46 protein-coding genes, 1 tRNA gene and 2 pseudogenes are annotated in these 51255 nt (G+C 41.7%); 45 read left to right on the top strand and 4 right to left on the bottom strand.

Annotated elements, in window-relative coordinates; genetic code table 11:
- From BUB87_RS08740 to BUB87_RS08675, 14 genes and pseudogenes are all read left to right on the top strand, one after another.
- Positions 1–724, top strand: a 724-nt coding sequence (locus tag BUB87_RS08740; protein WP_159432384.1) for an RNA-guided endonuclease InsQ/TnpB family protein, incomplete at its 5' end; no start/stop codon positions are given.
- Positions 725–742: 18 nt separating this feature from the next.
- Positions 743–1048: pseudogene (locus BUB87_RS08735) on the top strand (ADP-ribosylglycohydrolase family protein); the annotation flags it as partial.
- A gap of 22 nt (positions 1049–1070) precedes the next feature.
- Positions 1071–1517 carry a PPC domain-containing DNA-binding protein gene (locus tag BUB87_RS08730; RefSeq protein WP_073344214.1) on the top strand — a complete coding sequence of 149 codons (447 nt, stop codon included), beginning with the start codon at positions 1071–1073 and terminating at the stop codon, positions 1515–1517.
- 41 nt (positions 1518–1558) lie between these two features.
- Positions 1559–2584, top strand: a complete 1026-nt coding sequence (locus BUB87_RS08725; RefSeq protein WP_073344211.1) for a zinc-dependent alcohol dehydrogenase — start codon at positions 1559–1561, stop codon at positions 2582–2584.
- Positions 2585–2797: 213 nt separating this feature from the next.
- Entirely contained in the window at positions 2798–3049 is a 252-nt protein-coding gene (locus tag BUB87_RS08720; RefSeq protein ID WP_073344208.1) for a TIGR03905 family TSCPD domain-containing protein, read from the top strand.
- Between the two features lie 88 nt (positions 3050–3137).
- A tRNA-Ala gene (locus BUB87_RS08715) sits at positions 3138–3213 on the top strand.
- Positions 3214–3281: 68 nt separating this feature from the next.
- On the top strand, positions 3282–6101 hold the full coding sequence (gene uvrA, locus BUB87_RS08710; protein ID WP_073344205.1) for an excinuclease ABC subunit UvrA: 2820 nt from the start codon (positions 3282–3284) through the stop codon (positions 6099–6101).
- Positions 6102–6254: 153 nt separating this feature from the next.
- On the top strand, positions 6255–6680 hold the full coding sequence (locus BUB87_RS08705) for an FHA domain-containing protein (RefSeq protein WP_073344202.1): 426 nt from the start codon (positions 6255–6257) through the stop codon (positions 6678–6680).
- 17 nt (positions 6681–6697) lie between these two features.
- The gene (locus BUB87_RS08700) at positions 6698–7921 is read left to right on the top strand and encodes an FtsW/RodA/SpoVE family cell cycle protein (protein WP_073344200.1); all 1224 of its coding nucleotides are present in this window, start codon (positions 6698–6700) and stop codon (positions 7919–7921) included.
- Complete coding sequence (locus BUB87_RS08695; protein ID WP_234945999.1) at positions 7902–9314, top strand: peptidoglycan D,D-transpeptidase FtsI family protein; 1413 nt, start codon at positions 7902–7904, stop codon at positions 9312–9314. Before BUB87_RS08700 ends, BUB87_RS08695 begins: the two co-directional genes overlap by 20 nt.
- 4 nt (positions 9315–9318) lie before the next feature.
- The gene (uvrC, locus tag BUB87_RS08690) at positions 9319–11184 is read left to right on the top strand and encodes an excinuclease ABC subunit UvrC (RefSeq protein ID WP_073344197.1); all 1866 of its coding nucleotides are present in this window, start codon (positions 9319–9321) and stop codon (positions 11182–11184) included.
- A 9-nt stretch (positions 11185–11193) separates the two neighbouring features.
- Positions 11194–12117, top strand: a complete 924-nt coding sequence (gene hprK / locus BUB87_RS08685; RefSeq protein ID WP_268761630.1) for an HPr(Ser) kinase/phosphatase — start codon at positions 11194–11196, stop codon at positions 12115–12117.
- 6 nt (positions 12118–12123) lie between these two features.
- Complete coding sequence (locus tag BUB87_RS08680) at positions 12124–12846, top strand: phosphatase (RefSeq protein WP_073344194.1); 723 nt, start codon at positions 12124–12126, stop codon at positions 12844–12846.
- 150 nt (positions 12847–12996) lie between these two features.
- On the top strand, positions 12997–15099 hold the full coding sequence (locus BUB87_RS08675; protein ID WP_073344191.1) for a sodium-translocating pyrophosphatase: 2103 nt from the start codon (positions 12997–12999) through the stop codon (positions 15097–15099).
- A gap of 39 nt (positions 15100–15138) precedes the next feature.
- Here the strand turns inward: BUB87_RS08675 and BUB87_RS08670 are convergent, their stop codons facing one another.
- Complete coding sequence (locus tag BUB87_RS08670; protein ID WP_073344188.1) at positions 15139–15717, bottom strand: Uma2 family endonuclease; 579 nt, start codon at positions 15715–15717, stop codon at positions 15139–15141.
- 177 nt (positions 15718–15894) lie between these two features.
- On the opposite strand from BUB87_RS08670, the gene murB reads away from it, so the two are divergent.
- The 18 genes from murB (at position 15895) to BUB87_RS08580 (ending at position 33633) form a co-directional block, all read left to right on the top strand.
- Positions 15895–16782 (top strand): UDP-N-acetylmuramate dehydrogenase, encoded by an 888-nt coding sequence (gene murB, locus BUB87_RS08665; RefSeq protein ID WP_073344185.1) that lies wholly within the window; start codon positions 15895–15897, stop codon positions 16780–16782.
- Positions 16772–17521: a PHP domain-containing protein gene (locus BUB87_RS08660; protein WP_073344182.1), complete on the top strand. Its 750-nt coding sequence runs from the start codon at positions 16772–16774 to the stop codon at positions 17519–17521. The genes murB and BUB87_RS08660 overlap by 11 nt, the downstream gene beginning before the upstream one ends.
- Before the next feature lie 15 nt (positions 17522–17536).
- Entirely contained in the window at positions 17537–18388 is an 852-nt protein-coding gene (gene rapZ / locus BUB87_RS08655) for an RNase adapter RapZ (protein WP_073344179.1), read from the top strand.
- Positions 18389–18490: 102 nt separating this feature from the next.
- On the top strand, positions 18491–19465 hold the full coding sequence (locus BUB87_RS08650) for an acyl-CoA dehydratase activase-related protein (RefSeq protein WP_073344176.1): 975 nt from the start codon (positions 18491–18493) through the stop codon (positions 19463–19465).
- Positions 19462–20559: a 2-hydroxyacyl-CoA dehydratase gene (locus BUB87_RS08645; RefSeq protein ID WP_073344173.1), complete on the top strand. Its 1098-nt coding sequence runs from the start codon at positions 19462–19464 to the stop codon at positions 20557–20559. The genes BUB87_RS08650 and BUB87_RS08645 overlap by 4 nt, the downstream gene beginning before the upstream one ends.
- Positions 20537–21532, top strand: coding sequence for an acyl-CoA dehydratase activase (locus BUB87_RS08640; RefSeq protein WP_073344170.1), 996 nt, complete (start codon positions 20537–20539; stop codon positions 21530–21532). Before BUB87_RS08645 ends, BUB87_RS08640 begins: the two co-directional genes overlap by 23 nt.
- A 65-nt stretch (positions 21533–21597) precedes the next feature.
- Positions 21598–21888 (top strand): hypothetical protein, encoded by a 291-nt coding sequence (locus BUB87_RS08635; protein WP_073344167.1) that lies wholly within the window; start codon positions 21598–21600, stop codon positions 21886–21888.
- Between the two features lie 3 nt (positions 21889–21891).
- Positions 21892–22884 carry a DNA-binding protein WhiA gene (gene whiA / locus BUB87_RS08630; protein WP_073344164.1) on the top strand — a complete coding sequence of 331 codons (993 nt, stop codon included), beginning with the start codon at positions 21892–21894 and terminating at the stop codon, positions 22882–22884.
- The gene (locus BUB87_RS08625; RefSeq protein WP_073344161.1) at positions 22853–23128 is read left to right on the top strand and encodes an HPr family phosphocarrier protein; all 276 of its coding nucleotides are present in this window, start codon (positions 22853–22855) and stop codon (positions 23126–23128) included. The genes whiA and BUB87_RS08625 overlap by 32 nt, the downstream gene beginning before the upstream one ends.
- Positions 23129–23167: 39 nt before the next feature.
- Entirely contained in the window at positions 23168–24223 is a 1056-nt protein-coding gene (locus BUB87_RS08620; protein ID WP_073344158.1) for an HD-GYP domain-containing protein, read from the top strand.
- Positions 24224–24234: 11 nt separating this feature from the next.
- Positions 24235–27726 carry a DNA polymerase III subunit alpha gene (locus BUB87_RS08615; protein WP_073344155.1) on the top strand — a complete coding sequence of 1164 codons (3492 nt, stop codon included), beginning with the start codon at positions 24235–24237 and terminating at the stop codon, positions 27724–27726.
- Between the two features lie 51 nt (positions 27727–27777).
- A complete protein-coding gene (locus BUB87_RS08610) occupies positions 27778–27969 on the top strand; it encodes an SPOR domain-containing protein (protein WP_073344152.1) in 192 nt (63 codons plus the stop codon).
- An 11-nt stretch (positions 27970–27980) separates the two neighbouring features.
- Positions 27981–28946: a 6-phosphofructokinase gene (gene pfkA, locus BUB87_RS08605; protein ID WP_073344149.1), complete on the top strand. Its 966-nt coding sequence runs from the start codon at positions 27981–27983 to the stop codon at positions 28944–28946.
- A 13-nt stretch (positions 28947–28959) separates the two neighbouring features.
- The gene (gene pyk / locus BUB87_RS08600) at positions 28960–30378 is read left to right on the top strand and encodes a pyruvate kinase (RefSeq protein ID WP_073344146.1); all 1419 of its coding nucleotides are present in this window, start codon (positions 28960–28962) and stop codon (positions 30376–30378) included.
- 6 nt (positions 30379–30384) lie between these two features.
- The gene (locus BUB87_RS08595; protein WP_073344143.1) at positions 30385–30798 is read left to right on the top strand and encodes an acyl-CoA thioesterase; all 414 of its coding nucleotides are present in this window, start codon (positions 30385–30387) and stop codon (positions 30796–30798) included.
- Between the two features lie 144 nt (positions 30799–30942).
- Positions 30943–32325: a Mur ligase family protein gene (locus BUB87_RS08590; protein ID WP_073344140.1), complete on the top strand. Its 1383-nt coding sequence runs from the start codon at positions 30943–30945 to the stop codon at positions 32323–32325.
- Positions 32326–32329: 4 nt separating this feature from the next.
- Entirely contained in the window at positions 32330–33052 is a 723-nt protein-coding gene (locus BUB87_RS08585; protein ID WP_073344138.1) for a type 1 glutamine amidotransferase, read from the top strand.
- A gap of 38 nt (positions 33053–33090) precedes the next feature.
- Positions 33091–33633, top strand: a complete 543-nt coding sequence (locus BUB87_RS08580) for a D-lyxose/D-mannose family sugar isomerase (protein ID WP_073344135.1) — start codon at positions 33091–33093, stop codon at positions 33631–33633.
- 65 nt (positions 33634–33698) lie between these two features.
- Here the strand turns inward: BUB87_RS08580 and pdxT are convergent, their stop codons facing one another.
- Both pdxT and pdxS read right to left on the bottom strand, forming a co-directional pair.
- The gene (gene pdxT / locus BUB87_RS08575; RefSeq protein ID WP_073344132.1) at positions 33699–34316 is read right to left on the bottom strand and encodes a pyridoxal 5'-phosphate synthase glutaminase subunit PdxT; all 618 of its coding nucleotides are present in this window, start codon (positions 34314–34316) and stop codon (positions 33699–33701) included.
- A gap of 3 nt (positions 34317–34319) precedes the next feature.
- Positions 34320–35198 carry a pyridoxal 5'-phosphate synthase lyase subunit PdxS gene (pdxS, locus tag BUB87_RS08570; protein ID WP_073344224.1) on the bottom strand — a complete coding sequence of 293 codons (879 nt, stop codon included), beginning with the start codon at positions 35196–35198 and terminating at the stop codon, positions 34320–34322.
- Between the two features lie 944 nt (positions 35199–36142).
- On the opposite strand from pdxS, the pseudogene BUB87_RS08560 reads away from it, so the two are divergent.
- From BUB87_RS08560 to BUB87_RS08505, 12 genes and pseudogenes are all read left to right on the top strand, one after another.
- Positions 36143–37321, top strand: a pseudogene (locus BUB87_RS08560) (ABC transporter substrate-binding protein).
- Positions 37322–37363: 42 nt separating this feature from the next.
- Positions 37364–37849, top strand: a complete 486-nt coding sequence (locus BUB87_RS08555) for a hypothetical protein (RefSeq protein ID WP_073344123.1) — start codon at positions 37364–37366, stop codon at positions 37847–37849.
- A 676-nt stretch (positions 37850–38525) separates the two neighbouring features.
- Positions 38526–39968, top strand: coding sequence for an ABC transporter substrate-binding protein (locus BUB87_RS08550; protein WP_073344121.1), 1443 nt, complete (start codon positions 38526–38528; stop codon positions 39966–39968).
- A gap of 42 nt (positions 39969–40010) precedes the next feature.
- On the top strand, positions 40011–40496 hold the full coding sequence (locus BUB87_RS08545) for a hypothetical protein (RefSeq protein ID WP_073344118.1): 486 nt from the start codon (positions 40011–40013) through the stop codon (positions 40494–40496).
- A gap of 185 nt (positions 40497–40681) precedes the next feature.
- Positions 40682–41545, top strand: coding sequence for a sugar phosphate isomerase/epimerase family protein (locus BUB87_RS08540; protein WP_073344116.1), 864 nt, complete (start codon positions 40682–40684; stop codon positions 41543–41545).
- Between the two features lie 51 nt (positions 41546–41596).
- Positions 41597–42634, top strand: coding sequence for a Gfo/Idh/MocA family protein (locus BUB87_RS08535; protein ID WP_073344113.1), 1038 nt, complete (start codon positions 41597–41599; stop codon positions 42632–42634).
- 143 nt (positions 42635–42777) lie between these two features.
- Positions 42778–43701 carry an AEC family transporter gene (locus BUB87_RS08530; protein WP_073344110.1) on the top strand — a complete coding sequence of 308 codons (924 nt, stop codon included), beginning with the start codon at positions 42778–42780 and terminating at the stop codon, positions 43699–43701.
- Positions 43702–43786: 85 nt separating this feature from the next.
- Positions 43787–44800 carry a Gfo/Idh/MocA family protein gene (locus BUB87_RS08525; protein ID WP_073344107.1) on the top strand — a complete coding sequence of 338 codons (1014 nt, stop codon included), beginning with the start codon at positions 43787–43789 and terminating at the stop codon, positions 44798–44800.
- A complete protein-coding gene (locus BUB87_RS08520; protein ID WP_073344104.1) occupies positions 44801–45781 on the top strand; it encodes a Gfo/Idh/MocA family protein in 981 nt (326 codons plus the stop codon).
- Positions 45782–45786: 5 nt separating this feature from the next.
- Positions 45787–46626, top strand: a complete 840-nt coding sequence (locus tag BUB87_RS08515) for a sugar phosphate isomerase/epimerase family protein (protein WP_200792787.1) — start codon at positions 45787–45789, stop codon at positions 46624–46626.
- A 355-nt stretch (positions 46627–46981) separates the two neighbouring features.
- Entirely contained in the window at positions 46982–48913 is a 1932-nt protein-coding gene (locus BUB87_RS08510; RefSeq protein WP_234946000.1) for an ABC transporter substrate-binding protein, read from the top strand.
- An 88-nt stretch (positions 48914–49001) separates the two neighbouring features.
- On the top strand, positions 49002–50015 hold the full coding sequence (locus tag BUB87_RS08505; protein ID WP_073344095.1) for a Gfo/Idh/MocA family protein: 1014 nt from the start codon (positions 49002–49004) through the stop codon (positions 50013–50015).
- Here the strand turns inward: BUB87_RS08505 and BUB87_RS08500 are convergent.
- Positions 50002–50439, bottom strand: a complete 438-nt coding sequence (locus BUB87_RS08500; RefSeq protein WP_073344092.1) for a DMT family transporter — start codon at positions 50437–50439, stop codon at positions 50002–50004. The genes BUB87_RS08505 and BUB87_RS08500 overlap by 14 nt on opposite strands.
- A 497-nt stretch (positions 50440–50936) precedes the next feature.
- On the opposite strand from BUB87_RS08500, the gene tnpA reads away from it, so the two are divergent.
- Positions 50937–51255: IS200/IS605 family transposase (gene tnpA / locus BUB87_RS15070; protein WP_143156649.1), on the top strand; the 319-nt coding region annotated here is incomplete at its 3' end.

Genomic DNA, 51255 nt, shown 5'->3' with positions numbered 1-51255 from the left:
AATATACATGAGCATAGATTTGGGTATAAATAACCTTATGACATGCTATATAACAACAGGGAAGACATTTATCATATCAGGGAGGCAATTATTAAGCATAAACAGATATTATGACAAAAAGATAGCGTATTATCAATCCATAGCATATGCTCAGCAATCAGCGAGTGGAAATAGATACCCCAAAGATACGAAGAGAATACAGAGATTATATGCAAAGAGAAAAAGACAGATAAACCATCTACTTCATGCTGCTACAAAAAAAGTTATAGAACTTGCAGAAAAAGAAGGAGTAGCAAAAATAATAATAGGGGATATAACATACATACGAGAAAACAAAGATATGGGCCGTGTAAACAATCAAAAAATCCACAAATGGCCATTTAAGAGAATAGAAAGCTTGATAACATACAAAGCAGAAGATAAGGGAATAAGGGTAGAAAAACAAGAAGAAAGCTACACAAGCCAATGCAGTCCTTATGAAGAAGAAGTATGTGAAAAGACTGCGAAGAAATCAAATCGCAGATACAGAGGGTTGTATATTATTGGCAATAAGTTATTTAATGCTGATTGTGTAGGAGCATATAACATAATGAAAAAGTATCTGCGAAGGATAGGGAGACCTATCACGGCAGTAGTGGGGTTGGACACCCCAGTTGCGTACCGATGGGACTTTCATCGAGGTTTCATCGGGAGCACGAAGCTCGCCAATTCATTGGCGATGTAGTTCACTTATGCTAATGAGGTTGTTACCAAGGCGGTTTGTATTTTTAAAATGGTAAAAGGCAATACCTTTGATGCCATAATAGCGGGCGTTAATATGGGTAGAGATACCGATTGTATCGCTGCGATAGCAGCGGGGATTTCAGGCGCGTTAACAGGTCATTCTTCTATTCCAGAGGAATATATAAAACAAGTAGATTATGCGACTAAGAAAAATATATATACGAATTCACAGAGAACTATTGAGGAAACTGCTGAACAATTATATGACGCATTTAAAGCGAGAATTAAGAAAATGAAAGAGTATATTGAGGTGATGGATATATAATTTCAATTGGAGGTGTCTTAATTTGGAGTATTTTTCCGTACCTAAAATCGGTAGAGCGTTTGTTTTAAGGCTGGATCAGGGAGATTATGTTTTAGAAAGTATAAATGACTTGATAAAAAAAGAGGGCATCAGGGATGCGGTGGTAGTATCGGCCATTGGCACATTAGATCGTTGTATCTTGCATATGGTCACCACCACAGGCTATCCGCCTGTGGAGCATTTTGAGAGGTGGGAGGACAAACCGCTGGAGCTTTCATCAATAGATGGGGTCATAGCGGATGGCAAACCCCATTTGCACGCTGTGGTGGCAGACAGAGAAAAGGCTTATTCCGGCCATTTGGAAGAAGGTTGTAGGGTATTATATCTGGCGGAGATAGTGATTGTAGAGCTGGTAGGTGCAAATTTATCGAGGATTTATGACAAAAACAACATACTAAAATTAAAATTAATTTCAAACAATGGTCATTAATTTTTATAAGCACAAAAGAGTTAAAGGAGGGGCGGTTATTTATGATTCAGGCGGTTATGACGTCCCCAGGTAAAATAGAATTTCGGGAAATTCCTGTTCCAGAAATTGGGGACAATGAAGTGTTGATAAAGATAATGAGGATAGGCATATGCGGCTCGGATATCCATGTCTACCATGGCACGCATCCCTATACAGGTTATCCTGTAGTCCAGGGTCATGAGGTATCTGGCCAGATAGTGAAACTGGGTTCTAATGTAACGGGTTTAAAAGTAGGAGATGCGGTTACAGTACAGCCTCAGGTCTATTGCGGCAGGTGTTATCCTTGCACCCATGGAAGGTATAACATATGCGAAGAGCTCAAGGTGATGGGTTTTCAGACCACTGGAATGGCCTCTGAATATTTTGCTGTGGATTCTAAAAAAGTTTTAAGGCTTCCTGATGGCATCAGCTACGATGAAGGAGCAATGGTAGAACCTTTGGCCGTAGCTGTCCACGCTTTGAGGAGGAGCAGCGATATCAATGGCAAGAAAGTTCTGGTATTAGGTGCAGGACCTATAGGGAACCTGGTTGCTCAGTCGGCTAAGGGGATGGGAGCAGAAAAAGTCATGATAACGGATCTGAGCGATTATCGCCTGGGTATCGCTGAGAAGTGTGGCATAGACTTTTGCGTAAACCCCGACAAAAAGGATCTTAGGGAGGCATTGATAGAAAACTTTGGTCCGGACAGAGCTGATCTGATCTTAGAATGCGTGGGAGTAAATTCTACTATAGAGCAGGCGATAAATTGTGCCCGTAAAGGGACAGACATCATTGTGGTGGGAGTGTTTGGCCAGAAAGTCAACGTGGATATGGGCCTGGTGCAGGATAGAGAATTAAGGCTGATAGGGACATTGATGTACATGGAAGAAGATTATATAAAAGCCATTGAAATGATCCAGCAGAAAAAAGTAAGCCTCAAACCCCTTATCACAAACCACTTTCCCTTTAAAGAATATCTGAAAGCTTATGAGTATATAGAAAAACAAAGGGATCACGCCATGAAGGTTATGATAGACGTTCACGAATAAGCTAAACCTCTGAGGCAAGTGACTTTGTGAAGAACAAGCGTAGAGCATTTCTTCAAGGTCACTTGCCGATGCTATTGAGCTTTTTCAAAAGCGATCTATTTATAAATATTGTAAATTACGAATTGAAGGAACTTTTTATCATATAGACATAAATATAAATTATATGTTATAATAATAGATGTATGAAAATTGTAAAAAAAGGCAGGATAGGTTATGCAGTATAGTTATATACCTAAAGGTGTTTGTTCGAGGAAAATTGTATTCGAAGTTATAGACGGCAAAATCACAAATGTAAGCTTTACGGCAGGGTGTAAAGGAAACCTTCAAGGGCTGGCAAAGCTCTTAGAGGGGATGGACGTAAAGGATGCAGCCGAGAGGCTCAGAGGTATTAAGTGTCAGGGAAATACATCATGCCCTGATCAATTTGCAAAGGCATTGGAGGAACTTGTATTAAAGAATGTGTAAATAAAACGGGCCAGCGAGACATTCAATAAAAATTCCAACAACGTATTGACATGAATAAAAAAATATTGTATTATATATATCGTTGGACGGGGATATAGCTCAGTTGGGAGAGCGCTACAATGGCATTGTAGAGGTCAGGGGTTCGACTCCCCTTATCTCCACCATATGAATAAGTAAGTGAGAAATGGTAAAGCTATCGCAACGATAGCTTTTATTTTTATGAGGTGAGATAATGGCTGATTACATTTATATAAAGGGAGCCCGCGAACATAATTTAAAAAATATTGATGTGAAGATACCCCGTGACAAGCTGGTAGTGATAACGGGCTTGAGCGGGTCGGGCAAATCATCGTTGGCGTTTGATACCATATATGCAGAAGGACAAAGGCGATATGTGGAATCCCTTTCGGCATATGCCAGGCAGTTTTTAGGGCAGATGAATAAGCCTGATGTGGATTACATCGAAGGATTATCTCCAGCCATATCCATAGATCAGAAGACGACCAGCAAAAATCCCAGGTCTACGGTGGGCACGATTACCGAGATACACGATTACATGAGACTGCTTTATGCCCGCATTGGCATACCCCACTGTCCGCAGTGTGGCCGGGTTATTTCACAGCAAACGGTAGACCAGATGATTGATAGGGTATTATCATTGGGAGAGAGAACAAGGATACAGGTGTTGGCGCCCGTGGTGCGCGGGAGGAAAGGAGAGTATGTAAAGCTCATCAATGATATAAGAAAGGCGGGTTATGTAAGGTTAAGAATTGATGGGAATATTTACGATATCGGCGAGGAGATTAAGCTAGATAAAAATAAAAAACATAATATCGACGTGGTAGTGGACAGGCTTATCGTAAGGGAGGATATAAGGAGCAGGTTGGCTGACTCCATCGAAACAGCGTTGGAGCTGGCAGATGGGCTGGTGGTGATAAATGTACTGGATGGCGAGGACATGCTGTTTAGTCAGAATCTGGCCTGTCCAGATTGTGGCATAAGCATCGAAGAGCTAACGCCCAGGATGTTTTCATTTAACAGTCCCTATGGTGCATGTCCTGATTGCAGCGGATTGGGTTTTAATATGAAAGTCGATCCAGAGTTGCTTTTAGATATGTCAAAATCTATTTTAGATGGCGCCATAAATACGTGGATTGCTTCTGAGGACAGCTGGACTTATAAAGTGCTTTTGGCTGTCGCTAAAGAATATGGCATTGATCTTAACACCCCATTGCAGGAACTGGGCGATAAACTCAATATACTTCTCTACGGCATCGGAGCTAAAAAGGTGAGAGTAAAAGGGTCTGATGGGCGTTATTACGAAGCGAGTTTTGAAGGTATTATAAACAATCTGGAGAGGCGATATCATGAAACCCAATCACAGGTGATAAAGGAAGAAATAGAAAAATACATGAGAATCATTCCGTGTGATACATGCAAGGGTACAAGGCTCAAAAAGGAGAGCCTTTCGGTTACAGTAGGTGGTAAATCTATAGCGGAACTAAGCGATATGTCTATTATAGAGCTGAAGAGATTTTTTGAAACGCTAGAGTTAAGTGAAAAGCATAGGATCATAGCGAATCAGATCTTGAAAGAGATAAACGCCCGATTGGGCTTTTTGATAGATGTGGGATTGGATTATCTGACGCTGTCCCGTTCCGCAGGGACTTTATCCGGAGGAGAAGCCCAGAGGATAAGGCTGGCCAGTCAAATTGGATCGGGCCTGATGGGAGTACTTTATATCCTGGATGAGCCCAGTATAGGGCTGCATCAGAAGGATAATGATAAACTTATAAAGACCCTTAAGCACCTGAGAGATCTAGGGAATACCCTTATAGTGGTAGAGCACGATGAGGATACCATGTATGCTTCTGACTATATTATAGATGTAGGGCCTGGAGCGGGGGAAAACGGTGGAAGGATAGTCGCCGCTGGTACCATCGATGAGATAAAAAAATGCAAGGAATCCATAACAGGTCAGTATCTAAGCGGTATAAGGAAAATAGAGGTGCCTTCCCAGCGAAGAAAACCCAATGGAAAATGGCTTATTATAAAAGGGGCGAGGGAAAACAACTTAAAGAATATTGATGTAGAAATACCACTGGGCGTGATTACATGTGTGACAGGTGTTTCTGGATCAGGTAAAAGTACTCTTGTAAATGAGATACTTTATAAAAGCCTTGCAAGACAACTAAATAAAGCTAAAGAGATACCTGGGGATCATGATTGCATACTGGGTGTGGAAAATCTTGATAAGGTGATAAACATCGACCAATCACCTATAGGAAGGACGCCGAGGTCAAATCCTGCTACTTATACCGGAGTGTTTGACTATATAAGAGAGGTATTTTCTCTTACCCCTGAGGCCAAGATGAGAGGCTATAAGCAGGGTAGATTCAGTTTCAATGTAAAAGGCGGACGCTGTGAAGCCTGTCACGGTGATGGGATAATAAAAATAGAGATGCACTTTTTATCAGATGTCTATGTGCCATGCGAGGTATGCAAAGGTAAGAGGTACAATAGAGAAACACTGGAGATAAAGTATAAGGGCAAGAACATAGCGGATGTACTGGATATGACTGTTGATGAAGCGCTGGAGTTTTTTGAAAACATACCTAGGATCAAAAACAAACTGATGACATTACACGATGTAGGGCTTGGATATATCAGGCTTGGTCAGCCTTCCACCCAGCTGTCAGGAGGAGAGGCTCAGAGAATAAAGCTGGCGACAGAGTTGAGCAGAAAGGCCACAGGGAGAACTATATATATCCTTGATGAGCCTACGACAGGCCTTCACATGGCCGACGTAGAAAAGCTTATCGAGGTGTTAAACAGGTTGGTAGAAGGTGGCAATTCTATAATAGTCATTGAACACAATATGGATGTTATAAAGACTGCTGACTATATCATTGATTTAGGCCCTGATGGCGGCGATAGAGGCGGTAGGGTAGTTGCCTGTGGTACCCCTGAAGAGGTGGCCATGAACGAGAACTCTTATACGGGTCAGTATCTAAAAAAGATATTGTTTAAAGAAAAGAGTTCGATAGCGTAAATGTTAATATGTAATTAGCAAATTTTATAAAATAAAGCACAACAAATCGTGCTTTATTTTTTTATCATATATCAACAAGAAGATTCTTAAGGTTCAAGTGTTGTAAAAATTATGTTATAATAATAATACCCGTAAGTTTATTGAGGTGAAGATATGTATAATGCGATTGCATGGGTATTGAGGTTTGTGTTTATAGCCATAATATATTATTTTTTATACAATGTCTTGAGATTATTGTATCTAGATATAAAAAACGATGCAAGTGAGAAAGATATAAGGGATATAGAGACAAAGGCCCACATTGTCTCTTTAAGATCGCCTTTTGATAATTATACCCTGTACAATGTGACAACCATTGGGCGTGCTAGCGATTGCGATGTGGTGCTAAAAAACGAGTTTGTATCTAGCAAGCATGCCCAGATATATAAAAAGGGCGGAAAGTTCTGGTTGGACGACCTCAAGAGCACCAACGGGACTTTTGTGAACGGAAGACGGGTGAGAAAACCTGTAAGGTTAAAATCCGGCGATATTATTTCCTTTGGAACTGAAGAATTCAAGTTCATCGAAAATTTCAATTGACATGGAGAGAAAATAAAATGGACGTACAGGAGAAAATATACCGAAAGCTCTTTTATTTAATATATTTTATGAGCTTCATCGCGTTTGCTCTTTTAGCTATATATAAGATGCCAGCTAAAGTGGAACCTTTATATATTGCACTGGTATTTGATTTCGTCTTTTCAATAGTATACATTCTCATGAAGTACCTTATGCCCGAGGGGGATATTACGCTATTTCTTATAAGTACATTTTTAGCTGAGATAGGGCTTATCATCATATACAGGTTGCAACCTGACCTGGCGATTAAGCAGATCGTATGGGTCACTTCAGGTATGCTTTTGTATATCATTACGGCGTACCTCTATAGGTTTACCGATAGGATCAATAGGTACTACTCGATATATATAGTTTTGGGAATAGCACTGCTTGTTGTAACGCTGGTGTTTGGCAAAGAAGTTGGTGGATCTACCAACTGGCTTAGTATTGATGGCATCACATTTCAGCCATCAGAGTTTGTAAAACTTTTATACATCTTATTTATGGCTAACTTTCTCATGAAAAAAGGAGAAGACAAAAAGGTATTGTATGCCTTTGGCATAACATTGTCATTGGTATTGCTTTTGATGCTTCAAAAGGATCTGGGTTCCGCGCTTATATTTTATCTTACGGGTTTGATCATGGTATACGTGGCTACATCAAACCTTATTTATACGGGCTTGGGGCTTGCTGCGCTGGGCGCAGGTGGTGTAATGAGTTTCTATATATTTGAACACGTGAGAATAAGGATTTACGCCTGGTTGAATCCGTGGATAGATGTGCCCGGCAAGGGGTATCAGATTGTCCAGTCCCTTCTGGCTATATCTTCGGGAGGATATCTGGGAACAGGTCTTGGATTGGGCCATCCTGAATTGATTCCAGCGGTTTACACGGACTTTATTTTTTCAGCTATAAGTGAGGAAATGGGCTTTTTAGGTGCGGCTGCTCTTATCTTCATGTATTTTTTGATACTTTACAGAGGTATCAGAATTTCATTGAGGTGTGAAGATCCTGTAGATAAGCTGGTAGCGGTTGGCCTTACAGCCATGTTCAGCATACAGGTGTTTACAATCATAGGTGGGGTGATAAAATTCATACCACTTACAGGTGTGACTTTGCCATTTATAAGCTATGGAGGCAGTTCTATTGTAATGAGCTTTATATTGTTGGGTATACTAAAGTCTATTTCAGAGAGAATAGGTGATGATGTTGAACACCAATAAAAATATAAAAGTGGTTTTTGGAATATTGTCGATTATGTTTCTATCCCTCATCGCATATCTGAGCTATTTTGAGGTTTCTTATGCCCCTAGACTGCTGTCAAATCCATATAATACCAGAGCATTAATAGAAGAGCGCAAGGTAAAGAAAGGCAGTATCTTTGATAGAAATGGAAAAGTATTGGCATACAGTGTAAAGGGAAACGATGATTACTGGAATGTGGTATACCCTGATGGAAGAATTTTTTCACCGGTGGTGGGTTACAGGAGCTTAAGGTATGGCAATATGGGATTGGAGGCCTACTACAATAGGGTGCTATTGGGTTTAGGCAGCAATAGGCCCATTGACGTACTGCGATCGGAGATTTTAGGCAGGAGCAAAATCGGGGATAATTTGAAGCTGACACTGGACGCTGATCTTCAAAAAATCGCCTATAATTCCCTGGGAAATAACAGAGGGGCAGTAGTAGCCATGGATCCGAAGACAGGGGCTATCCTGGCACTGGTTTCAAAGCCCACCTTTGATCCCAACACCATAGATCAAGACTGGAAACAATTAAATAGCGATCCAAATAGTCCTTTGCTGAACAGGGCATTAAATGGCCTGTATGCACCGGGTTCTACTTTTAAAATTGTGACGGCCAGTGCTGCACTAAAGTATGTGACAGACATAAAGGATAAAATTTACACTTGCAAAGGCTATGTGGTGGTGAATGGCAACAAAATATCCGATTATCAGGGCGAAGCTCATGGCAACCTCAATATTAAGCAGGCTTTCACCGTTTCGTGTAATACTACGTTCGTAAAGATAGGACTGGATGTAGGCAAAAGCAATATGATGAAGATGGCGGAGGCTTTTGGCTTTAACCGGGATGTGAATTTTGATTTGCCCGTAACCAGGAGTACTTTTCCTCCTTTTAAGCTTTTTTCGGATAATGTGGAATTGGCCGAGAGGTCAATAGGGCAGGGAGAGGTTCAGGTAACCCCACTTCAAATGGCTATGATCACATCGGCAATAGCAAATAATGGTGTTATGATGCAGCCGTATCTGGTATCGGAGGTGATAACCTCCGATGGCCGGGTGGTCCAAAGGACATCGCCACAGGTCTATTTGACGCCGGTGACGCCGGATATTGCAGCTGTTATAAAGGATATGATGATATCTGTGGTGAACAGCGGTACGGGAACCGCAGCAGGTATAAACGGTATACAGGTAGCTGGCAAAACGGGAACAGCCCAGACAGGGAAGAAAGAGGATGACGCGTGGTTTGTTGGCTTTGCCCCTGCAGAAAATCCACAAATAGTTGTGGCAGTAATAGTGGAACATGGTGGGGCTGGAGGTATTGCCGCTGCCCCCATTGCGAGAGATGTGATATCGGCATATCTCAGGAGGTGATGCTATGGTAGATTTGCAGCAAAAGTTAAAGTTGTTGCCTGACGAGCCAGGCGTTTATATCATGAAGAATGACAAAAATGAAATCATATATGTAGGAAAGGCTGTTTCGCTAAAAAACAGGGTGAGGCAGTATTTCCAGAATTCTAAAAACCATCCTCCAAAGGTGCGGGCAATGGTAAACAATATTGCTGATTTTGAATATATAATAACCGACTCAGAGTTAGAAGCGCTGATACTGGAATGTAATTTGATAAAAGAGAACAGGCCTAAATACAATATCCTTTTGAGAGACGATAAAAACTATCCGTATATAAGGATTACCAGCGAAAAATATCCCAGGATCATGTTTACAAGAAAAGTGGTGAAAGATGGATCTAAATATTATGGACCGTATTCCAGCGCATATGCAGTAAGGGAAACTATTGACGTGATAAGAAAAATGTTTCCTATAAGGTCGTGCAATATAGACATAGAAAAAAAGGCTGGGAAGATAAGAGAATGCCTTTATTATCATATAGGGAAGTGCTCGGCGCCGTGTACGGGGAGGATTTCTCAGGAAGAATACCAGAAGATCTGTGAGGATGTCAGCATGTTTTTGGATGGAAAGCAGGATAAACTTATAGATATGCTGAAAGAGGAGATGAAATTGGCGGCGGATAATCTGGATTTTGAGAGGGCTGCAAGGTTAAGGGATCAGATATCAGCTATAGAAAAATTGATGGAAAAGCAAAAGGTTTTAAAACTGGACATGGGCGACGTGGATGTGGTGGCGCTGGCGCGTAACGGCAATAGAACCTGTGTACAGGTATTTTTTATAAGAAAGGGTAAGTTGGTGGATAGGGATAGTCATATCTTAAAAGATACCGAGGAAATGGAAGACGGAGAAATAATGGCTGCTTTTCTTAAACAGTATTATTCTGAAGTGTCGTTTATCCCTAGAGAAGTACTGCTCATGTGCCCTACAGGTGAAGAGGAATTGCTGTCGAGATGGCTTTCTGAGCGCAGGGGTTCAAAGGTAAAGGTGTTCGTACCTAAGAGAGGCGAGAAGTTGGATCTTGTAAAAATGGTAAAAAACAATGCCGAAGAGACACTTAATAAGACGATAGCTCTCAGCAATTCGGACAAAAAAAAGGATAGAGTCGTTACCGATAAAGCTTCTATCGAGCTAGCCGATGCGTTGGGCCTTGAAAAACCGCCGTACAGATTAGAAGCTTATGACATATCAAATATACAGGGTTATGAATCGGTGGCTTCAATGGTGGTATTCGAAGATGGCAGGCCAAAAAAGAGCGATTACAGGCGCTTTAAGATAAAAACCGTTTCAGGTCCTGATGATTATAGCAGCATGCAGGAGGTTATCATAAGGCGGTTTGAGCATTCTAAAAGAGAAGATGACGATAAATTTGCCGTATTACCTGATCTCATACTTATTGATGGAGGACATGGTCACGTCAATGCGATACTTGAAGTGTTGAAAGATATGAAAGTGGATATACCTGTATGCGGTATGGTAAAAGATGATAAACACAAGACACGAGGCTTGATTTATATGGGAGGTGAAGTTGGGTTGCCTATCACATCCCGTGCGTTTAAATTGATAGCGAGGATTCAGGAGGAAGCTCATAGGTTTGCCATAACATACCACAGGGTTTTGAGAGATAAAGCTGTGACTAAATCGATATTAGATGATATAATAGGGATAGGAGAGGCGCGGAAAAAAGCCCTTTTGAGTCATTTTGGTTCAATAGAGAAGATCAAAAATGCGACCTTGGATGAGCTTAAAAAAGTGAAAGGTATGAATAGTAAGACGGCCCTTTCTGTTTACGAGTATTTTCACAGGCAGGGTGTCGAGAAGGATAAGGGGGATTAAAAATTGGCGATCAGTATAACAGTGGAAAAAATGATAAAAGACCTGGGACTGGAGGTCGTGGTAGAGGCTAAAGAAAAAATACCTATAACAACCATAGATATAAATAGGCCAGGCTTGCAGCTTGACGGATATTACAAGCATTTTGCCTACGAGCGAGTGCAGGTCATGGGTATGGTCGAGACATCATTTTTTAACTCGTTGAGCGATGAGCTAAAATACGAGAGAGCAGATAGGCTTTTAAGTTATGCTATACCTTGCCTTATAGTGACAAGGGGATTGGACATAAGGCCCGAGATAATAAACGCTGCTCAAAAATACGGTAGGTATCTTCTGAGAACCACAGAAGAATCCACCAAGTTTATAAACAGGCTGATCAATTATTTGAATGAGGAACTGGCGCCCAGGATTACTCTCCATGGGGTTTTGGTAGATGTGTATGGACTGGGCATACTGATTTTGGGCGAAAGCGGCATAGGTAAAAGTGAGACTGCTCTAGAATTGGTGAAGAGGGGTCATAGATTGGTAGCCGACGATGCCGTAGAGATAAGAAAGGTTGGAGAAAATACTTTGGTAGGGTCTGCCCCTGAGCTGATAAGGCATTTTATTGAAATTCGCGGTATTGGTATACTTGATGTCAAAAACCTCTATGGCGTTGGCGCCATAAGAAATAGCAAAGAAATAGATATGATTGTACAGCTGGAGGAATGGCAGGAGGGGAAATATTACGATAGATTGGGGCTTGAAGACGAGTACATGGAGATAATGGGTATAAACCGCCCCAAGCTGACTATACCGGTTAGGCCAGGGCGAAACCTGGCTATCATAATGGAGGTAGCTGCCATGAATCACAGACAAAAAACCATGGGTTATAATGCAGCCCAGGAATTGAACAGGCGGCTTTTGCAACAAATTGATAGCGGAGAGGAAGGGTGATCGTAATTGAAATTTGTACTGGATACTCACAGCCATACTATTGCAGGAGGTCATGCCTACAGCACCGTTATGGAAATAGCCAAAATGGCATCAGATAAAGGACTTGAGCTCATATGTATAACAGAACACGGTCCGGCTATGCCAGGTGGACCCCATGAGTACTACTTTGGCAACTTAAGAGTGATCCCTGATATCATTTACGGTGTACGGATTTTAAAAGGCATTGAAGCCAATATCCTGGGATATGATGGGAAACTGGACATTTCAGAGAGGTATCTGGAAAAGATGGATGTGGTTATTGCCAGCTTGCATGAGGTCTGCTATCCTGGTGGGGGTGTAGAGGAAAATACTGAAGCGTTGATAAATGCTTTGCAAAACCCCTATGTGGATATAATAGCCCATCCGGGTAATCCCAGGTATCCTATCGATCAGGAAGAAGTGGTGAAAGCAGCTAAAAAATACGGAAAGATGTTGGAGATCAATAACGGTACTTTTATGGGCAGCCGGAAAGGCAGCTATGAAAATTGTTTAAATATTGCAAGGCTGGCTAAAAAGTACGGGGTTATGCTATCTATTGGCAGTGACGCCCATATCGCCTTTGACATAGGTAGATTTGATAAAGCTTATGAGATCATAAAGGAAGCAGAGGTACCGGAGGATTTAATAGTCAATACCTCTGTAGAAAAATTTAAGGGCTGTTTGAGAAAGTTTAAAAACGAGATTGAGTGAGAAATATGGAGCGCAAGAGAGAAAATAGCCGTTTTTATTTAAAAAAACGGCGCTTATGAAGAAATAAAGCGTTTTACTAATTATTAATGTTTTTATATAATAAGGTGGGTTTAAATTTTAATTATTTTTAATATAAGGGGGACCTGGTTTATGGACTTATTGTTGTTGGCACCTATTGGATCCGCCATAGCACTTTTGTTTGCGTTGTACCAGGCCAGATGGGTACTAAAGCAGGATGAGGGTACGGAGCAGATGAAGTCTATTGCGGCGGCGATTAGAGAGGGTGCAAATGCGTATCTCAAGAGGCAGTATACAGGTGTTGCACTTTTTTTTGCGGTCATGTTTGTAATACTTTTGATTCTGGCGTTTAATGGCTATTTAACTTACTTCGTTCCCTTTGCATTTGTAACGGGAGGCTTTTTCTCAGGTCTTTCTGGTTTTATAGGCATGAAAATTGCTACATATGCCAATGCCAGGACGACTAATGCGGCTAAGAAGAGCCTGAATTTTGGACTGAGGGTCGCATTTTCCAGTGGTACGGTTATGGGATTAACCGTCGTAGGTCTTGGACTACTGGATTTGAGCTTCTGGTTTTACTTTTTAAACTGGTTCTATAGAGGCCTTGAAGAAGCTGCCAGGATACAAAACGTCACCAGTGCCATGCTTACCTTTGGTATGGGAGCCAGTTCTATGGCATTGTTTGCCAGGGTAGGTGGCGGTATATATACCAAGGCAGCAGATGTGGGAGCTGACCTCGTAGGTAAGGTAGAGGCGGGTATTCCTGAGGACGATCCCAGAAATCCAGCTGTTATCGCTGATAACGTGGGTGACAACGTTGGAGATGTGGCTGGTATGGGAGCGGACCTTTATGAGTCCTATGTGGGATCAATTGTGTCCACAAGTGCGCTGGCTGTAGCCGCTGGATTGGGTATAAAAGGCGTTACGATACCCATGACTATGGCAGCCGTAGGCGTTCTGGCGTCGATAGTTGGAACGTTTTTTGTGAGATCAGGAGAGAAGGCAGAGCAAAAGGTATTGTTAAACGCCTTGAGGACGGGCACCAATTTAAGCGCTATATTAATAGCCATATTATCTTATTTCCTGGTAACAAGAGTATTGGGATTTGAACACGTTGGAGTCTATTTCGCTATATTGAGTGGATTGGTAGCTGGTGTTCTTATCGGATTTTCCACTGAGTACTTTACATCAGATACCTATAAGCCCACACAGGATTTGTCGAGTACATCTCTGACGGGTCCTGCTACAGTTATTATTGGTGGTATGTCACTGGGAATGCTGTCAACTGCTGTGCCTATTGCCATAGTCAGTGCAGCAGTTCTGGCTAGCTTTTATCTGGCAGGCGGAGCTACCAATTTCAATCAGGGATTATATGGCGTTGCTATAGCGGCTGTTGGCATGTTGAGCACATTGGGTATAACCCTTGCTACTGATGCCTATGGACCTGTGGCAGACAATGCCGGAGGTATTGCTGAAATGTCCCATCAGGACAAGGAGGTAAGGCAGAGGACCGATGCCCTTGATTCCCTGGGCAATACTACTGCAGCAACAGGTAAAGGGTTTGCTATAGGTTCTGCTGCTCTAACGGCATTGGCACTTATAGCGGCGTACAAAGATGAAATCGATCTCATTGTCAAGAAACAGTCTTTAGACTTCAAGTTTGATATAAGCCTGCTAAATCCGCCTGTGCTTGTAGGTTTATTCATAGGCGGGATGTTGCCTTTCCTGTTTTCATCGATGACCATGAAGGCGGTTGGTAGAGCTGCCCAGCAGATAGTTGTTGAAGTGAGAAGGCAATTTAGAGAGATAAAAGGTCTTATGGAGGGTAAGACCAAACCTGATTACGCCAGATGCGTAGATATTTGCACAAGAGCGGCACAGAAAGAGATGATTTTGCCAGCTTTAACGGCTATAATAGTGCCTATTGTAGTGGGCCTTTTACTTGGACCCAATGCGGTGGCTGGTATATTGGCTGGAGCCACGGTTACCGGCTTTGTACTGGCTATCATGATGGCTAACGCAGGTGGTGCATGGGACAATGCCAAGAAGTACATCGAAGCAGGTAATCACGGCGGAAAGGGATCTGATGCTCATAAGGCTGCTGTTGTAGGTGATACGGTTGGCGATCCGTTTAAGGATACATCGGGTCCTTCACTGAATATATTGATAAAACTTCTTTCAATGGTATCAGTAGTGTTTGGTGCATTTATACTCCAGAACGCCTTATTGAAGTAGTGAAAAACCTGCGTCTACACAATGTAGATGCAGGTTTTTTTAAACCAAGGCAAAAACAGGTTTTAAGTCAATTACCAGGTCTTGAAAAATACCTACTTTTATTTGGTCTTCATCTGAATATATATCAGGCCTTCCATATCTATGGTTATCTCCAAGTTTAAATACCATGACCGTTTTATATTCGGGTTCTGTAATCCAATATTCTTTTACTCCTGCCCTCTCATAAGCATTAAATTTCAGTATTTTATCCCTCTTCGCAGTGGAAGAAGATGTTATTTCGATGATTAAAGGTGGAACACCGAAATAGCCTGTATCTTTAAGACCACTTTTATCGCAGACAATAGTTATATCAGGTTGAAATACAAATTTTGTATCTTCATCTTTTTCGTCTAATTGTGGAATACGTAAATCAAAAGGGGCTGCAAATATTTGACAGGGTTTATCTCGTAAATAATTACCAAATTGCAAGATTAATTCACGAGAAATAGCTTGATGCTGCCATGATGGAGCAGCAAGCATATAAGGAACACCATCAATGATTTCCCATCTTTTTTCATCTGACCATTTTAAATAATCAGCGTATGTATATTTCTTATTGCTGTCTTGAGGTAATGGCATTGTGCTGCCTCCTTTAAAAAAACTATTATAGATGTCAATATTAATTATTCAGAATTTATATAAATATTATACCATGATTGGAACGCAAAGGATACTGCAGAGGCAAAATTAAAATTTTAATAAAATACTTTAATATGATATAATAAGGGCAGGATAATATTGTAGAAGGGAAGCTATATGGCAAAAAATCTGGAAGATATTACTATGGTGCTAAAAGATGAATTGATGAGCAAACATACGTCTTTTAAAATTGGAGGAAAAGCTGATTATCTGGCTTTGCCAAGAAATGTTGAAGAACTAAAAGAGGTACTTGTCTGGTGTAAAAAGACGGGTACGCCTTATTTTGTGATGGGCAATGGGACCAACCTACTGGTAAAAGATAAAGGCATAAGAGGTGTTGTTGTAAAGATATCCGACAATTTCTCAGATGTCAGTGTGGAAGAAGATTGCATAGAGGCAGGCGCTGGCATATTGCTCTCAAAGCTGTCCAGGATAGCGCTGAAACATGAATTGTCCGGTATGGAAGGGCTGTCAGGTATTCCTGGAACTCTGGGGGGAGCGGTGGTGATGAATGCCGGTGCATATGGCTATGAGATAAAGGACATTTTTGTAAATTGCATGGTCCTAAATGAGGATGGCAATACGGAGATGTTTACAAAAGAGAAAATGAATTTTGGATACAGGGAAACGGTCTTGCAAGGAAGTGGTAAAGTCGTATTGAGCGTAAAGCTCAAATTGAATAAAGGCAAATATGGCGATATAAAGGCGTTGATGGATGACTTTACTCAAAGGAGACAGGCCAAGCAACCGCTGTCACAGCCCAGCGCAGGCAGCGTATTTAAAAGACCTGCAGGTTATTATGCAGGCAAACTCATAGAGGATGCTGGCTTGAAGGGTTATAGGATCGGCGATGCTCAGGTATCTGAAAAACATGCAGGCTTTATCGTCAATCTTGGCAATGCCACCGCTGATGATGTGTTGAAACTTATTGAGCACATAAAAGCGACCGTATACGAAAAATTTGGCGTACAGCTTGAACCTGAGGTGAAGATTGTTGGAGAGTGAATTCAGGATAATCGCTGACTATCATACCCATACGCTATACAGCCATGGTAAAGGTACTATAATGGACAATGTACTGGCGGCTAAGAAGAAGGGGTTAAAGAGGGTGGCTATAGCGGATCATGGCCCTGCACACCTGTTGTATGGGATCAGGAAAAGAGATTTTAGTGAGATAAGGCGTGAAATTGATGAGATAAATAAAAACATTCAGGATGTTGAGGTGCTCATGGGGGTAGAATGCAATATAATAGGTCTGGACGGCAGTATTGATTTGCCGTATGAATTGGAAGATAAACTGGACATCCTTCTGGTGGGGTTTCATGCTGGTGCGCTGCCAAAAAGTTTTAAAGATTTTATATACTTAAACCTGCTGAACCTTCTGGCTAGGTATTTGCCTTTTTTACGGCGTTATTCCAGAAAATACAACACGATAGCGTATGTTAACGCCATTGAGAAATACCCTATCGACATCATTACCCATCCGGGGATGAAAGCGGAGGTAGATACCCGGGTGCTGGCAAAAGCGGCAGCAAGGCACAATACGGCATTGGAAATAAATGCTGGTCATGGCTATATGACAGAGGAATACATAAAAATTGCGAAAGAAGAAGGCGCCAGGTTTTGCATTAATAGTGATGCTCATGATCCTGAAAGGGTGGGGGATTTTGGCAGAGGCTTAAGAATTGCACAAAAAGCGGGATTGAGTTCATCAGATATCATAAACGCTGGGGTTATAAGGTAAAAAGGGGAGATCCACATGAGATATGTAATAATAACAGGTTTGTCCGGAGCAGGACGCAGTCAGGCTGTCAAGGCCATGGAGGACATGGGTTACTTTTGTATAGATAATTTGCCTCCGTCCTTGATTCCCAAGTTGTCCGAGCTGTTTACAGAATCTAAAAAGATCGATAAAGTAGCACTGGTTATCGATTTAAGGGGTGGACAGTTTTTTGACGATCTCACTTCAAGCCTCGAATATCTTCAAAAGATGAACTATCAATACGAGATACTTTTTTTAGAGGCCAGCGATAGTGTGTTGATAAAAAGGTATAAAGAGAGCAGGCGAAAGCACCCACTGGCCCAGGATGGACGGATTATCGCAGCTATACAGGATGAAAGAAAAAGGCTGGAGTCTATTAGAAATAAGGCTACAGCAATTATCGATACGTCGAATCTCACTATTTCACAGTTAAGAGAGCAGCTGGCCAATATTTTTTTGGAAGGACGAAAGTTTAAAGGTCTTGTAATAACTGTGATATCTTTTGGCTATAAATCGGGTATACCGCTGGATGCCGATCTGGTGTTTGACGTAAGATTTTTGCCCAATCCCTTTTACGTGGATGAGTTAAAAGAGATGACTGGAAACGATGCCCCTGTCAGGGATTACGTTTTAAGCTTTCCTGTTACCAAGGAGTTCTTAGCTAAGTTATATGATATGCTGCAGTTTTTGATTCCGTACTACGTAAAAGAGGGTAAGACCCAGCTGGTTATAGCAATTGGTTGTACCGGTGGCAAACACAGGTCGGTGACTATTGCCAATGAGTTATATGAGTACTTGAGAAAAAATGATTATGCGGCATTTGTAGAGCACAGGGATATCTTAAAATGAAATTTTGTTGATAAAAATACTTGAATTTGGTTATAATATTTATAATATATAGAAATACGTTGTAGATGCATTTATGCAAAAGATAGTGTAGGAGGTGTTTTGATGGTTATCGGTATACCCAGGGCTTTATTGTACTATAATTTTTTTCCGTGGTGGAAAGTATTTTTAGAGACGCTGGGAAACGAGGTAGTAGTTTCTTCCAAGACCAATAAGGCCATACTGGATGCTGGGGTAAAAAATAGCGTGGATGAGGCGTGCCTGCCTGTAAAGGTGATGTTCGGACACATACTTGATTTAAAAGATAAAGGCGTTGACTATATATTCATACCCCGTATAGTTAGCGTAGAGAAAAATAGATATCTTTGCGCTAAATTTTTAGGTTTGCCTGACCTTGTTAAAGCCATGCTTGATGATATACCACCTATTATAGAACTGGAAATAAACCATTATAAAGGAGAAAGAGCCTTTGATAGAGAGATTATGAGGTTTGGAAGGATTTTTACCAGAAATATACGCCAGATAAAAGAGGCTCGAGAAAAAGCAGATAGGGTTCAAGGTGAGTACGAGAGGCTTCTTAAAGAAATGACTGCCAATGATGCCCTCCGGATCCTGTTTGGAGCCCATGTAAGCCCTGAGAAAAAGCAATATGGTATGAAAATAGGGCTTATTGGTCATTCTTATGATATTTACGATGAGTACATAAACATGTCTATTATAGAAAAACTAAATGATATGGACTGCCAGGTGATTACAGCAGACATGCTTACGGAAAAACAGATTGCACAAGGTGCATCCCACATAAAAAAAGACATGTTCTGGACTTATGGCAGACAACTTCTTGGTTCAGGGCTTTATTTTCTCGATGAGCAGAACGTAGATGGCGTTATTCTGGTGACGGCGTTTGGGTGCGGGCCCGATTCCCTTATAAAGGAGATCATAGAAAGGGAGTATAAGAGGAGAAATACCCTTCCGCTCCTGTGCCTTACAATAGATGAGCAATCGGGAGAAGCGGGTTTGCAGACGAGATTAGAGGCTTTTGTTGACCTGTTGAGGTTGAAGGAGGCGGTGGGGCGATGAAGATCACGTTTCCGCACATGGGGAGCTTAAGTATTGCGCTCAAATGCCTTTTTGAACATCTAGGGGCAGAGGTGATAGTGCCGCCGCCCATAACAAAGAAAACCCTCAATATAGGTGTGCAGAACTCACCCGAGCTGGCTTGTTTGCCACTTAAAATAAATATGGGCAATTATATTGAGGCCATAGAGCAAGGTGCAGAAGCAATTGTCATGTTAGGTGGGGTGGGCCCCTGTCGTTTTGGCTATTACGGTCAGGTTCAGAAGGAAATTCTTAAAGACCTTGGCTATGATGTGAAAATGGTAGTTGTGGATCCACCGGATAGAGATTTTGTAGGCTTTTTGCGGGATTTAGCACCGCTTTTCCCAAAAGCTTCTGTTAAAAATGTGATCCACGGCCTCAACCTGGCTTTTAGGAAAATTGTGGCATCGGATAAACTGGAGAAGCAGTTGCTTATATCAAGAGCCCATGAGAGGAAGAGAGGCGAGATCACTCATATATATGAGAGATATATTCAAAAATTGGACAGGGCCGATACTGTAAGGGACATAAAAAGGGTGACGAAAGAAGGCCTCAGGGAATTAAAAGCGGCTGAAGAAAATAAAGGGGTAAAACCGCTTAAAATCGTGATAGTTGGAGAGATATATTTCCTCCTCGAGCCATATCCCAGCCAGGATATTTATAGGGCACTCAATGAGCTGGGGGTTGAGGTGATAAAGACAGAGTATTTAAGCGAGTATCTGCTTTCCAGTATTTTTACATGGAGGTTTAACAGGATCAAAAAATATGCAAGGCCGTATTTGAAGAGGCATATAGGTGGCCACGGTGTAAATTCTATTGGAAATACCATAAAATATGCCCGCCAGTGCGATGGCATTATACACATTTTTCCTTTTACTTGTACACCTGAGATAGTGGCGCAGGGTATACTTCAGAGGATAAGCAAGGATTTAAATGTACCCATTATGTCTTTAAGCTACGATGAAAATACCGGAACTGCAGGTTATCAAACGAGGTTGGAAGCTTTTATTGACCTTTTACAAAAGAAACGGGATGCTAAGGAGGCATTGGTAAATGAAGGCTTATCTTGGAATTGATGTAGGTTCTGTAAGCACGGATCTTGCACTTATAGATGAAAAGGGAGATGTGATTACCAGCGTATACATAAGGACACAGGGGCAGCCTATAAGAGCTGTACAAAATGGAATGGAACTGCTCAAGCGCGATATGCCTAAGGATGTGGAAATAGCAGGCGCTGGTACTACTGGTAGCGGTAGAAAGCTTGCGAGCCTCATTATTGGTGCAGATATAGTGAAAAATGAGATAACAGCCCATGCTGTTGCAGCCACTCATATCAGACCTGATGTCAGGACCATTTTCGAGATAGGCGGACAGGATTCAAAGATCATAATTTTACGGGATGGTATTGTGACGGATTTTGCTATGAATACAGTATGTGCGGCTGGAACTGGGTCTTTTTTAGATCAGCAGGCGCATCGGTTGAATATTCCTATAGAAGAGTTCGGCGATATGGCTTTAAAAGCCAGAGAAACCGTGAGAATAGCGGGAAGATGTACAGTTTTTGCCGAGTCTGATATGATACACAAGCAACAATTGGGGTATAGCCTTCCTGACATTATAAACGGCCTTTGCGAGGCTCTGGTAAGAAATTATCTCAACAATGTTGGTAAGGGCAAAGACATACAGGAGCCTATTTTATTTCAGGGTGGGGTTGCTGCTAATAAGGGGATAAAAGCTGCATTTGAAAGGGCTCTAGGGAAAAAGGTTATAGTACCTGAATACCATGGCGTCATGGGAGCTATAGGGGCTGCATTGCTTGCTAAAGATGCTGTCAAAAATAAATCCACCAATTTTAAAGGGTTTAAGGTTACGGAATTTTCCTATAAGACCAATGGATTTGACTGTGACGGATGTCCCAATATGTGCGAGGTGGTTGAATTTATACAGAATGATGTGGTTGTAGCGCGCTGGGGCGATAAATGTGGCAAATGGTCTAATAGCACAAATCCTAAGCCTCATGCAGAAATCCACCACATGGTCCAGGGATAGCAATAGTACTTTTAAACACAATCATCATATAATGTAGTAAACCTTGATTTTAAGGGGAGATGATTGTGTTGACTTTACAAAAGTACGGTAGAGACTATGAATACTATAAGATTTATGATAATCTCTACGGCAGAAACATCAATTTATATAAATGGCTGGAGTTTCAAGACTTTAAGAAATGGACCATGCTGGAGGAATTCAAATTCTGGAAAAATTCTAGGGAATATCAGGAGTGGAGGGAGTATCAACAATACCTTAAATGGCTGAAATCCGAAGAGTACGGCAAGTGGATAAATTCTAAAGAGAAAAAGGAGTGGGAAGAGTATAAGTCTTCTCACAAAGATAAAGGAGTGTAGAAGTTGTCATTTTCCCACGAGGTAAAAGAAGAATTAGCAAGGATATATGAAGGAGACAGATCAGGTAAACTGGCAGAGTTATCGGCGCTGATGCACACATGTGGTTCAATAGAGATACACGGCATGAAAGGAATTGCTGCAAGGATATCCTCGGAAAATGCCGCGATAATAAAAAAAGTGTATATGCTTATAAAAGATGTATTTGGTTTTAAGCAGGAGGTATGTATAAAGCGGAACAGGCAACTTACGAAACACAATTTGTACTTTATAACAGTGGAAGGTGAAAATGCTTTTAAAATCATGACGGAATGTGGTATAATACTTATAGCAGAAGATGGTAGCTGGATCATCAACAATAAGATAGTCGATGGTATTGTGGATGACGAAAAGAGGAAAAGAGCTTATTTGAGGGGAGCCTTTCTCGGGTGTGGTTCTTTAAATGACCCCGAGAAAGGTTACCATATGGAGATGGTGGTCCAGAACGAGGAATACGCTTTCAGCCTTGGAGAATTGTTAAGGTTTTTTGAACTTAAAGCAAAAATCATTGCGCGAAAAAATAATTATATAGTATACTTAAAAGAGGGAGAGCAGATAGTTGATTTCCTGAATTTGATTGGTGCACACAAGGCATTATTGGACTTTGAAAATGTCAGGGTTTTTAAAGAAGTCAGGAATAATGTAAACAGGATAGTAAATTGTGAAACAGCCAACCTGAGCAAAACAGTAAATGCTGCATTAAAGCAGATTGATAATATTCGGTATATTGAAAATACCATAGGGCTTAAAAGTTTACCGCCGGATCTTTACGAAGTGGCTATTATGCGCCTCGAAAACCGAGACTTGAGTTTAAAGGAACTGGGACAGTTATTGACTCCTCCATTGGGAAAGTCAGGTGTAAATCATCGCTTAAAGAGGATAGAGGAGATTGCCATGAAAATAAAGAAACAGAGGGGAGATGTGTACATTGTACAAAAAGACGGTAGTTGTGAAAAATAAAACAGGTTTACACGCAAGGCCTGCAGCGCTGTTTGTACAGGTGGCAGGGAATTTCAGCTCTTCTATATGGATTCAAAAAGACGAGAAAAAGGTCAACGCAAAAAGTATAATGGGTATTATGTCTCTGGGTGTATCTAGAGGCGCTACTATAACGATTATGGCCAATGGGCCTGATGAGATAAAAGCTGTTGAGACATTAGCTGAGCTGGTGAGTACAGAAACGTCAGATGAAGTTATAGGGTGATAAAGCCCTTAATTTTTTGTTTAGAGCAGGGAGATACGTATGAGATTTATAAGTATATATAATTTAAAACCAGGAATGGTTGTTGCTAAAGCGGTGTACAATGCAGAAGGGCAGATGCTGTTAAATAAGGACGTGGTGCTTACTGATTCATACATAGGTAGGTTGAAAGAGTTAGGTATCTCAGGCATTTATATTGAGGACAATATTTCACAGGGCATAGTGATAAAAGATGTTATATCAGATGAAACGAGGGAAAAAGCCAGGGCATTTGTCAAATCGACTATGAAGCAAATAAGCGTAAACAGGCACGTGGATGTGCAAAAAGCCAGAGAAATAGTGGACTCCATCATCGACGAATTACTGGATAGCCATGAAATGCTTGTCAACCTTCAGGATATAAGGACGAAGGATGAATATACCTTTGGACATTGTGTCAATGTTAGTGTGCTCTCGCTGATGATGGGCATAGCACTGGGATATGATAGGATGAAATTGAGGGAATTAGGGACAGGCACCCTTCTGCACGATATAGGAAAGGTATGTATCCCTGACTCCATACTGAAAAAGCCGGGGAAGTTGACAAAAGATGAATTCGATGAAATCAAGCGCCATACCATATATGGATATCAGATGTTGAAAGAAAACGGGAATATATCGGGCTATTCTTGCTATATTGCCTTGTGTCATCATGAGAGGCCTGATGGCAAAGGCTATCCATTTGGGCTTAAAGGCGATAATATTCATCAATTAGCAAGAATAACGGCTATATGCGATGTTTACGATGCCCTTACCTCTGATAGAGTTTATCGAAGCAAGATGAAAATACCTGACGCGGTTGAGTACCTTAAGTCTATGGCCATGAGCCAGTTTGATTATGACCTGGTAAAGATCTTTTTAAAATTTATTGCCCTTTATCCTGTAGGTTCTGGAGTTGTGCTGAATACAGGCCAGAAAGCCATAGTTGTACGAAACAATCCGGAAATGCAAAACAGGCCGGTTGTAAGGATCATAAAAGATGAACAAAATGGGGATTATGAAGAAATAGACCTAATGGAACACCTATCAGTATTTATTGTGGATACTTATGAGGTGTAAGGGGTGATATCATGGATTTCGTGCACCTTCACGTCCACACCGAATACAGCCTTTTGGATGGGGCTTCCCGCATATCCGAGATTGTTCGCAGGGCAAAAGAGTTAAATATGAAGGCGCTGGCGATAACAGACCACGGGGTCATGTACGGCGTCATGGATTTTTACAAAAAGTGCATTGAAGAAGGAATCAAACCTATTATCGGCTGTGAGGTCTATGTTGCAGCGAGGAGCAGATTTGATCGGGATTCCAGGCTGGATCAAGAGATATACCACCTTATACTTCTGGCGAAAAATATGACTGGTTACAAAAATATGGTAAAACTGGTGTCACTGGGGTTTTTAGAAGGCTATTATTATAAGCCGAGGGTTGATCACGAACTTTTACAGACCTATTCAGAAGGTATAATTGCCCTTTCGTCGTGCCTTGCCGGGGAGATACCTTCAAGGCTTATGGCAGGGGATTACGAAGGGGCAAGGGATCTGGCCATTTTCTATAGGGAGGTTTTTAACGGTGATTTTTACTTAGAACTTCAGGATGCCGGTATGGCAGAACAAAAAGAGGTAAATAAGCTTATTTTGCAATTAGCAGCAGAAACCGGTATACCGCTGGTGGCTACCAATGATGTACATTATACCAACAGAGAAGATGCAGAAGCGCAGGATATACTCTTATGTATACAGACGGGTAAGACCGTGGACGATGTGGACAGGATGAGATTTGAGAGCGATCAGTACTACTTAAAATCACCTGAGGAGATGTATAACCTTTTTGCCAGTGTACCTGAAGCAATAACCAATACCGTTAAGATAGCCGAACAGTGTGATGTGGAATTTGAATTTGGCAAGGTGTTCCTGCCTGAATTTAAGGTTCCAGATGGGATGACCAATTATCAGTATCTCAGAGAGCTTTGTGTGAAAGGTCTTGCGGATAGGTATAAAGAGATAACCCATGAGCTCAAACAGAGGCTGGATTACGAGCTTAAGATCATCAACGATATGGGCTATGTGGATTATTTTTTGGTGGTATGGGATTTTATAAGGTATGCCAGAGAGAGGGGTATCCTCACAGGGCCCGGAAGGGGTTCGGGCGCTGGCAGCCTGGTAGCTTATTGCCTTGGCATTACCAAGATAGATCCTATAAAATACGGTCTGGTGTTTGAAAGGTTTTTAAATCCTGAAAGGATCAGTATGCCTGACATCGATACGGATTTTGAGTACGAGAGAAGAGGAGAGGTCATTGATTACGTCGTAAATAAATACGGAGCCGATCACGTAGCTCAGATTATAACCTTTGGTACCATGGCGGCCAGGGCTGCCATAAGGGATGTGGGGAGAGCTCTAAACATTCCCTATGCCGAGGTGGATCAGATTGCCAAAAAGATACCTTTCGAACTTGGCATGACTATAGACCGGGCTTTGGAATTGAATTCAGAGTTAAAACAATTATACGATACCAATGCAAAAGTTAAAAATCTCATAGATACGGCAAGAAAATTGGAAGGACTTCCAAGGCATGCCTCTACTCATGCTGCAGGTGTCCTCATCTCGAAGCTTCCACTTATGGATATAGTTCCGCTGCAGAAAAATGAGGATGTGGTGACGACGCAATTTCCCATGACTACACTGGAAGAGATGGGACTTCTAAAGATTGATTTTTTAGGGTTAAGAACCCTTTCGGTGATAAAAGATACGGTGGAGATGGTTCGGGAAAGGACGGGTAAGGTCATTGATCTTGACAAATTAAATTACGACGATAAAAATGTCTACAGGCTTATAAGTGAGGGAAATACCGAAGGGGTGTTCCAGCTGGAGAGTGCAGGGATGACGCAGTTTATGACTGAATTGAAACCCGACAATCTCGAAGATATTATCGCGGGAATTTCCCTGTACAGGCCCGGTCCTATGGACCAGATACCCAATTACATAAGAAACAAGCGCAACCCTGCGCTTATAACCTATGCCCATCCTCTACTTGAAGACATATTAAATGTAACCTATGGCTGTCTTATATACCAGGAGCAGGTCATGCAGGTGGTCAGAAAGCTTGGAGGTTATTCTCTTGGCAGGGCTGATCTGGTGAGGCGGGCCATGGGAAAGAAAAAAATGGATGTGATGCAGAAAGAAAGGCAAAACTTCGTGTATGGAATTACCGATGAACATGGAAATGTTCTGGTTCCTGGCGCCGTGAGAAACGGTGTTGACGAGGTAACGGCCAATAAAATCTTTGATGAGATGGTGGATTTTGCAAAGTATGCATTTAATAAAGCCCATGCAGCGGCATATGCTGTAGTAGCTTATCAAACTGCGTACTTAAAATGCTATTACCCTGTTGAATATATGGCGTCGCTTTTGACCAGCGTTATGGATAACGCCGATAAAGTTGCTTTCTATATTCAGACGTGTAGAAAGATGGGTATAGAGATACTTCCACCGGATATCAATGAAAGTGTGGGCAAGTTTTCAGTGTCAGGGAATAAAATCCGTTTTGGGCTTTTGGCTATAAAAAACGTAGGACATGGTTTAATAGATGCTATTATAAAAGCAAGGGAAGAAAAAGGCAGATTTGTCAGCCTGTCGGATTTTATAAACAGGATTGAATGGAGCGAATTGAACAAGAGGGCTATTGAGAGCCTCATCAAAGGCGGAGCTTTTGATTCTCTGGGAGGAAAGAGGTCTCAGTACCTGGCGGTATACGAAAAATTAATCGATGCGCGCGCTAATAATTGGAAGCGAAATGCAAAAGGGCAGATATCCCTTTTCGATATGTCCTTTGAGGAAGCAGACGTAATACCGAAAGAAGAAGAGCTGCCGCAGATCCCGGAGTTCCCTAAGAAAAGCTTATTGGCGATGGAAAAAGAGGTTTTAGGGGTATATGTGAGCGGACATCCTCTATCGGAATATGAGGAAGAAATAAAAAAGCTGTGTAACGTTGACAGCAGGGATTTTGTGCAACAGAACCTGGAAGACGATCAAATATACAGCAAGGAAACCTTAAAGGATAACCAGATGGTCACCCTGGGTGGAATGATTACAGAAGTGAAAGTCAAGATAACCAAAGCCAGCAACATGATGGCGTTTATCACCGTAGAGGACCTTTATGGGTCTCTGGAGGTGATCGTGTTCCCTAATGTGTATGAGCGAAAAAAGGACATCATCGTGCAGGATAATATCGTGCTTATAAATGGCAGGGTGAGTTTAAGAGAAGAAGAAACCCCTAAGGTTATTTGCGAAGATATAAATTTGCTGACTGATTACATGAACAATGGTAAGAATATTGACAAGCTTTACATTAAAGTTCCGGATTTTACTAAATTAAGCAAGATAAAAGATATACTTGGACGGTTTAGAGGAAATATACCGGTGTTTATCTATTCAGAAAAAAATAAAAAGATGTTGATGGCAGAGCGAGCACTATGGGTGCAAATGGATACAGATCTTTTGAACCTTCTAGAAGATGCTATAGGAAAAGATTGTGCTAAGTTTGTTTATTGCAAAACCAGATAAAAAGGATTAAAATTAATAATTGGAGATGTTATGAGTTTAGGAGGCGGTTTCATGTGGACCGTTATTTACGTGGCTTCTGATGAAAATGCGGCAAATAAAATTAAGGATAAACTTACACAAGAAGGTTTTTTGGTGAAAATCCGGCCTTTGAGCAAAAAGAAAAATGGCATTTATGAAGTACTGGTGCCGGAGGCAGAAGCTGAGGACGCTCATAACATGCTTATAACGTATAATTATTGTTAGGAGGTTTACATATGGTAAAGACTATAGGTGTTTTAACCAGCGGTGGAGATGCTCCCGGGATGAATGCCGCCATAAGAGCGGTGGTTCGTACAGGGATATACCATGGGCTCAAGGTGCTGGGAATATATAGGGGTTATAATGGACTTATACACGATGAAATTAAAGAACTGGATGCCTCGTCTGTTGCGGATATCCTTCAAAGAGGCGGTACCATATTGAGGACGGCCAGATGCGAGGAGTTTAAAACAGAAGAGGGATTAAAAAAAGCGGCAGAGGTAGCCAGGAAACACAAAATGGATGGGCTTGTAGTCATAGGCGGTGACGGCTCATACAGAGGAGCCAGGGATTTGAGCAAATACGGGATAAACACTATTGGTCTTCCGGGAACAATCGATAACGATATAGCCTGTACCGACTATACTATTGGTTTTGATACTGCTGTAAATACGGTCCTGGATGCCATAAACAAGATAAGGGACACCATGTCGTCTCACGAGAGGACGAGCATAATCGAGGTTATGGGAAGAAATGCAGGTTATATAGCGTTGTATGCAGGCCTTACTGGCGGTGCCGAGTCGGTGATATTACCTGAGGTCGATTACGATATCGATGAAATAGTGGACAAGATCAATTACGGCATAAAGAGGGGTAAGCTGCACCATATAATCATTTTAGCTGAGGGCGTTGGCCGTGCAGAGAATTTTGCCAAAATGATAAAAGAGAAGATGCCTACGCTGGATATCAGGACGAGTGTTCTGGGGCATATCCAGAGGGGTGGAAGTCCTACGGCTTTTGATAGACTGTTGGCCAGCAGGATGGGTGCAAGAGCTGTGGAGCTTTTGATGCAGGGCGCTACCAATAGGGTTATAGGTATCAGAAATGGTGTGTTATGCGATGTGGACATTGATGAGGCCCTTAATATGAAAAAGACCATAGATATGGAGCTATATAATTTGACCAAGATCTTATCTATTTGACAGGGTGAAGATGATGCGAAAAACTAAGATTATATGCACTATAGGACCAGCAAGTAGCGATCCCGAAATTTTTAGGTTGTTATTGGGCTATGGGCTTAATGTGGCACGACTTAATTTTTCCCACGGTACTCATGAAGAGCATGGCAAAGTTATTGACATGATCAAGTCAGTCCGTGAAATGGAATCGGCTGCAGTAGGCATTATGCTTGATACCAAAGGCCCTGAAATAAGGACGGGCAAAGTACAGGGTGGCAGTGTAGAACTGGCAGAAGGCCAGGAGTTTATACTGACGACCGATGAGATCCTGGGAAACAATGAGATATGCAGTATAACGTATCAGGGATTACCTCAGGATGTTAAAAGAGGAGATGCGATCCTCATAGACGATGGTCTTATAGCCTTAAAGGTTCTGGATGTCAGCGGCAATAAAATAAAGTGTTTTGTAGAAAACGGCGGTATATTGGGCGATAACAAAGGTGTAAATGTGCCGGGAGTAAAGGTCAACCTGCCGGCGATAACAGAAAAGGATATAAGCGATATAATATTTGGCATCGAAAAAGGTGTTGACTTTATAGCGGCGTCGTTTATCAGGAAGGCGTCTGATGTCCGCGAGATAAGGGAGCTCTTGCGCGCAAATGGAGGATCTCATATAAAGATCATATCCAAAATCGAGACAAGAGAGGGCGTCGAAAATATCGACGAGATCATAGAGGTGTCAGATGGCATCATGGTCGCAAGGGGAGATCTGGGCGTGGAAATTGCGGCAGAAGAGGTACCTATAGTTCAAAAGAGCATTATAAAAAAGTGCAATGAAGCTGGTAAAATCGTTATAACGGCGACCCAGATGCTTGATTCCATGATTCGCAACCCGAGGCCAACCCGTGCGGAGGTAACCGATGTGGCTAATGCCATATTTGACGGCACTGATGCCATAATGCTGTCAGGAGAAACTGCTGCCGGTAAATACCCTATTGAATCGCTAAAAATGATGGCGCGAATAGCAGCGCGGACCGAAGATGCCATTGACTATGAAAAGTTATTGAGAGAAAAACGCTGTTATCATTCAACAGTTACAGATGCCATTAGCCATGCTACCTGTACCACCGCTCAGGATTTAGGCGCTACTGCAGTGATAACAGCTACCAAATCCGGGCTTACTGCCAGAATGGTCTCAAAATACAGGCCAAATGCTCCTATAATCGCTGTGACATATGACCCCGTTGTCATGAGGCAGCTGTCGCTGGTGTGGGGCGTATATCCTGTAATCACAAAGGCAGTGAGTTCGACTGATGAGATGATTGAAGAGGCGGTAAAAACGGCGCTGGCTTCAGGATTTGTAAAAGAAGGAGATGTAGTTGTAATTACCGCTGGGGTTCCTGTTGATCAGAGTGGTACCACCAACCTCATAAAAGTTCATGTTGTTGAGAGGTGACCCCCGATGCATACGACTAAAGTAAGGGTAAGGTATGCAGAAACGGATCAGATGGGAGTCGCTTACAATGTTAATTATTTTATTTGGTTTGAAGTGGGACGAACTGAATACATGAGGGACATAAACATACCATATAGTCTCTTAGAAAAAAAAGGTATTTTTATGCCTGTAGTGGAAAACCACTGTCGCTATATTAAGCCGGCGCTGTATGACCAGTTGTTGACGATAAACACAAAAATAACAGAGCTTAGAGCTGCCAGCATAAAATTCCAATACGAAATATTGGATGGAGAGGAACTACTGGCTGAAGGCTATGTAAAGCTGGCGTTTACAGATAAAAACATGAGGCCGATTAACATGAAAAAGATGTACGCGGACTTATGGGAAATACTGGATAAATATTGTGAGGATGATGAATAAAAGCTTTGATTTATGTTTATAATAAAATAAGGTAACTGCTTTTCAAAAGAAGACCTTTAGAGGTCTTTTTTTTTGCATTGACATTTATCTGTTTTATGTTATTATATTTTACAGTAACTATAATCGTATGGAGATGTGAATCCATTGGATTTAAGACTCATATTGGCTATTATATCAGGAAAACTAATTCAAAAATTTTTAAGGTTTATAGGGCACGGAGGTACGAGTTTACCAGGAAAAATAGCGAGAAAAATAGAGCCTGAACTATTGGAAAAAATTACTAAAAAATTCAAAAAAGGCAGTGTTTTTGTGACAGGGACCAATGGAAAGACCACTACGAGCAGGATGATAAAAAGCATTTTTGAAAGAAACGGCGATATTGTCATAAACAATATTAGCGGGGCAAACCTCGTATCAGGGTTAACTACAGCTATTCTGGATGGTTGCAGTATTTCAGGTAAAGCAAAAGGGGATTTACTGCTTTTGGAAGTAGATGAAGCGACGATGCCCGTGGCCTGTAAAGAGGTTAAGCCAGATGCAGTGGTCGTAACGAATATTTTTAGAGACCAGTTAGACAGATACACTGAGATCGATAAGACGTTAAGGCTTATCGAGAAGGGTTTGAACAAGCTGTCTCCTGATTGCAAAATCATACTAAACGCTGACGATCCCAGAGTGGCCAGTTTGGGAAGAGATCGAAACAATACAGTGTATTTTGGCGTTAATGACGTGAGTGTTACAGAAGGCGAAAGAGAAGATCTCGATGTTCAAATATGTGATAATTGCGGTGCAGAATATATATATATAAGATATGTGTATTCCCACCTGGGTGAATACAGGTGTCCAAGGTGCGGTCGCAGCAGACCTGAGCCGGATGTATCATTGTCTAAGCTTATTGATAGGGATTTAAACGGCTCTCATTTGATTGTAAAGTGTTTTAATGAGTATTATGATGTGTATGTACCTCTGGTAGGAGTTTATAATATATATAATGCACTGGCGGCTATAACAGTTGCCCGCGCATTTGATATAAAGCCAGAGGTGATAAAAGAGGGATTGGCTCAAAACAAATCATCTTTTGGCCGCGGCGAGATAATTGATGTTGATGGTAAAAAAGTTATGTTCTTTTTGGTCAAAAATCCTGCTGGATATAATCAAGTTATAAACACCATTTCTTCCCTTAAAGGCGATAAATACATTTTAATGGCTTTAAATGATAAATATGCAGACGGTACCGATGTGTCCTGGATATGGGATGTGGATTTTGAAGAGATAGCGCGTATGGAAGATTTGAAAGGTATCATTACAACGGGCATAAGAGCCCAGGAGTTGACACTAAGGCTCAAATATGCAGGGATAGTTGATGAAATAACCACGATAAACGACATGGGCGATGCCATAAGGGAAGCCATAGCAAAAGTGCCTGAAGGCGGTGTGCTTTTTGTACTGCCAACTTATACGTGTATGCTGGAATTAAGGGGAATACTGGAAAAATCCGGTTATGTAAAGCCCTTTTGGGAGGGGTAAGAATTTGCTTAAGTTGTGTTATTTATATCCTGATCTCATGAACCTTTACGGCGATAGGGGAAATGTCATAGCAATACAAAAGCGGTGTCAATGGAGGGGCATAGATTTACGTATCGATAAGATCGGCATTGGTGAGGAAGTGGATTTCAATGATTATGATATAATATTTATGGGCGGCGGGCAGGATAGAGAGCAAAACCTCATGTCAGATGACCTCTTGAACGTCAAGGCCAGCTCCCTCAGGGATGCTGCAGAAAACGGCGTTGTTATTCTGGCTGTATGTGGTTCGTATCAGCTATTAGGCAATTACTACAAGGCACAAAATGGCACTGAAATTCCTGGTATAGGACTTTTAGATATATATACAGAGAGCGGGAAAGAGCGATTGGTAGGGAATATAGTAATACAGATGGATTCTGGAGATATGGTTGTAGGCTTTGAAAATCATTCCGGTAGAACCTATTTAGGAGAAAAGGTACGGCCGCTGGGTAAAGTTCTGGTGGGAAATGGCAATAATGGCTCTGATGGCTATGAAGGGGCTGTTTATAAAAATGTTTTTGGAACGTATATACACGGTCCACTGCTTCCCAAAAATCCCTGCCTGACCGATAGGTTGATTTCTTTGGCGTTAGCCCGCCATGGGGTTTACGAGTTGACGCCATTAGATGACAGGATTGAAAATATGGCGCATCAAAGGGCCATAGATTTATTTTATAAAAAAGCATGATAATATAAGACGATAATATAAGAGGGGGAGAATGCAAATTGAAAAAAGAGACTGTAGAGCAATACAGGGCTAAGGCACTGGAGTATTATGAAAAAGCCCACATCGTGTTAACGGATGAAGAAAAAGCCAACATAGAAGTGGCGGATTTCGGCTTAAACGATATTGAGAAGACAGGCTTACAACTGGTAGTATATGTTAATACTGACAGGGTGTGCGCTAAAGAAATGGTGCTTTTGCCCCATCAAACTTGTCCGCAGCACAGACATCCACCGGTAAATGGTACACCCGGTAAGGAAGAAACCTTTAGATGTCGTTGGGGAAAGGTGTATTTATATGTGGAAGGAGAACCTACACCTCATCCGGCGTGTAAACCTCCTGAGGGCAGCGAGGCCTATTATACGGTATGGCATGAGATCCAGTTAAATCCTGGAGAGCAGTATACGCTGTATCCCAATACATGGCACTGGTTTCAGGCAGGTGAGGAGGGCGCAGTGATATCAGAATTTTCCACCCACAGTACTGATGAAAATGATATCTTTTATGATCCGCGGATCAAAAGAATACCGGAGATTGAAGATTGAGCATATTGAGGATTGACAATATTTACGCTTTTAGGCGTATTTACAGATATAGTCAGGGAATCGATTTAATTAATCGATTCCCTGACTATTTTTATAAAATACCTGTGAAAAGAAGTGTCATCAGTGAGTTCAGGGTGAAATGATGTTGCTATAAGGTTATCCTGTTTTACGGCAACGATATGTCCATCCACTTTTGCCAGTATTTCTACTGTATCTGCTATGTCTTCTACGTAAGGCGCCCTGATAAACACCATTTTTAACGGCTTATCGGATACAGCAGGTATAACCTCATGGGTCGCAAAACTGTCCAGCTGGCTACCGTAAGCATTTCTTTTTACCACAATATCCATGAGGTTTAAATAGGTTTTATTCTGGCCGGTTATTTTTTTGGCCATGAGTATCATGCCTGCACAGGTTCCCCAGATGGGCATGCCTTTTTTTGCCCTTTCTACAATAATATTATTTAATCCATAATCTTCTATTAATTTTCCGATGGCAGTGCTTTCGCCACCAGGCAATATGAGTCCATCTATGTGATACAGTTGTTCGGGTATCTTTACTTCAATGGGTTTGACGCCATCTATTTTTTTTAGCATATTTACGTGCTCAACCACGGAGCCCTGGACAGCCAGGACCCCTATATTAAGAACACCTTCGTTTTTAGTAAATTCTGCAGCCACCATCTATTACCAGCCTCGTTCTGCATAGAGGTTTTCTTTTTCGATTTTACTTATCTCTATTCCTTCCATAGCCTCGCCCAGATCCTCGGATACTTCTGCCAGTATTTTAGGGTCATTATAATAGGTTGTGGCCTTTACGATGGCAGCAGCCCTCTTTTCAGGGTTGGATGATTTAAAGATACCTGAACCTACAAATACGCCATCGGCTCCCAGCTGCATCATCAGAGCGGCATCGGCTGGTGTGGCAATTCCGCCGGCAGCAAAATTGACGACGGGTAATCTTCCGTTTTCGGTTACATATTTAACCAGTTCAAAAGGTGCCTGCAGTTCCTTGGCGGCTGCCATGAGTTCGTCTTCTCGCATGTTTTGCAATCGCCTGATTTCTGACATCATGGTCCTCATGTGTCTTACGGCTTCGACTACGTTGCCAGTACCAGCTTCGCCTTTTGTCCTTATCATGGAAGCGCCTTCGCCAATCCTCCTCAGGGCTTCTCCCAGGTTTCTGGCGCCGCAGACGAAGGGTATCTTAAAATCCCACTTGTTTATGTGGTACATCTCATCAGCCGGTGTCAAAACCTCGCTTTCATCTATAAAGTCTATACCCAGGGCTTCTAATATTTGGGCTTCTACGAAATGACCTATTCGTACCTTGGCCATAACGGGAATGGATACAGCGGATTTTATAGCTTTGATGATTTTGGGATCTGACATTCTGGCAACACCGCCGTGTTTTCTTATGTCAGCAGGAACTCGTTCCAAGGCCATTACAGCGACAGCGCCTGCTTTTTCTGCAATTACAGCCTGTTCCGGTGTGGTCACATCCATAATTACTCCGCCTTTTAACATCTGAGCCAGATTTTTATTGAGTTCATATCTTTCAGAAATTTTTTCAGAAATACTGCTAAGATTTTTGCTTACTGACATATTATTTCCCTCCACAATAAGAATTGTATGTAATACAATATAAAATGTATTAAGACAATTATACATATATGGGCGTTACGTGTCAATAGCCGGTCCTGATTTTATGGGCAATACAGTCATTTTTTACTTTAAGCAACCGTTTTCACAAGATTTTCGCTTAAAAATTATTATAAATTCAAGAAAGTCAGAGAGATATTGAAAAATAGAGAGATAATATACGAAAACATAATAAAAAAAGCCGAATATGACTCAAAACGGCGAAATTTGACTATTGATAACATCTTTTATCTTTGATACAATGTGTTCAGGTTGAACAAAAGAGAGTATCTATTATGGTGTAATTGATGAAAACCTTTATGAATTAAAAAAATCACCTTGCGTACAAGTAGAAATGTGCATGTTAAGCAATTAATGGCATTTTATGGCGAAATCGTTTGAATCAATCATGTCTAAGCTTGTGCAATATGATAACGTTGTTATTTGCCTCTCATTTATGAGAGTTGCAAATATAATCAATTAATTTAGAGGGGGGATAGGAGAAGGTTTTGATATTGTGGCAAGGTAGGTAGGGGATATTGACTTAAGTTATTTCTAATCTATTTCTACTACTGAGGAAAAACTATATTAAGGTTTGAGGGGTGAATTTTGTGAAGTTTAAGAAAGCGCTAACACTTGGATTAGCTGTTCTATTTATTGTTGGCGTACTGTTGTCTGGATGCAGCAAGTCCAATAATACAACGACTACTGGGACTTCAAGTGGAGGGAATAAGACAACTCAAACCGCTAATGAAGGTCCCAAATACAATAAACAGAAAATAGTAAGAGTAATTGGTGGTTGGCCGAAACCGCCTCTATACCAGGGCAACCCGTTTGCATCAGGTGGCGTAGGCGAAGCATGGGGATGGATGTTTGAAGGGCTTTATAGGTTTGTAAGGTCCACCGATAAGATCTACCCATGGCTGGCAGAAGACATGCCTGTACATGAAGGAAATAAATCTACTGTAAAGATCAGAAAGGGCGTCACTTGGAATGACGGACAACCGTTTACGAGCAAAGATGTGTAGGCTTACTACACATTGAATAACGGCGAGTTTATATGCAAGTTCTTGAAGAGCATAGAGACGCCGGATGACAATACGGTTGTATTTGTGTGGAACGATCCACAGCCCAGCAACAAGGTTAAGGATTACCTGATTGCTCAGGCAACTCAGGGACAGATTCCTTACCACATATACGGCAAATATGTAGATAAGGCAGCACAGCTCTTAAAACAGGCCATAGATAAACAAGCTGATACTCCTGACAAGAGGGGAGCTTTTGGTATCGACTTTAACAAGGCACAGGATATAAGGAACGCATTAGACAAGAACTGGCAGGACTTCTTAAAAGAGAATCCGAAGTATCCGATAGCCACAGGACCATACAAGGTTGTTAACGTTACAGCATCGGATATGATACTTGAGAAGAGACCTGACTACTGGAACGCAGATAAGATAACCTTTGATAAGGTATATGCAAAGCAAGTACCTGACCCATCAGGTCAGTATGCTATGCTCAAAGCAGGGCAGCTGGACAGGTTCGACGGTACGCAGGCCAGGGATATATTAGAATCAATACTGGCGGCAAACAAGGACCTGTTACACTACAGGATGTTTGACCCAGCATCTATGGGATTTGTTTTCAACATCCAGAAGCCACCTTTCAACGATGTGAAGTTCAGAAGAGCTTTGATATACACGTTTGACAAGAAAAAGATAAGGGAAGTAGGTAACTACTACGGAAAAGAGTCTATAGGTTATTCTGTAATGGGCATGCCAGAGTCCTTTGTTGATCAGTGGGTATTGCCCGAGGTCAAAGACAAGATGACCAAGTTCTCATATGATCCGGCCAAAGCAGAAGAGCTTCTGAAGGAGATAGGCTGGAGCAAAGGTTCTGACGGCATATGGAGAGACAAGAACGGCAAGCAGTACAACTTCGTTATAGGTGCTAATGCTGGTTGGGCTCCCAATGCCAACGCGGCAGAGATCTGTGCAGAGCAGCTTACTAAGTTCGGTATGCCGACGAAGTTGAGAGCTGTTGATTGATCTATCTACTATGCTGCTGCACAGGACAAGCATGACTATGACATGTCGGCAGAGTGGATAGACGTTACATGGGGTTACAACTATCCATGGTGGCCACTGTCTAACTTCTACTGGGGCTTCCCGAGCAATGCTGGTAATTTCCCGAGGATACAGAGTGGCCCGAACAAGGGCAAACTCAACATGGTATTGCCAGGGCCTGATGGCAAGCCTGTGGATGTAGACAAGGTCTTGAACGAGATGCTCTACATGAGCGAAGACGATGTCAAGAAAGCAGCCAGCGACTTGGTATGGATAGCCAACGAGAACGCCTTTGGTCTTGACTGGTTCCAGAACGTGACAGGTACGTGGTTTAACATGAAGACCACCAAGATGGCAAAGGGTTGGCCAATGCAAGACCAGATTCAGAAGTACAACAGGGATATGCCGCTGCCCACTGACCCAGAGGACATCGAAAGGATTGCAGAGACCAACTTTGGATTCGGCAACAATTGGCTAATGATGGTCACCCAGGGATGGATGCCTAACTGATCATCTAAAAAAGCAAAGGGCTATTGGTTTAATAGCTCTTTGCTTTTTGTTTTCTCTAAACTCGGCAGATAATGGATAGCCTAAAAGTTATTTTTTACAAACGACGCCAGTACCTTTTGTTAAAATCCGAAAAGAAAAATCTCTTTTTACTGAACATAATTTTAAAAATTATATAAATTCAAGAAAATTAGAGATACATTGAGATATAGCGAGATAATATATAAAAATATCGTAAAAAAAGCTGAATATGACGTAAAACGACGAAATTTGACTATTGATAACGTTTTTTGCTTTTGATAGAATGTACTCAGAATTGAACAAAAAAAATAACGATTATCGTATAATTAGTCAAATCATTTAGTAATGTCGTAAAAAGGTATCTTGTTGCATAATGAGAGATAAGCATATCCGCTGGACTATTGGTGTTTTTAATGTGAAATCGTTTGGAGGAAAACACGTCGGAGCTTATGCAATATGATAACGTTGTTATTTGCCTCTCATTTATGAGAGTTGCAAATATAATCAATTAATTTAGGGGAGGGGATAGGAGAAAAGGTTTTGATATTGTGACAAAAGAGATAGTAGATGTTCGTTTAATCTATTTCTAATCTGTTTCTAATCTGTTTTTATCACCTATGAAAAACTATATTAAGGTTTGAGGGGGAGAGTAAATTTTATGAAGTTTAAAAAAGCGTTAACACTGGGATTGGCTATTCTATTTATCGTTGGCGTACTGTTGTCTGGATGCAGTAAGTCCAATAAGACGTCTACTACCGGAACTTCAACCTCAGGTGGAGGGAAAAAGACGACGCAGACCGCTGATACAGGTCCTAAATACAATAAGCAAAAGATACTGAGAGTGCTCGGTGGTTGGCCCAAGCCGCCTCTATACCAGGGCAACCCGTTTGCATCAGGTGGTATAGGCGAAGCATGGGGATGGATGATTGAAGGTCTTTACAGGTTTATAAGGTCCACCGATAAGATCTACCCATGGTTGGCAGAAGACATGCCTGTACATGAAGGAAATAAATCTACTGTAAAGATAAGACAGGGTGTCACTTGGACAGATGGGCAACCGTTTACAAGTAAGGACGTCTGGGCTTACTACACTTTGAATAACGGCGAGTTTATATGCAAATTCTTAAAGAGCATAGAGACGCCGGATGATTATACGGTCGTGTTTGTGTGGAACGACCCACAGCCCAGCGACAAGGTTAAAACCTATTTGATTGCTCAGGCGAATCAGGGTGCTATTCCTTATCACATATACGGCAAATATGTAGATAAGGCAGCAGAGCTCTTAAAACAGGCGATGGATAAACAAGCTGATACTCCTGACAAGAGGGGAGCTTTTGGTATCGACTTTACCAAGGCACAGGATATAAGGAACGCATTAGACAAGAACTGGCAGGACTTTACAAAAGAGAATCCCAAATTCCCAATAGGCACAGGACCATACAAGGTCGTTAACGTTACAGCATCGGATATGATACTTGAGAAGAGACCTGACTACTGGAATGCAGACAAGATAACCTTTGAGAAGGTAATAGCAAAGCAGGTGCCGGATGCAGCAGGTCAGTATGCTATGCTCAAAGCAGGGCAGCTGGACAGGTTCGACGGTACACAGGCCAGGGATATATTAGAGTCAATACTGGCGGCAAACAAGGACCTGTTACACTACAGGATGTTTGACCCAGCATCTATGGGATTTATTTTCAACATCCAGAAGCCACCTTTCAACGATGTGAAGTTCAGAAGGGCTTTGATATACACGTTTGACAAGAAAAAGATAAGGGAAGTAGGTAACTACTACGGAAAAGAGTCTATAGGTTATTCTGTAATGGGCATGCCAGAGTCCTTTGTTGATCAGTGGGTATTGCCCGAGGTCAAAGATAAGATGACCAAGTTCTCATATGATCCGGCCAAAGCAGAAGAGCTTTTGAAGGAGATAGGCTGGAGCAAAGGTTCTGACGGCATATGGAGGGACAAGAACGGCAAGCAGTACAACTTCGTTATAGGTGCTAACAGCGGTTGGGCTCCCAATGCTAACTCGGCAGAGATCTGTGCAGAGCAGCTTACTAAGTTCGGTATGCCGACGAAGTTGAGAGCTGTTGATTGATCTATCTACTATGCTGCTGCACAGGACAAGCATGACTATGACATGTCGGCAGAGTGGATAGACGTTACATGGGGTTACAACTATCCATGGTGGCCACTGTCTAACTTCTACTGGGGCTTCCCGAGCAATGCTGGTAATTTCCCGAGGATACAGAGTGGTCCGAACAAGGGCAAACTCAACATGGTATTGCCAGGGCCTGATGGCAAGCCTGTGGACGTAGACAAGGTCTTGAACCAGATGCTCTACATGAGCGAAGACGAGGTCAAGAAAGCAGCCAGCGACCTGGTATGGATAGCCAACGAGAACGCCTTTGGTCTTGACTGGTTCCAGAACGTGACAGGTACGTGGTTTAACATGAGGACCACCAAGATGGCAAAGGGCTGGCCGATGCAAGACCAGATTCAGAAGTACAACAGGGATATGCCGCTGCCCACTGACCCAGAGGACATCGAAAGGATAGCAGAGACTAACTTCGGTTTCTGCAATAACACAATAATGATGATCATGCAGGGATGGATGCCTAACTGATAATCTAAAAAAGCAAAGGGCTATTGGTTTAATAGCTCTTTGCTTTTTACTTTTACTTGTTTTTTACAAAGAGTTTGCGCAAAAGCCTTGCCACTTTTTTGCGATATGCTTGCATTTAGCAGAAAAGGCTGATACAATAGATGTGATTGGTTATATCATAATATAAATTGAAGGGGGTGTTTTACGTGAAAATAGGGTTGAGTACATATAGTTTGTCTCAGGCTATTTACAACAATGAGATGGATGTGCTGGATGTCATCCAGTGGATTGCCGACAATGGGGGCGAGCATGTAGAGATCGCACCCTTTGGCTTTGACTTATCTAAAAATCCTGGTTTAATAGACGCTATTCGAAAAAAGGCCGATGATGTGGGTATAGAGATATCTAATTACGCCATAGGGGCTAATTTCATTCAGAAGACACAGGAAGACTATGAGAACGAGATCAAAAGGGTTATGGGGGAAGTGGACATCGCTCACCGCCTTGGTGTCAAATTGATGAGGCATGATGTGGCGTGGAGGCCTGTATCTGAAGCTACGGTAAAACAACTGGATGAGGACTTACCCAAACTGGCCGAAGCTTGCAGGAGGATTGCTGACTACGCTGCCCAATACGGTATAACCACCAGTGTAGAAAACCATGGCTTCTTTATTCAGGGCAGCGAGAGGGTGCAGAGGCTTATACATGCGGTGAATAGGCCTAACTATAAGACCACATTGGACATAGGCAATTTCCTGTGTGTAGATGAAGACCCTGTTGTTGCCGTAAAGAAAAACCTTCCGTATACTTCGATGATTCACTTGAAGGATTTTTACTACAGGCCTTTTTACAAAAATCCTGGAGAAGGATGGTTCCAGACGGCTAACGGCAATTTCTTAAGAGGTGCTATTGTAGGCCATGGAGATATCGATATGTGGAATGTGATAAAGGCCATAAAAGATTACGGATACGATGGATATATTTCTATTGAATTTGAAGGTATGGAAGAATGCCGAAAAGCCTGTAAAATAGCTTTGGATAATGCCAGGAGGATATGGAACGAAGTTTAATTGTGATAGAGATCAATTAAAAAGTTTTGATATAAAAGGGGAGGAACGAATATGACGGAGAAAATAAGGATAGGACTTATAGGTGCGGGTAATATATGTCAGAATGCCCACATACCTGCATATTTAAAACAAGACGATGTGGAGCTGGTGGCTGTTTGCGATATCAATGAGAAGAGAGCCAATGAGGTAAAAGAAAAATACGGCATGAAGTATGCATTTACTGATTTCAACGATCTGGTCAAGCTGTCTGATGTAGATGCTGTAAGCGTATGTACGTGGAACAACGCTCATGCGGCAGCTACAATTGCGGCTTTAAACGCAGGCAAGCACGTGCTGTGCGAAAAGCCTATGGCTATGAATCCGGAAGAGGCTGAAGCCATGATAAAAGCGGCAAAGGCCAATAACCGCATACTGCAGATCGGTTTTGTCAACAGGTTTAGAGCAGATAGCAAGGTTATAAAAGAGTTTGCAGAAAAGGGTAGATTCGGAGAGATATACTTTGCAAAGGCGACTTACGAAAGAAGAAGGGGAACGCCTACGGGTTGGTTTACCAACAAGGCAAAGTCAGGCGGTGGACCTGTCATAGACATAGGAGTACATGTCATAGATCTGACGTGGTATCTCATGGGCAAGCCAAAGCCTGTAACAGTAAGTGCGGCTGTTTATGATAAGATCGGAGATTACAAGACAAAAGGTGTAGGCAGATGGCACGCCTTTGATCCTGACGATACGTTTGATACCGAAGATTCTGCCTGTGCTTTTATCAGGTTTGAAAACGGAGCTACGATGCAGGTATCGGTCAGCTGGGCATTGAACAATAAGGAAAGCATGAACAGCGAGATATTTGGTACCAAAGCAGGTGCCAGCCTTTCGCCATTTGTCATATACGACGAACAGGAAAATTATCTGATCGATTCGACGCCTGTAGTAGATCGTGAAGATCCCTTCTATAATGAAATAAAAGAGTTTTTGACCTGTATAAGGGAGAACAGGACACCTATAGCCACAGGTGAAGATGGACTACAGATCCAGAAAATATTAAACGGCATATATGAATCAGCAAGATTAGGTAAAGAGATAGTATTGTAGCTTAAAAGAGGGGGACATTGAAGTAGATAGACTGTAATGTCCTCCTTACTATTACATTTTCAGGCAGTTTTTAAATGAAAAGTATAAAGGCCTCTTGATAAGTTGCGATAAAGAGATATCCTGATGTTAAGAGAGGAGCCATTATGTATATTTTTAAAATAGCAGAAATCCTTGGGGAGATATTTATAATAATTGCGTTAGGTTTTTTTACAGTTAAAAAGAGTATTGTAGATGAAAGCCACTTTAAGATGATAGCGGATCTTATAATACTTATAACCACACCAGCACTGATATTTTATAGCATGTATTCTACCTATTCGCCTGACCTTTTAAAGACCAATTACTTTATACCGCTCATCGGTATACTTGTTCCTCTTTTAACATTTGTGGTAAGTATCTTCGCGTTAAAGGCGTTTCATGTGCCTGTGGATAAACAATCGGTGTTTTATGTTATTTCAATATTTAGCAATACCACGTTTTTAGGAATACCCGTGAATATGGCTCTTTTCGGACAGAAGAGCATATTAACGGTTATATTATATGATCTGGGGCATACTACCCTTTTCTGGACGTTTGGCATATGGCTTTTGACCAACGAAAGGGTAAGTGTAAAAAACCTCAAAAATTTGGTCAATCCGCCTATGGTTTCACTTTTTATTGCCATCGCAATTGTTCTTATCGGCATAAAAATTCCGGTATTTATAGTCAAAACTGCTCAGATGGTGGGAAACATAACTGTACCTCTTGCTATGATGTTTATAGGCATGAATATGGCATATATAAATGTAAAAGAAGAGAAGGTGGGTGGCTCGATAGCGGCTGCTGCTTTGGTCAAATTGATAGTATCACCTCTTATCGCTATAGCGATGGTGAGTATTATTCCTTTGACTGCGGAGATAAAGCGAATAGTGATTTTGGAAGCTGCGCTTCCAACTATGTTGAGTTCTGCTATAGTGGCAAAACAATATAGCAAGAATTATCGCTTTGCTTCTATGGGTGTATTAGCTACGACCACTATATGTTTTGTTTCATTGCCACTGATTTTATATATAGTTTCATTGTATTGACATTCTGATATGATACGGTTACAATAAAATTGGTACGTATGATATGACCCAGGGAAAACGATATTGAGAGCAAAGGGGGATTCATATGCTCAGAGTAGGCATCATTGGCGCAGGCGGCATCGCAGGTATGCACTCATATTGCTATCAAAATATACCTGAGGCAAAAGTGGTCGCTGTGGCAGATATTGTTCCAGAGAGGGCAGAGAGGATTGCAAAGATGTTTGGGGCGGCGGCATTAGACCATGGCGATAAGATTTTAGAGCGGGATGATGTGGATGTAGTAGACATATGCCTGCCTACGTATCTTCACTGTGAGTATACCTTAAAGGCTGCAGAGGCAAAAAAGCATGTTTTATGTGAAAAACCTATGGCTATTTCAATGGAAGAGGGCAAAAAGATGATCGACGCTACAAAGCGCGCTGGAGTTAAATTTATGATCGCCCATGTGTTGAGGTATTTTCCAGAGTACATAAGTGCAAAACAGATAATGGAAAGCGGTCGAATCGGGATGCCCAGAATGGTGAGGACCTACAGGGGAGGGTCTCATCCAGCACGAGCCAGGGAGTGGTACGGCATCCCTGAAAAAAGCGGTGGCGCAATTCAGGATATGGCCATACACGACATAGATTTTCTCAAATGGTGTTTTGGTCCTGTAAAAGAGGTATACGCTAAAGGTAATGTATTTAAGCGAACACCGTATCTGGAGTACGATCTTGTGACAATAGAGTTTTATAATGGCGTCATTGCCCATGTGGTGGCAGATTGGTCTAGGCCTGAAGGAGCTCCTTTTGTTACCAAATTGGAGGTCGCGGGAACCAGAGGCATTATAGAGTACGATAGCACCAAGGCAGCGCCCCTCAATGTTATGGTAGCGTCTAGTGATGAAAAAGGTGAAAAAACGGTTGCTATACCTGAAAGTCCATTGGATCCACAGTCTAATCCATACGTGTTGGAAATAAAGGAATTTCTGAGAAGCGTAGAAAAAGATGAGGAACCGCCTATCTCAGGTATTGAGGCGCTGGAATCTTTAAATATCGCTTTGGCTGCGCTGGAATCTATAAGGACGGGTAAGCCTGTAAAGCCACAGGAGGTGTGTTAAATGGGCTTGAGATTCGGTATATTAAGCTGTGAACACATGCATGCCGCGGGTTATGTGGCTGCTCTTAAAAGGCTACAGGATGTGGAGGTTTTGGGTATTGCTGAAGAGGACCAGATAAGAGGAGTTGAATTTGCCCAGAGATACGGTATAAGGTATTATAAAGATTATCATGATCTTCTTAAGGAAGACATAGATGTGGTTATAGTGTGCTCCGCCAACGCTAAACACGCTGCAATGACGGTGGATGCTGCTGAAGCCAAAAAACATGTGATTGTGGAGAAGCCCATCGCAACTTCAATAGAAGATGCTCGACTTATGATAGATAAGTGCAAAGAAAACGGCGTGAAGCTTATGGTGGCTTTCCCGGTAAGATATGTTCCTGCGGTAGCCCGCGCCAAGGAAATAATTGATAGCGGCAGGATTGGAGATATAGTAGCTATTAACGGTACTAATCACGGTTCTATGCCTGGCGGGTGGTTTATAGATAAGAAATTGTCTGGCGGTGGCGCGGTAATGGATCATACCGTTCATGTGGCTGACCTCATGCACTGGATGTTAAAGTCAGATATCAAAGAGGTCTACGCCAAAATAGGTACCCTTTTACACGATATACCTGTTGAAGATTGCGGCCTTTTGAGCATGGAGTTTGAGAATGGGGTCTATGCTACCCTTGATACGTCCTGGTCCAGACCGGAGTCTTATCCTACGTGGGGCGATGTGACCATGGAGATTATAGGCACAAAAGGCACCATCAATGTTGATGCCTTTGCCCAGCACGGATTTTTGTACAGCAATGACATGAGGTACAGCAGGTACGTTGATTGGGGAGACGACATGAACTACCTCATGTTGAGGGACTTTGTCAGATGTATACAGGAGGATGGCGAGCCCCCTGTAACGGGTGAAGACGGATTATTTGCGCTGAAAGTGGCATTGATGGCATATGATTCGGCCCAAAAAGGCCAACCGGTAAGGTGGTGATGAGTGTGAAAAAGGGGATTAACGCATGGTGTTTTCCGGCAAATTTTACTGTAAAACAGTGCATAGAAATGGCAAAAGAGGCGGGTTATGACGGTATTGAACTCAATATGTCTGAAGCGGATCTGGAAGGCGCTGACAAAGAGCCAAATTTAACTATAAATGCGACTGAAAGAGAGATACAGGAGATATACGGTTTTTGTAAGGACACAGGTATTCCTGTATCCAGTGTATCCACCTCCCTTCTGTGGAAGTATTCACTTACCAGTGAAGATGAGGCTACCAGGAATAAGGGTATGGACATCGTAAAGCGCATGATCGATGCTGCTGTTTTATTGAATACCGATGCCATTCTGGTGGTGCCAGGTGTGGTAAATGAAAAGGTGTCGTACAAAGACGCCTATATGAGATCATTGGAAGCTTTTAAAAAATTGAGGCAAAAAGCAGAAGAGAATCGCGTATATATAGGAATAGAAAATGTGTGGAATAAGTTTCTTCTAAGTCCTATTGAGATGAGAAATTTTATTGATGAAATAGGTAGCCCTTATGTAAGAGCTTATTTTGATGTAGGTAATGTGCTGGCGTTTTCCTACCCTGAGTACTGGATTGAGGTGCTTTCAGATTACATAGTAAGGGTGCATGTAAAGGACTTTGATACATCTATTGGAAACATCCACGGTTTTAAAAACCTGCTTCAGGGCGATGTAAACTGGCCCAGGGTGATGGCTTCACTGAAAAAAGTGGGATACAAAAGCTACCTGACGGCAGAGCTGTCCCCATATAGGGTAAATCCTGAATTGCTTGTTTATGATACGTCAAGACATCTTGATACAATACTGAGCTTATAAAAAACTCCGATGTATGGCCTTTTGTATTTATTTACCTCCTTCATATATATAACAGGCCATACATCGGAATCAATTGTATGTTAATAAACCCCTACTACATATGTAAATAAAACCTATACTGAAAATAAACCTGTACTGATAAAGTTTGATAAAGCTATTGCCAACCAGGTCAAAAATTTAAGAAAAAATATTTTAAAAAGTCAACAAAGAAGAAGGAATTTTCATTTTTATGTAGAATATTATATAATAGGTTAAGAGGGGGAGGTGTATGACATAGACATGGTTTTCTGATAGTTTGGTTAAGGTCGTGGCAAGCGTTTACAGTTTAAAGATTTAGGGGGAGAGAAAATTGAATATGAAGGTTAAAAGGTTGGTAAGCTATTTCGTTGCTCTTCTAATGATCATATCAATAGTACTAACCGGTTGTGGGAGTAAAAGCACTTCAACTTCGAATAATACAAAGAAAAATGCTCCTAAGAGCACATCCAGCAGTGGTCCGCAGGTAAATAAAAAGAAGGTATTCAGATTTGCAGGCGTAGGCTGGTGGCCAAAGCCGCCTCTGTATCAGGGTAATCCCTTTGCAAACGGCGGTATAGGTGCACCTCCTGTGTTCGTGATGCCCGAAGGACTTTTTAAGTTTGTGAGGGTCACTGACGAGCTCATTAACCAGCTGGCGGAGTCTTACGAGCAAAAGGGAAATGAAACTATTGTTCATATAAGGAAAAATGTCAAGTGGAATGATGGTCAGCCTTTTACCAGTAAAGATGTATGGGCCTATTATATGCTTAACAACGGTGCCTTTATCTTGAGGTATTTGACGGGTATTGATACGCCTGATGACTATACTGTAGTGTTTAAGTGGGCAACGCCGGCACCGGAAGATAGGTTAAAAATTCTTTTGATTGCTCAGGACCAGCAGGCCCAGATACCATATCACATATACGGCAAGTATGTCGATAAAGCGGCAGAGCTTTTAAAGAAAGGTCAGCCTACCAATGATCCTAACAAAAAAGGCGCTTTTGGATTATATTATGACAAAAATGTTTCTGACGAAATTGCTAAGAACTGGCAGGATTTCTTAAAAGAAAATCCCAAATTGCCAATAATGACAGGGCCTTACATGGTCAAGACGGTTACGGCTTCGGATATGGTGATGGTTAAAAATCCATATTACTGGGACAAGAGCAAGCAAAAATTTGACATGATAACTGCCAAACAGACAGATGCTTCAGGATCGCTGGCGATGTTAAAGACAGGACAGATCGATTGGGCCGACTTTACGCCGGCAAAAGATATTCTGGATAGCATACTCGCTGGCAATAAAGACCTGGTGCACTATCAGGTGCCTGACCCGGCTGATCCCGGCTTTGTCTATAACATACAGAAACCCCCGTTTAATGATGTAAATGTAAGAAAGGCTATTGTCTATACTTTGGATAGAGAAAAGATAAAGGATGTAGGTAATTATTTCGGCAAGGTTGGGGATGTATCGTTAACTGGTATGCCGCTTAACATGGTAGAAAAATGGGTGCCACAGGACATAAGGGATAAGATGACGAAGTACACATATGATCCCGCAAAGGCTGAAGAGCTGTTAAAGGCTGCGGGTTGGACCAAAGGCTCTGACGGCAAGTGGAGGGACAAAAACGGCAAGCTGTATAATTTTGTAATAGGTGTTGCCTCTGGTGCGCCCTTTGCCAATGCGGCGGAGGTAGCGGCCGAGCAGATGAGCAAATTTGGTTTGCCCACAAAATTGATGTCAGTAGATCCCAGCCTCTACTACACAAATGCTCAGAAGCCTAAAAATGCGTATGATATGTCAGTTGAATTTATAGATGTATCATGGGGCTTTAACCATCCATGGTGGCCATTATCAGCATTTTATTGGGGATTCCCATCACAAGCTGGCAACTTCCCGACTGTAGAGGATGAAAAGAGTCCAGACTATGGTAAGTTAAAGATGGTTTTACCAGGGCCAGATGGCAAGGCTGTAGATATAGATCAAACTATAAAGCAGATGTTCTACATGAGCGATGAGGAGGTAAGAAGAGCGGCAGGAAATATTGTATGGATAACCAACGAGAACGCCTTTGGCGTAGATTTTTATCAGAACGTCACGGGCTTCTGGATCAATGCAAAGATGATAAAGAATATACCCTTTGAGGATCAGATCCAGAAGTACAACAGAAATATGCCACTTCCGACCAGTGAAGAAGACATAAAGACCATATGCAGATATCACTTTGGCGTATATGGGCTTTATGCTGGATTCTATGAGCCAAGATAAGCAGAATCCCCGCCACTTGAGTGGCGGGGATTCTGCTTAACTTTAGACAAGGTTTAAGATAATCACGAGTTTTGAAGGGGGAATTTTTATGCCAAAATTAAAGGTGGCTATTGTGGGTTATGGACAGATAGGACCTGTTCATGCTCAAGCTTACTCAAATATTGAAGATGTAGAGATAGCGTGTATTGTCGATTTAGATGAAGAAAGAGCCAAGAAAGCCCAGCAGGACTACAATATTCCAAGAAGACTTACCAGCTATGATGAGATGTTGAAAATGGATGACATCGACATAGTAAGTGTATGTATACCCACATACCTGCACGCCGACCTTACTATAAAAGCCGCTAAAGCGGGTAAACACGTGTTCTGTGAAAAGCCTATGGCAATGAAGCTGGAAGACGCAGATGCCATGATAGAAGCGTGTGACAAGGCTGGTGTCAAACTGGGCCTCGGTTTTTGCAGGCGTTTTGACGGAGAATGGTTGAAACTGAGGGAACTGGTTCAGCAAAATGCTGTGGGTAAGCCAATGGTGTGGAGGCACATGACTGCTGGCGAAGGTGCGCCGACGCCGTGGTTTTTTGACAAAGACCTTGGTGGAGGTCCTTTTATGGACGGAGCGGTACATAATTATGACTTTGGCAGGTACATGTTTGGTGAAGTAAAAGAGGTAAAGGCAGATTTGCACCGTTTACGCTCCAATACAACCGCTTTTGATACCGGTACAGTTATCCTGTATTTTGAGTCCGGCAATAAAAGCGTCCTGCACTGGTCATGGGGGCTTCCTCGCGGTTCTCACGGGTGTTATATGCACGACATAATAGGTCCTGAAGGTGCGATATTATTTAATAATCCCGCTAAAGATCCATTGGTGGTCGATGACGAAAAACACGGCGCGTTGTATATAAGCAAGGCAAACCGTGAAGTAATTGCAGTTCAGTACGAAAAGACTCGCATGTACGAGGAAGAATTAAGGCACTTTGTAAACTGCATAATACAGGATAAAAAGCCTGCAGTCGGTGGGGAAGAAGGCTTTGAGGCACTTAAGATAGCACTTGCCGTCCTCAAGGCAGGGGAAACGGGAGAAGTAGTTAAAATCTCTTGATAAGCCTTATGCCAATTAACATAAATATTACACCTATTATGCGATACCAGTTAACAGGGGTTTTGGGTAAACCAAAAAGTCCATAGTGGTCAATGAAGATGGTGACGACCATCTGGACTGTAACTATAATGGATGCAAAGGTGGCAGCGCCTATAACAGGTATGACCACTATAGAGAGGTATACGATGGTGGCGCCCAGCACTCCTCCTAACAGGAGGTAAATAGGTGCTTTAAATAAAGAGCCAAACTGCCTTATGCTGCCGTCAGATGTGCTTATCAGGACGAGGATTGCAAGCCCTAAAAGATTATTCAAAACAGCGGAGTTTTTGGGATTTGTCAATTTTCCCAGTGCCGAATTCATTGGCGATTGAAAGCCTAATGCGATACCCACCAGAATTGCGCCTATGTAAAAAATCCATTTCAACTTTAACACCCCTTGCTTTTTATAGATGTTATTATAGCATATTTATAGCTCTTATAGCTACAGGAGCAAAAAATGGTATATTTAGGGGAGGTAAATAAAATAGTTATTTACCTCCTATTTTATTTACTTTTTTCTCTGTAGATATTTATTGGCTTAAGTAAGCCCTTCATGACGAACCTGAAAAACTTAATATGGACTTGGGGAAGCTCGTCTATGAAGGGACTCTTGAAGAGGTTATGGAAAAAGCCGGTCCTGGAGGTACATTAGAAGACTTATTCTTGGAGGTAACAAAATGCTTTTAGGAGTTATTGCTTCTTTATACAGTTCATTAAAAGCAGCCAGGCATTGTTTTAGGAGAGGGAGATATTGGTTTTCTCTTATCTTCTCCTATAAAGGAAAGAATAGTCTTTTTATGGTATATGATAAGAGCAATTTTCAAAGGTTTAATTTTAGGAGAAGCTGGCGGGGAATCCTCTCTAATTTATTAAAATAATCTTATTCATGCAAGAACTTGCGTATATAACGTCAATTACCACATAGTTTGGTCAACAAAATATAGAAAGGAGGTCCTGGACGATAATTTACAAGAAGAATTAAAAAGCTTATTCCTTGAAATTGCCGGAGAAAAAGGCTTCACTATAGCAACTATGGAAATAATGCCAGATCATGTTCACATATTTGCATCAGCACATCCACAAATAGCACCATCGTATATTGTCAAAATGCTTAAAGGAATAAGTGCAAGAAAATTGTTTATAAGGCATCCTGAATTACAAAAACAGTTATGGAAAGGACACCTTTGGAACTCATCATTTT

Origin of the sequence: Caldanaerobius fijiensis DSM 17918 (genome assembly GCF_900129075.1) — a bacterium.
GTDB classification, from domain to species: domain Bacteria; phylum Bacillota; class Thermoanaerobacteria; order Thermoanaerobacterales; family Caldanaerobiaceae; genus Caldanaerobius; species Caldanaerobius fijiensis.
Note: the sequence above shows the minus strand (reverse complement) of the source record. Positions and strands in the feature narration are given on the sequence as shown.

Excerpts from the sequence above, each read along its gene's own strand:
- BUB87_RS08705 (WP_073344202.1), top strand. The coding sequence starts at position 6,255 with ATGTATAATGCGATTGCATGGGTATTGAGGTTTGTGTTTATAGCCATA.
- pfkA (WP_073344149.1), top strand. The coding sequence starts at position 27,981 with ATGGTAAAGACTATAGGTGTTTTAACCAGCGGTGGAGATGCTCCCGGG.
- BUB87_RS08615 (WP_073344155.1), top strand. The coding sequence starts at position 24,235 with ATGGATTTCGTGCACCTTCACGTCCACACCGAATACAGCCTTTTGGAT.
- BUB87_RS08675 (WP_073344191.1), top strand. The coding sequence starts at position 12,997 with ATGGACTTATTGTTGTTGGCACCTATTGGATCCGCCATAGCACTTTTG.
- BUB87_RS08510 (WP_234946000.1), top strand. The coding sequence starts at position 46,982 with ATGAAGGTTAAAAGGTTGGTAAGCTATTTCGTTGCTCTTCTAATGATC.
- BUB87_RS08670 (WP_073344188.1), bottom strand. The coding sequence starts at position 15,717 with ATGCCATTACCTCAAGACAGCAATAAGAAATATACATACGCTGATTAT.
- BUB87_RS08535 (WP_073344113.1), top strand. The coding sequence starts at position 41,597 with ATGACGGAGAAAATAAGGATAGGACTTATAGGTGCGGGTAATATATGT.
- murB (WP_073344185.1), top strand. The coding sequence starts at position 15,895 with ATGGCAAAAAATCTGGAAGATATTACTATGGTGCTAAAAGATGAATTG.
- pdxT (WP_073344132.1), bottom strand. The coding sequence starts at position 34,316 with ATGGTGGCTGCAGAATTTACTAAAAACGAAGGTGTTCTTAATATAGGG.
- rapZ (WP_073344179.1), top strand. The coding sequence starts at position 17,537 with ATGAGATATGTAATAATAACAGGTTTGTCCGGAGCAGGACGCAGTCAG.
- BUB87_RS08595 (WP_073344143.1), top strand. The coding sequence starts at position 30,385 with ATGCATACGACTAAAGTAAGGGTAAGGTATGCAGAAACGGATCAGATG.
- BUB87_RS08620 (WP_073344158.1), top strand. The coding sequence starts at position 23,168 with ATGAGATTTATAAGTATATATAATTTAAAACCAGGAATGGTTGTTGCT.
- BUB87_RS08520 (WP_073344104.1), top strand. The coding sequence starts at position 44,801 with ATGGGCTTGAGATTCGGTATATTAAGCTGTGAACACATGCATGCCGCG.
- BUB87_RS08505 (WP_073344095.1), top strand. The coding sequence starts at position 49,002 with ATGCCAAAATTAAAGGTGGCTATTGTGGGTTATGGACAGATAGGACCT.
- uvrC (WP_073344197.1), top strand. The coding sequence starts at position 9,319 with ATGGTAGATTTGCAGCAAAAGTTAAAGTTGTTGCCTGACGAGCCAGGC.
- BUB87_RS08640 (WP_073344170.1), top strand. The coding sequence starts at position 20,537 with ATGAAGGCTTATCTTGGAATTGATGTAGGTTCTGTAAGCACGGATCTT.
- BUB87_RS08650 (WP_073344176.1), top strand. The coding sequence starts at position 18,491 with ATGGTTATCGGTATACCCAGGGCTTTATTGTACTATAATTTTTTTCCG.
- BUB87_RS08555 (WP_073344123.1), top strand. The coding sequence starts at position 37,364 with ATGTCGGCAGAGTGGATAGACGTTACATGGGGTTACAACTATCCATGG.
- BUB87_RS08550 (WP_073344121.1), top strand. The coding sequence starts at position 38,526 with ATGAAGTTTAAAAAAGCGTTAACACTGGGATTGGCTATTCTATTTATC.
- BUB87_RS08700 (WP_073344200.1), top strand. The coding sequence starts at position 6,698 with ATGGACGTACAGGAGAAAATATACCGAAAGCTCTTTTATTTAATATAT.
- BUB87_RS08545 (WP_073344118.1), top strand. The coding sequence starts at position 40,011 with ATGTCGGCAGAGTGGATAGACGTTACATGGGGTTACAACTATCCATGG.
- BUB87_RS08725 (WP_073344211.1), top strand. The coding sequence starts at position 1,559 with ATGATTCAGGCGGTTATGACGTCCCCAGGTAAAATAGAATTTCGGGAA.
- BUB87_RS08645 (WP_073344173.1), top strand. The coding sequence starts at position 19,462 with ATGAAGATCACGTTTCCGCACATGGGGAGCTTAAGTATTGCGCTCAAA.
- uvrA (WP_073344205.1), top strand. The coding sequence starts at position 3,282 with ATGGCTGATTACATTTATATAAAGGGAGCCCGCGAACATAATTTAAAA.
- BUB87_RS08695 (WP_234945999.1), top strand. The coding sequence starts at position 7,902 with ATGATGTTGAACACCAATAAAAATATAAAAGTGGTTTTTGGAATATTG.
- BUB87_RS08525 (WP_073344107.1), top strand. The coding sequence starts at position 43,787 with ATGCTCAGAGTAGGCATCATTGGCGCAGGCGGCATCGCAGGTATGCAC.
- pyk (WP_073344146.1), top strand. The coding sequence starts at position 28,960 with ATGCGAAAAACTAAGATTATATGCACTATAGGACCAGCAAGTAGCGAT.
- BUB87_RS08530 (WP_073344110.1), top strand. The coding sequence starts at position 42,778 with ATGTATATTTTTAAAATAGCAGAAATCCTTGGGGAGATATTTATAATA.
- BUB87_RS08610 (WP_073344152.1), top strand. The coding sequence starts at position 27,778 with ATGTGGACCGTTATTTACGTGGCTTCTGATGAAAATGCGGCAAATAAA.
- BUB87_RS08720 (WP_073344208.1), top strand. The coding sequence starts at position 2,798 with ATGCAGTATAGTTATATACCTAAAGGTGTTTGTTCGAGGAAAATTGTA.